Source organism: Acinetobacter sp. UBA2581 (assembly GCF_002339435.1).
GTDB lineage: Bacteria > Pseudomonadota > Gammaproteobacteria > Pseudomonadales > Moraxellaceae > Acinetobacter > Acinetobacter variabilis.
The window spans coordinates 1-43292 of record NZ_DDLD01000050.1 but is presented as its reverse complement, the minus strand read 5'-3'; the positions used below and the strand labels follow the sequence as shown (position 1 = coordinate 43292).

Sequence of the window (43292 nt, the reverse complement as noted above, 5' to 3'; positions counted from 1 at the left end):
TCCCTCAATGCGTAAGTCCTAGATGTATTTATTTTATATCTTTTAATTACACTTAAATGGATGCTGTTTAAAAAGCTAAGTCACACACCAGAGAAAAACCATCCATCTAGTCCTATTTTACTATTCAATCTCTCATAGGATTTTCAATAAGATCATTCATGTCAGGTGATTTTAGTCTCAGCTTCGCTATGAGAACCAGATTTAATCAGAGGTTCGATTTTGAGCAGCTCGACCTGACCATAATAGGTTGAAAATGCTACATCTCCGGCATCTACCCCAGTACCAATGCGAATCAGCTCGTCGACCGGGGCTAAACGGGTCGGATCAAACTGTACCCACCCTCCTTCCAGATAGGCTTCAAAAATGGCATGAAAATCGGGTAAAAATTTTTCAATTTCCACATAACCGACCACCATGCGTGCCGGAATTCCTAAAGCACGACACAGCGCAATGCCCAAATGAGCAAAGTCACGGCATACACCTGCTCGGTGGACCAGCACATCCGTTGCAGTCGTAAACTGATCAGAACAGCCAGAGACATAAAAAATATTGTTATAAATCCACTGTTCGATGGCTTTTACACGCGTATAGCCGGGTATCATCCAGCCAAATGAACGTTTCGCCATTTCTAGTAATAAATCTGAATTGCAATAGCGGCTGGCCAGCAAATAAGGTAGTACTTCATCCGGCAGGTCTGGAATTTTGACTTCACTCAAGTTTTGCCTCAGATCATTCGGAATGCTCGGCTGACGGGTAACTGTCGCGCTATAGTTCAGTTCAAATGCCTCACAGGGTTCGAGTTGCAACCGGATATGACGGTTTTGATGCCGAGCATCCTGAAATTCATGCCACTTGACCGGCATATTCATAGTGAGCTGTTCTCCGAGAATATTCTGATCGGGATGATGGGCGACCTGAACCATAAAAATAAATTCGGTAGGTTGCACAATCTTGTATTTTAAATGGCACCGAATTTGGTAAGTGGTCATGAAGTTCCTTATAATTAGGCATTATTATATTGTGTGAAGATTAAACTAATTCTAAGACCGCAATCGTATGAGATCAGTTTAACTTTATCGCGCTTCAGTGAACAGGATGCTATACATCTGATTTATTCCTGATTTTTGGATCTCATCCCATTGCTATTCCAGCATAAAATTGCAGCAAAGCCGCGCAAAATCTGGCATGAATGAAGACCATTTTAATTTTTTCCAAAATATTTTCAGCGTATTAACCCTTTGCCACTCCCCTGTAAAATCCTTATAATCAAGCACAATTTTTCTCTAATTTTAAGTGGATGACCATGAGTCGCGCCATATCGCATATTGATACCTTCCAAGGCTTAATTCTTGCCTTACAAAACTACTGGGCGGAGCAAGGCTGCGTCGTGTTACAGCCTTACGACATGGAAATGGGTGCAGGGACATTCCACACTGCAACTTTCCTTCGTGCGTTAGGTCCTGAAACCTGGAATGCTGCTTATGTTCAGCCATCACGCCGTCCGAAAGATGGTCGTTATGGTGAGAACCCGAACCGTCTGCAACATTATTACCAGTTCCAGGTTGTGCTTAAGCCAAACCCGGACAACATCCAGCAGCTTTACCTAGATTCTTTAAAGGCAATCGGTATTGATCCTTTAGTTCACGACATCCGTTTCGTGGAAGATAACTGGGAATCTCCAACACTGGGCGCATGGGGTCTAGGCTGGGAAGTTTGGCTGAACGGCATGGAAGTGACTCAGTTCACTTACTTCCAGCAAGTCGGTGGTGTTGAATGCTACCCAGTAACCGGTGAAATCACTTATGGTCTGGAACGTCTGGCGATGTATCTGCAAGGTGTAGACTCAGTTTACGATCTGGTTTGGACCAAAGGTCAGTTCGGTACTGTGACGTATGGCGATGTGTTCCATCAAAATGAAGTAGAACAATCGACTTATAACTTCGAATATGCACCAGTAGAAAAAATGTTCGAACTATTCGATTTCTACGAAGCTGAAGCGACCCGTTTAATCGAAGCTGAACTGCCATTACCTGCTTATGAACAAGTGATTAAAGCATCACATAGCTTTAACTTGTTAGATGCGCGTGGCGCGATTTCTGTGACTGAACGTCAGCGTTATATTCTGCGTGTGCGTACTTTGGCACGTTCAATTGCGACCAGTTATGTAGCAGCACGTGCGAAACTTGGTTTCCCAATGGCAGAACCTCACCTACGTGACGAAGTCCTGGCTCAGCTTAAAGCTCAAGTAGAAGCAGAAGCGGCTCAAGCAGAAAAATCAGCGGAGAACAAATAATGTCTAAACATACAGTTTTATTTGAACTTGGCTGTGAAGAACTTCCACCAAAAAGCTTGAAAAAATTACGTGATGCTTTAAAAGCTGAAACTGAAAAAGGCTTAAAAGATGCAGGTCTTGCATTCGACTCAATCGAAGCCTATGCCGCGCCACGTCGTCTGGCACTTAAAATCATCAACGTTGATGCTGCTCAGGCGGATACGCAAAAACGTTTTGACGGTCCTGCTGTTCAAGCGGCTTATGATGCTGAAGGCAAACCGACTAAAGCGCTTGAAGGCTTTATGCGCGGTCAAGGCATTACGGTTGATCAGGTATCTACTTTCCAGGCCGGTAAGGTTGAAAAAGTCTGCTACCTGAAAGACGTGAAAGGTCAAAGCCTGGACGTTTTACTGCCACAAATCCTGCAACATGCTCTGGATCAATTGCCTATCGCAAAACGCATGCGTTCTGCTGCTAGCCGTACTGAATTCGTTCGTCCGGTGAAATGGGTTGTGTTGTTAAAAGACAGCAATGTGATTGATGCAACCATTCAGGATCATAAAGCAGGCAATGTGACTTATGGTCACCGTTTCCATGCGCCTGAAGCAATTATTCTGGCCAATGCAGATGCTTATCTGGATGCTCTTCGCGCTGCGAAAGTAATTGCATCTTTTGAGGAGCGTCAGGCGATCATCGACCAGCAAGTAAAAGCACTGGCGGATGAAGTGAATGCGATTGCGATTGTTCCTGCTGATCTTCGCGACGAGGTTACTGCTCTGGTTGAATGGCCAGTTGCTCTTCGTGCCAGCTTTGAAGAACGCTTCCTTGCAGTTCCTCAAGAAGCACTGATCACCACGATGCAGGACAACCAGAAGTATTTCTGTCTGGTGAATGCTGAAAACAAATTACAGCCTTACTTCATTACCGTTTCAAATATTGAGTCTAAAGATCCGACTCAAATCATTGAAGGTAACGAAAAAGTAGTTCGTCCGCGTCTGTCAGATGCAGAATTCTTCTTCCAGCAAGATCAGAAACAACCGCTTGCGTCTCGTAAAGAGAAACTGGCAAACATGGTATTCCAGGCACAACTGGGTACTTTGTGGAACAAGTCTGAACGTATTGCCAAACTGGCTGTCGCACTTGCTCCGATTACAGGTGCAAAAGCTGAAGATGCTGAAAAAGCGGCTCTTCTCGCTAAATGTGACTTAACTTCTGAGCTAGTGGGTGAATTCCCTGAACTTCAAGGGATCGCGGGTACTTACTACGCCCGTCTTGAAGGTGAAAATGATGAAGTGGCTGAATCTTTAGGTGAGCAGTATTTACCTAAATTCGCAGGTGACGTTCTGCCTAAAACCAAAACTGGTACAACGATTGCGCTTGCGGATCGTTTAGATACCTTGACTGGTATTTTCGGTATCGGTCAGGCACCTACAGGTTCTAAAGACCCGTTTGCGCTGCGTCGTTCTGCCATTGGTATTCTGCGTCTGGTGACTGAAAATGAGCTTGATGTATCCATCGAAGACCTGATTAAGCTGGCTCTAGCTGCTTATGGTGATGTCTTGAAAGACCACGACAAGACTTTGGCAGATGCGGTTGCATTCCTGGAAGGTCGTTACCGTGCGAAATACGAAGACCAAGGCGTTGATGTTGACGTGATCCAAGCTGTTCAAGCATTGTCACCAAAATCACCGCTTGATTTTGACAAGCGTGTAAATGCCGTTAATCACTTCCGTGCATTGCCTGAAGCGGCTGCTCTTGCTGCTGCGAACAAGCGTGTTGCCAACATTCTTGCCAAAGAAGCTGCACCTGAAGGGGCTGTGGTTGAAGCAAATCTGGTGGAAGATGCTGAAAAAGCATTATTTGCTGAACTTGCGAAAATCACACCAGTGGTTGAGCCGCTATTTGCTTCTAAAGATTACACTGCTGCGTTGTCTGCATTGGCTGCCCTGCGTGCACCAGTCGATGCATTCTTTGATGGTGTAATGGTCATGGCTGATGATGCTGAACTGAAAGCAAACCGTTTACGTCTGCTTGCTCAGCTACGTGACCTGTTCACTAAAGTTGCAGATATTTCAGTGTTACAGCACTAAGCGTAAATGCTTGAAGTTTAAACTAAACCTCGCTATAAATTAGTGGGGTTTTCTTTTGAGTAATAAAAATGAAGCTAGTCAAAGTACATGTACAAAATTATCGAAGTATTTTAGATAGTGGTGAAATCGAAATTGAAAAAATCAAAACGGTATTAGTTGGAATCAATGAAGCAGGAAAAACAGCACTCTTAAAAGCTATTAATCAATTAAATCCTGCAAGTGAAATTGAAAAGGTAAGCTTATTAAGAGACTTTCCAAGATCTAAATATGCAGAACATATTAAAGGTCAAAACATCGATGAGCTTTGTAAAAGTACACCTTTAGTCAGTGGTACTTTTATACTTGAACCTAGTGATATAAAAATAATCCAATCTACTTTCAAAGAAGTCTTAGAAACTGAGATTGATTTAACCAAAATTATTTATATAAAAAATAAATTTTATCAAGGATATAACCATACTTTAAAAAATATTAATCGTTTTACATGGGGTGAAATTAAAAAAGATATTTTAAGACTCAATGAAGCATTATCTTTAGCGAATAATACTGAGGAGTTAATTACTGCAATAAACACGTTGTTACAACAAGCATCGGGAGATCATTATTATATAAACGAGTCTCACTCAGGTTCTTTAAAAACATTAATTGAAAAGTGTGAAATAAAAATTGATGAAGATAATAAAAAAGAATTAGAACGTATAAATAAAATTTTTAAGGTACTTAATACAAATATTATTTACTATAAATTAATTAAGCACTTATATGAAAAACTACCTAAATTTGTCTATTTCAATAATTACATAAAAGTAAAGCCCTTAATTCATCTTGAAAGATTAGCTAATAGGCAAGAAAACAACCAACTTGATGATAAATACTATGATTATGGAAATATTTCTTTACTCAAGTTTTTGGGATATTCTGCAAGAGAATTAGCTAACTTAGGTAAAACCAATGAAAATCAGACTGATTTAGAAGCCTACAATAATTTGCTAGATGATAGATTTTATCGTTTAAATGCTGCATCTATAAATCTATCAAAATCTATTCAAGATATTTGGAATCCTAACAATCAAAAAGATGAAGCATCCAATTTAGAAATTTCAGCAGATGGCCAATCATTAAAAGTCGTTGTAACTGATCAATTAGGAGCTAAAGTTGAACTTGATCAAAGATCTGAAGGCTTCCAATGGATGGTTTCTTTTTTCATTGTTTTTGAATCACAAGCTGATAATGACTACAAAAACTGCATTCTTTTACTTGATGAGCCTGCTACAAGCTTACATGCATTGAAGCAAAAAGAATTTATTAAAACCATTAGTAAATTAGCTGAAAAGAATCAAACAATTTATACAACTCATTCCCCATTTATGATCTCTCAAGATGAGTTAGATTTAGTCAGAATTGTAGAATTAACAAATAGATCAATTGGTACAAAAGTTAATAATAAAATTGTTTCTACTGATCCCGCTGCACTTTTTCCTCTTCAAGAGGCATTGGGTTATAACCTTGCTCAAAGTATGTTTACTGCAAAGAAAAATGTACTTTTAGAGGGGCTAACTGATCTATGGTATTTAGAAGGAATTAATTCATTACTTGATAAAAATCTTGATTCTAATATTGCACTGCTACCTGTTGGTACATCAGCAAAAATTTCATACTACGCCTCTATGCTTAGCAATAATGATTTGAAATCTGTGGCTCTTTTAGATTCAGATACAGCAGGAGAAAAAGCAGCAACTCAAGAAACTGTAATACATTCTTTAGGTGCCAAAAATATTTTAAGAACAAAAGAATTCTTAAGCAGAGAAATTAAGAATTCAGAAATCGAAGATATTATCCGTGAAACATTAGCTAAAATCTTTCAAGATGAATATGAAATAGAGCTTAATGTAGCAGATTTAGAATCGGATAAAGCTATTGTCGATATTTTTAAAATAGCAGTAAAAGATTTTTCTAAATTTAAGCTCTCAAAAGCTTTTCTTAAGTGGGCAAGAGAACATTCTCTCAGTGACCTAACTGATCAAGAAATTCAAAATTGTACAAAGCTTATTGAAACAATAAACAAAAGGCTAAAATAAAATTTTATAAGAAGTTCAATAAAATTGAGCTTCTTTTTTTGATTTTTTCAAATAATGCAAAGATATAGCCATTTAGTTATCAATTCCCTATACTCCCCTTAACAACACTCAACAAGAAAGAAGCGCATGAAATTTCAAACTCTTATGATGGCAACTCTTGCGGGTATCGCACTTACAGCATGTACATCTCAACCGACCATTCCACAGCTGGAACTGGGTGTATTACAGGAAGTACAAAATCTCGAAGTTATTCCAGAAACAACCAACAATAAGGCGAAACTGACCAAATTCCTCGACAAATGCGTGATTGAATTTACTGGCGACATTGGCAACAACCGTTCAGTTGAACAATGGTCATTTAAAGGCATGACCCTAATTGATGCCGGCTCAGCGACTTTCCAGCGTGACGGAACCAGCACAGCACAAAAATTTGACCTGCATGATGCTGCGGTACAAAAGAACTTTGTGACCCTGCGCAATCATTTTGCTAAAGATGCCCTGACACAATGTGACTAAGTAGATCGCCCTGTTTTTTTGAAAATGGGGCTATTTATTTGAATGAATAGAAATTTAATTTTTCGCCTGATTTGACCTACTTTTTCTTCCCCTTAAAAATTATAAGATCCTCGCATCAAACTACGCTGAACCTATACTCTCTTCACAGCTTATTCATTGTTTTTGGCTGATTATCCGTTACACTGAAAACCAAACTCAGACCGCTCTTTGACGAATTCGAGGTCGATCCATAATGAATATCAAAACCCCAATTATTTTAACGACAGCTTTAATGTTCTGTGCACCTGTATTTGCACAGACCGAAACCACTCAGACCAACAAACCGATTGCACCTTATGGTGAGAATCCGAACCTGCTGCATGTGTTTGCCTATAAAGCACAGGAAGGTGTTATCAATACCGCTGAAAAAGTAGGTGAAGTCACTGAAAAAGGCATTGCCAAAATTAAACCGGGTGTAGATCGTGCCTGGGGCAATACCAAGTCAGCGGCATCAGATACCATCCAGAAAGTAGATCAGGGTGCGACTCAGGCAGCACAGCAAACGGGTCAGAAAATTCAGCAAACCCGTGAAGTCTGGCGCGGTAATTCACAACAGGCACCGATCGTACAGCAGCCTTTGAGTCAGCCATCTACCGCAACTCAAAATTCATCGGTATCACAGCCCCAGTCAAGTTCCGGTACAGCGACCAGTTATGCAGTAGATGATCTTTAAATCATCGAATTGAAAAAAGCCCATTACGGGCTTTTTCTTTTAAGCATTGAAGATAGTTGAGTCTTTCTTTAGACTGAACTCAAATAAAATCATGAGAAGATAATAAAAATGAAAAAAATTCTCCTCAGCTTTATCGCCGGCATTCTGTGTGGTGTAGCCATCCTGTACATCACTTTACTGGTTTCAGGTGAAACCGTGACCTCAATTGCTGCGATTGATGACGAATTATCCTCCATCCCGAGCCTGTCTAGTGCCGCCTCTTATAACCATAAAACCGAAGGCGAAAAAATCCAGCATATAGAACACTTGGAAGAAGCTGAATTTAGGCCCGCCTCTGGCAATAATGCCGACCTGTATCGGATCAAGGATATGTGTAAATTAAGAATCGGGACTCAGGGAGATGACATTTATAGCTATCGAACTGCTTATTTTTCGCAGAATCATCTGATTTATATGTTTGAAACCCATTATCGAACATCTTATGACAAGCGTCCCGATGAACGGGTACCCGAATTTAAGCGCGTCTATCAGGAAATTATATTTAACCCCCGGTCTGCACTGGTTCAGAGTGAATTTTTAAAATTACTAGATAAATACATTACGCCAGAAAACCGAAAAAAATGCTGATCGAATTTGATCAGCATTTGGTTTTTATTTGATAATTTTTCAATTTACCTGACGGATGGGCTGGCCTTGCTTAAAGGCGTCTACATTTTCCACCATCTGATCCACAATGCGTTGACGCGCATCAACGCTGCCCCAAGCATTGTGCGGTGTAACGATCAGGTTAGGAATTGAGGCATCGAGCAATACATTTCCCTCTTTCGGAGGCTCCACGGTAAGCACATCCGTCGCAGCACCGGCAATTTTTCCTTCGCGTAAGGCCTGAGCCAAAGCCTGTTCATCGACGATTCCACCACGCGCACAGTTAATTAAAAATGCACTTGGTTTCATCGCGTCCAATTCGGCATGACTGATTAAATGACGGGTATCTTCCGTTAAAGGGCAATGCAGGCTTAAAAAATCCACTTGTGGCAATAAATCGGCAATTGGAATACGAGAGTCATCTGCCGGACGGTTGGGCAAAGCTGCAATCAGTACTTTCATGCCAAAGGCTTCTGCCAGTCTGGCAACTGCATGGCCCAGCTCACCATAACCAACAATACCTAAGGTCTTGCCTGCCAATTCTACAATTGGCGCACCCAATAGACAGAACTGGCTGGCCTTTTGCCATTCGCCCTGCTGTACTGCACGTTGATAGGTTAAAAATGAAGTGGCCAGATTGAGCATCAGCATAAGGGTATGCTGAGCGACGGCAGAGGTGCCATAAGCCTGACAGTTACACACCACAATGCCACATGCCTTGGCCGCAGCCAGATCGACATTATTGGTGCCCGTAGCAGAAATCAGGATCAGTTTCAGTTGAGGGCATTGCTGGATGGTTGCCGCGTCAATCATGACTTTGTTGGTAATGATGACATCGACATCGGCCACACGAGACTGAATCTCTGCAGCCGATGTGGCCGGGTATAAGACCAGCTGATCAAATACTGCATGTAGTGCCTGAAAGTCCAAATCCTGTTGGTCTAAAGAAGCATAATCTAAATAAGCGGCTTTCATGGCGCTACCCTCAACCTTGTTTGACAATTTATTTTGATTGCCATTTAAAACAAGTCCTGCAGGGTTTTCAAGCAACTTACTGTCAGAAGTGGTTAATCTACAGACTTATCAATATGGTTACGCAGAGAACGGCGCACCTTATAAATCACATATACACTGAGAAAGATCAGAAAAATAAGAGAAGAACTGAGCAAGATCACTGCAGGATGCACACTTTCCGCGTGTGCAAAATTAGGCAGCATCAGTCCAAGAATAAAACAAATACTTGTAACTTGTTTGGATTGCATATATTTACTCCCTTGTCATATAAACAACCGGGAGCGGTGTGACTATTTTTCATACCGCCTAAGATCATATTAGGCCTTAGCAAACATAAGTCAAGTATTTGTTTTTTAGATAAATTTTTTGGTTAGTTCATTTCACTTCGTGTCACAAACTGTGTATTTTTGTCACTTGCGTCAACGAAACCGGAAGCGCCGTATTCATCTGTATGCAAATTCAGATGTTTATAGCTGAACATATAAAAATCAGCATAGCGTTTCATGATAATCGGATGCATGCCTACATTTAATTCATCCTGCTCCTTGACCAGTTTCATAATATGCCGATCATTCATCACTACCAGATAACGTTCATCATTCAGATTGATGGTCAGCAAGCCATTACCTTTGGCATAGATTGGAATCAGGAATTTATGGTTCAGTGCAATCGCATCACCGGTATAGCTTTCGATCTTGTTGCTGATGACGTTAAAGACCAGTGCATGTCCATAGGCATCCAGCAATAACTGGCGCTTTTCCTGCGGCAGATTGACGTGAATTCCGAGCTTAAGCAGATCCTGCTGATCCACCTGTTTATTACTCAGCAATTCACGCAAAATCACCTGTTTCTGGGCTGCATCAAAAAATTGAGTATCCAGCAATAGGTCATTATTTTTCAGGATACGTCCTAAAGCAAAACGATGCCTCGGCAGGATATTCTCAATCACCTTGCGATAATAGAACTTGCTGTTTTTTTTGACCCGGCGCATTTTCTGGTAGAAATAACTTTCATCATATTCATGCAATAAAAAGTCATACAGCAGCTCGGAGCTGGCCAGAACAGCGATGGCGTCATGGCCGGTAAATGGCAGACGCAGTACATGATGCTGCGGAAGTACGGCTTCTAGTTTCAGGTAATGTACCCGGTCTTCGGTGCAATACGGGTCATATACCAGAATATATTCCCGTTCCGGACTGACATCTTCTGCCTCAATCCGCATGCCTTCATTCAGCTCGGGCTGGTAAAACATGTTGTAGCGGGCATCTTCGACATCTTCCGGATCAATCGAATATTGCGGCACCATCGCGACCACTCGCTGAACATTCAGCAGATTGGAATATTTAATCGCAGCATAGCCACCCATGGAGCCACCATAGGCAATGCGCTGCTGAAACGGTGCAATCAGCTCGGCAATGGCTTGCAACATGTTCCACATGGAACTTTTGGGAAACCAGGATTTATGTTTGGGCATGATTCCCAAAACATTAAATTCAAATTTCGCTAATGATTTTTCGGCATTGATGCTCAAGCCCTTGGCACGGGTAATCAAATCTCCAAATGAAAAAATCAATTCTGAAGATGACCCCGGCATAAAAATTGCGCGTATATGCTCATCTTCAAAAACAATCTGCTTATCCATAACTTTCCCGTGCTGGTGAATCTAACTTTTCGGCAACAATTCACTCAATGAATAGGGCCGAAAAAGTGAATATGCTATTTTATATCGATGAAAAAGATTAAAAAGCGCAAAATATGACACAATCACTGCATCCTGCAGCTCAACAAGGGTTTAGTACAGCGGCTGAGCTTTATCAGCAGGTACGCCCTGACTATCCGGCAGATCTTAGCCCATGGCTTGCCGAGACACTGTCATTGCCTGTAGATGCAGATCTTGTTGATTTGGGAACAGGAACAGGTAAATTTATTGCCTATTTGCTTCCACTCAGCAGCCACATCACCGCCATTGATCCTGTCCCTGAAATGCTGGCCCAGTTAAAACTGGCACATCCGGATATTCATACCCTTGAAGGGATGAGCCACCAGCTTCCTCTGCCCGATCATAGCGTGAATGCTGTGTTTTGTGCACAGTCATTTCACTGGTTTTCCAATCTAGAGACCTTAAAGGAGCTGGATCGGGTACTTAAACCTCAAGGCTTTCTGGTACTGGTCTGGAACCAACGAGATATTACAGTCGACTGGGTTAAAGCCCTGGCAGATTATATTGCATCACTGGAAGGCGATACACCACGTTATCATAGTGGTGCCTGGCGTAAAGTATTTGAAGAACAGAATCTCTTTCAGCCTTATGCTGAAACGCAAATGCAACAGCTACAGCATGGCCCTGTCGAGCAGGTGGTTTCCAAACGCTTATTGTCAACCAGCTTTATTGCGGCACTACCAAAAGAACAGCAACAGCAGCTCAAGCAGCAATTCGAACAAATTATCAAAAACTATACGGACAAGGGTGCAGAAGATATGATTAATTTCCCTTATGTCACCTATATTTATGTATTCAAGAAAAATAATTAGGAACAGGATTCAATCATGCACACGATTCAATTGATGTCACGAACTGCACTTTTCACTGCCGCCATGTTTTTGATGGCCTGTGACCAGAAAAGTTCACAATCTGTAGAACAGCAGGCAACGGAAGACTCTGCATCAGAGGAAATCATGCAGGAATTGAAAACTGGACCCGTGAAAAACTTCCCTAAAACGGAAGATGATCCCCATGATATTGCTGTCTTGAATGACTATGAAGAACGTTTCCAGGAAATGAGCGCGGATCTGGAAGCTGAGCTCAATGGCATGCGCAATGATGACAATCTGACTCCGGAATTTGTCCAGCAACGTCAACGCGATCATGTCCAGTCTTCGCTAAATATGCTCAAAGATCTGGAGCTTAAAACTGAACAGGGCCGTTATATTCAGGGTTTGATGTATCAATACTGGGAACATCAGGAAAAACTGGTGAATAGTCCGAAATCTCAGGCCTCTACCGTAAATGAAGCCAGTGAAAATGTAAAAGGTCTGGGCAAATATCTACATGCCCAAGAGCAACTGGAACGCTGGCGTTCGCAATATCCAGAGATGACCACCGCAAATAAAGCCCCAGCACAATAAATAATACATTTCAGGAAGCGGACGCTTCCTGAAATTTTATATGCAGTTCTAAGATTTAACTTTCACTTTCTGAAGAATGCGTATTATTGAGCTTGAACTAAATATTGCTGCACCCCTTCTGCGGCTGCTCGTCCAGTGGCAAAACAGGCTGTCAGCAAGTAACCCCCTGTAGGCGCATCCCAGTCCAGCATCTCACCACATAAGAACACATGTGGATTGGATTTAAGCTGAAGCTGCTCTGACAGAACCTCGCGTTTAACCCCACCTGCACAGCTAATCGCTTCCTGTATAGGACGGAAACCGGTTAAAGGAATTTTCAATTGCTTAATCTGCTGTGCTAATTCAGTAGCATTTTGCCAAAGTGGCTTTGGTAACAGTTCACGCACCAGAGCAGCTTTTGCACCATCCAGACCTGCTTTCCGCCAGATATTATTCAAAGACTGCTTTTTACTTGGCTGTAATTTTTTAGCTAATTGTTCTAAGGTTTGATCCGGAAAAAGATCCAGATTCAGCTGCATTGGCTGACCCTGTTTCAGCTGTTGACGCAGTCCCCGGTCCTGTTTATAGATTAGACCACTTTCCAGACCATAGTGACTGATCACGATATCTCCCATGGTCTTGTCACCGCCATCAACCCAAGCCTCGACCCGTTTTAGGGGCTGACCGAAGATTGGCTGCATAAACTTGGACCATGGATATTCCACACCCGCATTACTGGCTTGGAAAGGTTCAATCTCACTGCAATCAAGCCATGCTTGCCATTTCCCATCACTGCCGAGTTTTGACCATGACACTGCACCACAAGCCAAAACAATCGCATCAAAGTTTTCTGTGAATGCGCAATCATTTTTTAAATCATGGATCTGTAGCTGATGATTTTTCAGATCTAGAATTTGATGACGATAATGAAATTGTACCCCTTGCTCAGTTAAACGTTTTAACCAGACACGCAATAGTGGAGCGGCTTTCATTTCTGTAGGAAAAACTCGACCTGAAGAACCAATATAAGGTTCAATGCCAAGATCTTTCATCCAGTTTTGAATCCATATCGCATCCCAGCGTTTGATCCAAGGTGCTAACCAGTTCACCTGATCATAACGCTGCACAAACTGCTCGACGGGTTCGGCATGAGAAATATTTAGGCCGGTTTTCCCAGCCATCAGGAATTTACGGGCAGCCGAAGGCTTCTGTTCAAACACATGAACTTCATAATCAGACTGGCTCAGAACTTCTGCAGCCATCAAGCCTGCCGGGCCAGCACCCACAATTGCAATGCGCTTCGTCATGGCTTATTCCGCCGAACTCGCATTCTGCCCTTGTAGCGGCTGAAACTCATCAAAACGCGTTGTATAGCCTTCCGGTTTACTAATAATCAATTGCTGGCACAACTCACCACGTTCTAGATATTTAATTTCAAAATGAGTTCTTGCCGAGTCTTGGCCAATGACTTCTTTAACGAAAGGCAGTTTCCACAGATTTTGAACCTGCTGCTCTGCCTCCTCAATATATTCAGGAATATTGCTAGCTAAAGTGATCATGCCACCAGTTTTTAAACGCGATAATAAAAACTCAAAAAATGGCATATTCAGCCAGCGCTGTGCCGGGTTATGCGGCTCAGGGTTTGGATATAAAATAAAGAACTGTTCGACTTGCGCTGGATAGAGTGCATGCACAATCCACGGCAAAGCATCAGCATGAACCGTCTGTAAATTCGGCTGTCCTTCCAGCGCATGCTGTTTTTGCATGGCCAAAAATTTCTCTCGAGTCCGCTCGATCGCAATCAGCTTGCTGTTCGGATTGGTCTGGGTAAATAGCAAAGCATGTTTACCTTTGCCCGCACCGATTTCCACACAAACCGGTTCAGAACTGATACTTTGGAAATCACGGGGGGCATGCATACGCTGTGCTTGAAATTGACGAATCGACATAATCAGATCAAACTAATAAAAACTGTATAAGTCTAACAAGTGCAGTTATATTTGCCTAATCGAAGCTTTATTTTTCTAGGGAGTGCGCTGATGTTGACCACTTTAAAATGTCCACGCTGTGGCAAACTGACCACTTGGGAAAATAATGAATTTCGTCCTTTCTGCTCGGAACGCTGCAAAATGATTGATTTAGGCGCTTGGGCCAATGAAGAATACAAACTGCCAACCCAAGATGCTCCAGCGGCTGAATCTTCTGAAGAAGACTGAACCTTTTAAAATATCCTATCGCCTTAAGCATATTCTAAATAATCACATGATTTTTATAAAAAGCTTGTAGAAAACCAACACAAGTTAACAGCACATATGCCAGTTTAATACTATGTTCTTACGCAGAAATATCACATTATTTTAGAGCAAGAACATGGGCTACATTCTTCTAAAGATCATTTTAATTGGGGTAGGAATACTTGCGATATTGTCATTAGGAATAGGAATTTTCCAACAGGATGGCTTATTTATTGTCGTTGGAGTTCTGCTTGCCATTATGACCTGGCTGATCTACGCACAAACCCGCCAGTCTTTGAATAACCCTTTTAGCAAATAAAAAGACCAGCTAAGCTGATCTTTTTACCTACTTTAACCTGCTTTTCCCGCAACGAAAGGATTATGCTGTTTTTCAAAACCAATATTGCTGATCGGACCATGTCCTGAAATAAATTGGGTTTCATCCGGCAGGCTAAAACATTCGCGCTGGATTGAATCGAGTAGCTGCTGGTGATCGCCACGCGGGAAATCTGTCCGTCCAATTGAGCCTTTAAACAGTACATCCCCTGTCCATAACAAAGCATGGTTCCTGTTATAGAACATTACATGACCTGGAGTATGGCCTGGGGCAAAACGTACTTCAAACTCTTCATCACCTAGCTTGAGAACTTCTCCACCTTCCAGCCATTGCGTGACTTCTACTTTTTCCGGAATCGGAAAACCGTAACGGGCAGACACTTCCTGAATCATATCCAGCCAGAATGCATCGTCCTTATGTGGACCAATCACCGGCACATCCCAAACTTTTTTTAAAGCACCAACTGCTCCAGCATGATCGAGATGGCCATGAGTCAGCCATAAAGCCTTGACCGTTAAGCCCAGTGCTTCTACTTCCGCTTTTAATTTTTCAGGTTCGCCCCCTGCATCAATCAAAACAGCCTCTTTACTGTCGCTATCCCAAAGAATCGAGCAGTTTTGCTGAAATGCAGTCACAGGAACAATTTTGACTTGTAACATAGGATAAGAAACCTCAAAAGATTAATGGGCAAGCGTCTGATTCAATGCTTCAAGATTAGCCTGTAACAGCGTATTGAGCAATTGCACATGATCTTCACGGTTGTTCAAAGCCGGAATATAACTGTAGCTTTCCCCGCCATTGGCCTTAAAGGTCTCCCCATTTTCCATGGCCAGCTCTTCCAGTGTTTCCAAACAGTCGGCCGAGAAAGCCGGACTCATCACCTGAATTGATTTCACGCCCTGTTTGCCCCACTCTTCAATTAAGGCATCCGTATAAGGCTTAACCCACTCCTGTTTACCAAACCGGGACTGGAAACTAATTGCATATTGATCTTCAGATAGACCTAAAGCTTCTGCAACCAGTTTGCCTGTGATCCGGCAACGATCCGCATAAGGATCACCTTTATCGGCATAGGGCTGCGGGATACCATGAAATGACATCAACAGTTTTTCCGGCTGCCCATGAATCGCCTGATAATCCCGAACACTTTGTGCCAGTGACTGAATAAATAAGGGATGCTGATAATAATCGCGGATAATCGACAGACCAGGTAAATTGCGCTGTTTCAGCACCCATTTTGCGACTGCATCATACAGAGGTGCGGTAGAGGTCGCTGAATACTGGGGAAATAACGGAAACAGAATAATATGATCTTGCGGTTGAGCCGAAATCTGATCAAGGACAGCCTGAATATTGGGATTGCCATAAGTCATGGCAGGCACCACATTCAGTTCAAATTGCGGATATTGTTCAATGAGTTTGGCCTTTACTTGACTCACCTGCTGCAGCAGAATCTCACGCATCGGTGAATCCTGACCCCAGACCTGTGCATAAGCCTGGGAAACTCGCTTGGGACGGAACGGTAAAATAAATAAACGCAGGATGAGTTGCCAGATCGGCTTGGGAATTTCAATGACACGCTGATCAGATAAAAACTGCTTCAGGAAATCGCGTACTGCCGGCACAGTCGGTGCATCGGGTGTGCCTAAATTTGCCAATATAATCGTAACTTTTGGTTTAGCTGTAGAAAACATGCAGTACGCCCGTCGTGGTATCAACCCGCTTACTTTAACAGCTTTTTACTTATTCTCTATATGGATTAATACACTGACTTATATTGAAAAGTACGATCTTTATCCAGCAAGTTACTGTCCAGCAGTTTTTGTGCCTTAGGCGTAATCTGCCAAAGCAGACGCTGACGGTCATCACGGCCTGACGGTACAATCCAGTCATTCTGGCGCATTTGCAATTTCAGGCTATGCAAGGCGCGAATATTAATCTGGGCACGGGCTACAGCATGCGCGCGCGGCATTTCCGCTCGTGCATCTTCCAGACCGGTTTCATTCAAATACTCATTCATATGCTTGGAGAAAAATTCCTCCGGCGTCGGATTAATGAATGTAGAGCCGAGAATAGCCAGCAATTGTGCCCAGGTCAGTCTCTTCTGAACTTTCAGCTCTTTAAAGTTACCATCCTGATAAGCATGCATACGGTATTCGAAGGAGAAAACTTCATGCATAGATACTTTCGGCAGGCTCAGGAAAGGGTCTACTTCACGGGTACCGCCGTCTCGTTCCAGTTGGGCCACTTTAGCTTTGAGTTGGTCAATTTCGTCATGCAAGGCTTGAGTATTCTGCGGACGTACCCAGCCACTTACCGGATAGCGTTCCAGCATTTGCGGCATGTTCAAACGTACCGCCATTTCCAGATCGCGCAGGGTGCGATAGCAAAAGACCTGATCAGCTTCCTGCTGCAATAACTGACGAAATTCTTTAAATTTTTCCTGTAATTCAGGTTTGGTATCGTGCAATGAAGGATCACGTGAGGCCGGATCTTCATGCATAAACACAATAATCGGTTTCTGCTTGGTCACAGCGTAAATGTATTCCAGGTGCATATAACCCACACCGGAAACCGACTGCTCGCCATACTGGCTACCCAGCAGAATCACCACATAATCACAGTCATCAATCTGGCGACGCGCAAATGCAGTATTTAAAGGAGTACGTTGTTCCAGCCCCCAGGAAAAGAAACCCATGCCGACCAAAGTTTGTGACAAGATGATCCGCTCTGGCTGCATTTCTGCACCAGAGGTGGAGATAAACACCTGATAACGTTTATCGAGCATTGGTTATCCTCTTTTACTGCACATTGATCTGACCGGCTAGACCCTGCCCTGACACAATATGACGACCCCAGTATAAAAATATATCTTTCAAAATTATAAGATGAGTGACGGTCGCCTAGCTGACTTCTGTCTCCATATTGCTGACCTGCCATTTAATATCGACTGGGATCAGATGCCCTAAAATCGGCTGGAGCTGTTCAGCATTTTGACCACTAACCACAAGTCGGATTTTTAGACTGTCCTTGCACTCATGTTCAAATAATAACCCATTTTTAATCAAAATTCGGGCCGTTTGTCTCGCAACCGCGAATCCTGAGTCAATTAATGTCAGCTTTTGACCAAAAATATACTGAATTGACGATTTTAGGAAGGGGTAATGTGTACATCCTAGCACTAAATAATCAGCGCCCTGATCAACAACCGGTTGTAAAATCTGAGTTAATGTCGCCAGACACTCAGGACTCATCTGCTGACCGGCTTCTACAAAAGGTACCAGATCCAGACAGGTCACCGGAATCACTTTGACCTGTGCCGGCTCGGCAAAACGGGTCATGACATCCTTAATCAGCTGTCCACGAAAGGTTGCAGGTGTGGCCAGGACGGCCACCGTTTTGGATTGGGTATTGAGGACTGCAGGTTTGAGCGCTGGCACCAGTCCGATGATCGGAAAGTTTTCGCCGTAATGCTCACGTAAATAATCCAGACTAAATGCAGAAGCGGTATTACAAGCGACGACTGCAACTTTACAGCCTTCACGATACAGCCATTCAATCGCTCGCGCAGTCAGGTCACGGATTTCTTGATCTTTACGGGGCCCATAAGGTACGTAAGCCGTGTCGGCATAATAAACAAAGCGTTCATCGGGCAAATACCGGGCAATTTCCAAAGCAACCGATAGCCCTCCCACACCAGAATCAAAAATCCCGATAGGCGCATCAGCACTGGCTTTGGGCATGGGATCTACTAAGGGATAAATCGGTTGGATAGCGCTCATAACGTTGCTAGTTGCTTGTTTCAAATGACCTTGCGACAAAGCTTAAACCTCAGGTGCTTAAATGCAAGTCTAAATCACCACTTTTCAAGCTTAAAACCGTCTCTCCAGCAGCATTTTCACCAAGCTCGCCCATCTCCACCAGATGTAAAAAAGCAGCCCGCTGAAGCAGCGCATTGATTCCAAAACGGACATGCACATAAGGGCGCAATTCATCCTGATACTGACGCATAAAGATAGGATGTTCGCTATCGACAATAATGATGTCCTGAGTTGTGGTGGTTAGTTGCAGGTAAGTCTTGCCTTCAATCTCGACCTGATCCACCTGATTTACAAACAGAGGTTCATCTTCGACCTCGATTTCAATCATTTCAACCGGCGTCTTTAGATAGAATTTTCCTTCTTCTTTCCAGAGTACCGTTGAAAACAGGTCTATCATCGGCTGACGCTTGATCAATTGACCTTCGTGCCACCATTCTCCATTGGCCAAAACCTTGAGATCCATTGCCCCACAATGCTTTGGCTGCCATTGCTCCAAAGGCGGGATTGACCTTTTGTGACTGCCCTGTGCATCTTTTAAGTATTGTGCGATATCCATTAAATTTTTATCATCGCTAGAAGCTACTTTTTTCGTCGGATTTTTCTCGGGTGCTGACTTATTCATATAAAGAAGACCTTAATGACGGAAAAATAATATGTTTCAGCCAATTGGCTTAACCTGGGTTTAAAACTATACTAGCCCAGATGCTTAAAGACACTACTATTTTTGTGTCTAGGAATTCAGAACACTCATGGCAGCACCCAATCATCCGATTATGGTTGCCACCGAATAGAAATATGAGGAGTCCTACATGGAACACATCGAACGTGAATCGATGGAGTTTGACGTTGTGATCGTAGGTGCGGGTCCTGCCGGCCTGTCTGCTGCAATCAAGATCCGTCAACTTGCAATTGAAAACAATTTAAATGATCTGTCCGTTTGTGTCGTAGAAAAAGGCTCCGAAGTCGGTGCTCATATTCTTTCAGGTGCTGTGCTTGAACCACGTGCGATGAACGAACTATTCCCGAACTGGAAAGAAGAAGGTGCGCCTTTAAATGTTCCTGTGACAGAAGATAAAACTTTCTTCCTTCTTTCAGATGAAAAATCACAAGAAGCACCGCATTGGATGGTGCCTAAAACCATGCACAATGATGGCAACTATGTCATCTCACTCGGTAATGTGGTGCGCTGGTTAGGCCAGAAAGCTGAAGAACTGGAAGTATCGATCTTCCCGGGCTTTGCTGCTTCAGAAATTCTGTATCATGAAGATGGTACGGTGAAAGGTATCCAAACCGGTGATATGGGGATTGGCAAAGATGGCGAACCGACGCATAACTTTGCGCCAGGTTATGAGCTGCATGCCAAATATACGATTTTTGCTGAAGGCTGCCGTGGTCATTTAGGTAAACGCCTGATCCAGAAATTCAACCTGGATAAAGATGCTGATCCGCAGCACTACGGTATCGGGATTAAAGAACTGTGGGAAATTGATCCAGCGAAACACAAACCAGGTCTGGTAATGCACGGTGCGGGCTGGCCTTTATCTGAAACCGGTTCTTCAGGTGGCTGGTGGTTATACCATGCTGAAAACAACCAGGTGACATTAGGCATGATCGTGGATCTGTCTTATGAAAATCCACACATGTATCCATTCATGGAAATGCAGCGCTGGAAAACCCATCCACTGATCAAGCAATATCTGGAAGGCGGTAAACGTATTTCTTATGGTGCACGTGCCGTAACTAAAGGTGGTTTTAACTCTCTGCCGAAATTTACCTTCCCGGGTGGTTCTTTAATCGGTGATGATGCGGGTTTCCTGAACTTTGCCAAGATCAAAGGCTCACACACTGCAATGAAATCCGGCATGCTTTGTGGTGAAGCAGTCTTTGAAGCGATTGCTGCCGGTGTAGAAAAAGGTGGTGACCTGGCGATTGCACGTGTGACCGAAGGCGAAGACTTCTTCGTGAAAGAACTCACATCTTATACAGACAAGTTTAACAACAGCTGGCTGAAAGAAGAGCTATATAGCGCACGTAACTTTGGCCCGGCAATGCACAAGTTCGGTCAATGGATGGGTGGAGCGTTCAACTTCATCGACCAGAACGTATTTAAAGTGCCGTTCACGCTCCATGATTTAGTGCCAGACTTTAAAACTCTGAAAACGGTCGATGCAGTGAACTTCAAGCCGAACTATCCAAAACCGGATGGCAAGCTGACCTTTGACCGTCTGTCTTCTGTGTTTGTATCGAATACGGTGCATGAAGAAAACCAGCCTGCGCACCTGAAACTGACCGATGCTTCGATTCCAGTAGATGTCAACTTGCCGAAATGGGATGAGCCTGCACAGCGCTACTGCCCGGCAGGTGTTTACGAAATCATGGAAAATGATGATGGCAGCAAACGCTTCCAGATCAATGCAGCGAACTGTGTGCACTGCAAGACCTGTGACATCAAAGATCCATCTCAGAATATCACCTGGGTAACACCGGAAGGTGGCGGTGGCCCGAACTACCCGAATATGTAATGCTTAATTATCTTGCATAAGCCTCTAAAATAATTAATTATTTTAGAGGCTTTTTTATATTTATAAGATTATGAAATACGCATCATTTAATTTTTTTGTACAAGAAAAAATTAGTATTTAATAGATTTAAATATTTTATCTGCATCATGGCGCTGCCAAATATGGAATAGGCTGTTATGGGTACAATTCATAGCTTTTAATATTTCTTCTTGGGTTTGAATTGAGTTGTAACCATCTAATTTTTTATTAAGAACCTCAAAAAATAATTTATCTGTATTATTTAATTCGTTCGGTATATCAATAATGTCTTTTATTGTTTGCACAGTCCAGATTGGTTGAGGGAGTAAATCTTCCTCATAAACCATAATAGATATCCTTACTATGTCTGTATAAGGTATTTTTATTATTACATCATCTATATTTACGCTCACAATCTGATCATGCTCTAAGCTAAAATTTTTAATTTTAGTTTTATAATTACTCGTATCTAAATTTTTATTAGCTTCTTTTCTTACTAACCTTTTTAAAAACTTAAACATACAGGCTACCTACTGAAATTAAAATAAAGTCCATTCTGTAAAAGCTTCCAACTCTTCATCATAAGCTTCAACTAATTTATATGCTCCATAGCCTCCCGCTAGACCGCCAATTATTACCCCCACTGTTGAACATATGGGAGACCCGGGGCCACAAATTCCTCCTGCAATAGCACCACCCACAGCGCCAGCTGCCACTCCTGAGCCTATGGTTGCGGCTTCTTTATAAAATTCCTTTTCTTTATTCTCAGCTGAAAAAATCTCATACCAAGCATAGGAAATTGAAATAACGACAATTACTCTGCCTAGTGGTTTCATATACTTTGCTGCTTTATCAAAAGTTCCATGGGATGCCCCTGATCCTTTAACTACACTATAAAAAACTTTATTTTTATCTGCTGTTGAAAGCGCCTGAAAATATGAATTTCTTGTACCTGTTGATGCTTTTACATAATGATCTAAGGTTTGTCTTGACTGATCTTTCAGTCTTTTCCATTTATCAGGATCTTTTAATTTCAATGCATAATATTCTAAGAATTGATCTAAGCTTTTAGCCGCTATTTTTTCTTTTTGTGATACTGCTAACGCGATTGGAGAATTCTTTTTCCTGGTCTGTTCTAAGATATCATTTCTTAATGTATGAGCCTCTTTCGAAGCATCTTTTACAGTCATTCTTCCATTTTCAACATCCTTTAAGTAATCATGACTCATTTTTTTAATTGCTTTCATATAAGCAATTCTTAAGGAGCTATCATGATCTAAAAAGTTATTACTAAAGTAAAGTGCTGTACCATGTAAGGCTTCAAGTGCTATTTCTAATTCATTTTTAACTTTAACAGGTACTTTATTTGATTCTGCTTTTTTTGTTGTACCTGTAGTTGATTTTAATTTATATATCGATTTATTAAATTCGCCATTTTCTAGTGCGGGAACACGCACTCTGGCAATTTTTGAATTATTTAAAATTAACTCTACAAAGATTAAATCTAATTTATTGCAATTATAGATTTTGGTACAACCATTCGGACCAATTTTTCCTCCATAACTTTTTTGAGTTGTCGTATTTAGTAAGGTATAGCTTAATTTTGATAAAAGGTCTTTATTATCACAGGATACCTTTAAACGAGCCGTATAAGTCATTCTTCTAACTCCGATATCTCTGCATCGTATTTATGCACCATAACCGTATATTTTTCTTCTTTATTTTCTGAAGTAATTCTAATAATTCCATCTTTGGGAACCTCTCCTGTTCGTACATTCCCCTTAGAATCAATAAGACTAAAATTTGGAGAGCTTTCTAATAATTTATTGTCTATTTTATGTCGCACATCGAACTCTAAAATATAGGAACTATTATATGAGGCAGGAAGATAGGGAATATCATGTATTGTCTTTTCCCCTGATAAAAATTGATGCTGCCCTGCCTTCATCTCAAACTGACCACCCGTCATCGGCAAAATTCCGGCACTACTGATCTCAACTTGAGAACCGCCCGCAGTTAAAACAATTTCCTTCGCTGCTGTAATTTCGATCTGATCTTCAGTGGAGATAGTTTTGATACCTTTGCGTGCAATAATATCCATCCCATCATTTTGCGCCTGTAGTTCAACTTTGCCTTTTGCGGCATAAGCTCTTAAGCCTTGTTGGGCTGCAAACAAACTGACTTTAGAAGAGGCATGCCCAATAATATTTTTCTGCGAACTTAAATTAATACTGTCCGCTGACTGGTGGCTAATTTGACCCTCCGCAGACAAATGAATATCCTGCTGGGTACTCAGCGCAATGGATTTTGGTGCTGTCAGAATCATAATTGCCTGTTTAAAGGCAGCTGCCTTGTCTTGATCTTGCTGTTCAATTTTCTCAATAAAGCTTTTTAAATTTTCAAAGATTTCAAGCGGATCAGTTTGCTGGTTTTTAGCAACATCACTTAGCGCCTGGCTCATCTGCAAGCCTGATTCAAGCTGGCTTTTCGCTGGTTCAGCATCCATATGTGAACCGTCTGCGGCTTGCTGTTTATGAGCCGAAATCAATAACCCTTTACCTGCACGGACTGCACCCCATTGGTCAGTTCTAAGTTCAAAGCCTTCACCCCGTCCTTCATTTTCAGCCTGTTCTTTTGAATAACTTAAGTTACCCAGATTGAGCTGACTGGCAGCTTGACTACTATGTAACTGTATACTGATCTGGCCAGTCGTATCATCAAAACGTAACTGGTTAAAGCCTTGCCCCTGTACTTCTTGCGAGCGAATACCACTGAGTTTTTTGGTATCTGGTAGTTGTCCTTTTTGATCAAACTTCGTCGGAGAACGTTGGCCTTCATGAATCCGACCTACCACAAAAGGCCGATCAATATTGCCATCAAAAAAGTCGACGACCACAATTTCACCAATGCGTGGCAAGAAACGGACCCCATAACCTATACCTGCCCACGGGGTCAGAACATCTACCCAGGCTGAATCTGTATCACTGTCATTGCTGCCTGCGCCACCATCGTGAGCATGGTCATCCGGACGAGTGAACAGAAAACGGATTTTGATCCGCCCCCATTCATCCACATAAATTTCTTCATCTTCTGGCCCGACTACCTTGGCGCATTGCGGATAGGCCTGTGGCCGCTGCAATAAAGGTTGATACTCAGGAACCAAGTGAATATGGCGACGTTGCAAGACTAGCTGGTTGGCCTGACGCTCACCTGCGTCCTTGGATTCTGTCATCTGCCAACAGCTTTGCTGAATTAAAGCATGAACCTGCTCATTTAAGTCTTTAGGCAAATTATTTTGGTTATAAAATTTCCTAGAGATGATTAAAAATTCTTTATCTACTGCTGGATGCTGGTCAATTTCAGGATGCTGATCCAGCCGAAACCAGTAACCCACTTGGGCATCACGTACCGTGGATGTTGCTAAAAATTGTTTGGCCTGTGCATCATAGAAATACTGCAAATTTTGGTTTATTTTCTCGATTTGTGCATCCGAGGCTAGAGTTGCCTGATCTGCATGCCTGAGATCAGTGATCCATGCCGGACTGATGTTCCAGCCTTGTTCCAATGCCAGGCTGGCATTATCCTGAACCTGACTCTGCTGGTGCTTGCTTTGTACTGAACCTATGCCTTCTTCCTGATTCAAGCGACCGGCATGCCAGCGCTGGATATGTACAGCGGTCGGCTGCAACTGTCGTTCTGCAATAAAACTGGTCATGCTATCTTCTTGTTCAGTCGCACTGGAACGATGGAAACGGATCGCCCTGCGGCTTAAAGCTTGGTAGTGGCTATTGTCATCAATTAATCTAAGCTTTTGTGCTGCAATCGGTGCAGATGAATGCACAATTATAAGCTCAGACTCATCAATCAGCCAGTTAATCCCCTCACTACGCCATAAACGGGTTAAAAAGTCATAGTCGCTTTCATTCAACTGCATAGTAAAAGGACGCACATCATAAGTTTGCTGCAAACCGGATAAATCCAGCTTGAGTGCAGCCGCAAATAATGGACTCTTACCCTGCCATTCTTTGAATAAGATTTCAGTAATCTCTCGGACACTCTTGTCCATGAACACACGACTATTACGGCGTTTATGCCATAGCGACGTTGCATCTTCCAAGGTGAGTTTATAAAGCACTAATGCACCATCACTCTGTCCCTGAGTTGCTGCCGTAATAATTCCGGAACTGCGAAATAACTGTCCTTGATCTGTGACCTGATCTATCGCTACTTGAATTCCAATAAATTCTTTAAGGGGAATCAAGGTATTAGTCGACACACAAATCAGCTCAATTTTTAGTCCCTGATTCAGGACATGTTGGCCATCAATACGTTGCAGAAAAACTTCAGAATTAAGTTTTTGATGGGAAAACTGAACAAGCAAAGCACGCTTCTGTGCGCTAAGACCCAATTGCTCTAATACTTGAGCGATATGATTTTTTATCATTTTTAATTGTTATAAATATTTTTGCGGCATTATAGTGAATTATTTATATCCAGCCTAGATTCATTGGTCTGGCCATGGTTCCGATTCATCACTGTAATTCTGGAAGAGGCTTTAATATCAAATTTTTATTTTCTGAAAGTCAGGAACTTCAAGCAGATCAAGTATTCAAAAAAAATAGCTTTCTTTTCATTTTAATCTTTCAAAAATATGGGCAAATGAATCACTCATCTACCCAAAAAATCTCTTAACCGCCTTTTTTCACCAGATAATGGAACTCTTTATTGCCATTTTCATCCAGACGTTCTTCTTGAAGCAGCAGTTCATGGCCAAGGTGCATACAAAATTTTGGAATATCCCAGGAAGTTGAATTATCCGTAGCAAAAACTTCAACTACATCACCAGCTTTAGACTTACGGATGGCTTGATGCAACATCATGACTGGCTCAGGGCAGCGTAATCCACGGGTATTCAATTGCAGGCTTGGCGTAATTTCGGCTTCAGACATCGACAGACTCAGGAATTCAAGATCAGCCTTATTTTAGCATAAAGCGGCTATCGCATTGCAGCCCGCGCTTTGAACCAATTCACAAAACCATACTGACCCGCGCGATCAAGTCTGCGCAGCATAATTACAATAGACAAGCGTATTTTCTGCGGTATGATAAAATCACGTTTTTTTAGATATTAAGAGTCTTTAGGAAAGATCATGCACGAGGAATCAGGCCCGTCGTGGGGTATGCGCGGCTTACGTAAATGGCTGGGAACTGCACCCGAAACTCGCGACGAACTGCTAAAATTAGTACAAGATTCACGTCGATTTTTAGAACCCGATACTGTTGCAATGCTGGAAGGCGTATTGGATCTGCCAGCCACCAAAATTCGTGAAGTCATGACGCCAAGAACGTCCATGATTAGCTTGCAGGAAGATGACCAACTTCTGGAAATTCTGCATGTTTTAGTTGAATCTGCGCATTCGCGATTCCCTGTGTTCTCATCTGACCAACCGGATAATGTGGTTGGTATTTTGCTGGCCAAAGATCTGCTTCCTTTCCTGACCGAGCCTTCTTCCAAAGTCGATATTCGTGCCTTGATGCGTCAGCCGCTGTTTGTGCCGGAAAGTGCGCGTTCGGATCAGGTTCTACGTATGCTGAAAAATACCCAGACTCATATTGCGGTAGTGATTGATGAGTACGGTACAACTTCAGGTCTGGTGACCCTAGAAGATATTCTCGAAGAAATTGTGGGTGAAATTGAAGACGAACATGATATTGCTGATGAAGAAGCACAATATATTGTTCCAGACCAAGACCCGAAAACAGCCAATACATGGGTAGTACAAGCGCTGACACCAATCGAGCATTTTAACAATATGCTGGATGCCAATTTCTCCGATGATGAAGTTGAAACCATGGGCGGTTTGTTATTACAAGAAATTGGTTTGGTAAATGATCTGGAAGGTCAGACGATTGAACTGGAAAACTGGCAATTTACCATTCTTGAGGCAGATTCACGTTCTATTCGTTTAATTCGAGCTGTGCGCCAATGAGAGCATATTTCGATAAGCTATTAAATCCAGCCCAGCAGCAAAAGCAGTTAGCCCTGATTTATCCCGTATTGATTGCCTTATTTGCCGGCGCTATTTTTAGCCTGGCACTGGCACCTTATCATTACTGGTGGCTGGCGATTCTCTCTCCTGCCTTACTGTATGCTTGCGTCCGTGGTCGTAGTGCGAAACAGGCCTTTGGCATTGGCTGGGCTTATGGGATTGGATTATGGTTTGTGGGTGCATTCTGGCTCTATACCTCTATTCATGTATATGGCGATACCAGTGCTTTCCTGAGCGTAATCATGATCCTGATCATGGCGATCGTCATGGGACTGTTTACTGCGCTTCAGACTTTTATTTATCGTCGTTTTTTCCCGGAAACACCTCTTACCTTCGCACCACTTTGGGTGATCTTTGAATGGGCCAAAACCTGGGTATTTACCGGTTTCCCATGGTTATTTGCAGGTTATGCTTTTACTGAGCTTTATCTGGATGCCTATGCGCCTTTATTTGGTGTATTTGGGGTGTCCTTTGTAGTGATTGTTCTGGCCTGTGCACTGGTTGAAATCTTAAGTAAACGGGTCTTCTGGATCGTTCCTTCTGCACTCTTGTTATTGGGTGCTTGGGGCGCAGCACAACTGACTTTTGTGCAAGAAAAAAATGAAAAGCCGCTCACTGTTTCTCTGATCCAGGGCAATATCCCCCAGGACCTGAAATGGTTAACTGAATATCAGGTAAAAACCCTGCTGATCTATGCCAATCTGAGCAAGACCGAATGGGGACGTGACCTGATTGTCTGGCCAGAATCTTCGATTCCGATGTTCCAGACCGACATTGAGCCTTTTTTGGATGCGATGAAAGTTCAGGCAGAAAAATCTGGAACAGCTTGGGTCACAGGTATTCCGTTCTGGGATCTGGCTGAGTCACAGGAAGCAGGCACGCCAAAATATTACAATAGCATCATGGCCACTGGTGATGAGTCGAGTGGACTTTATAAGAAGCAGCGTCTGGTGCCTTTTGGAGAATACATTCCACTCTCTGGCGCACTCAGTTGGGTACTTCCAGCTCTGCAAAACGACCCTTCGGTAAGTGGTTTTTCGCGTGGTGCGGATATCCAGAAACCATTAAATGTGAAAAACCATCCTCTAGGTGCGGCAATTTGCTATGAAGTGGCTTATCCAAACCTGACTCGTCGTAATGCAAGCCAAAGCGATTTTCTGGTGACCGTATCTAATGATGCCTGGTTTACCGGCACTGCCGGTCCACAGCAACATTTACAGATGGTGCAAATGCGGGCCAAGGAAAATGGTCGCTGGTTTATTCGTGCCACCAATACCGGGGTAACCGCGTTCATCGACCACAATGGTCATATTGTGAAACGTGCACCTATGGATAAAGAAGCTATACTCCGCGGTGAGCTCCCCGCCATGCAGGGTGAAACGCTCTATATGAAACTCAGCGACTGGCCAGTGCTGATTTTCTCCGTATTGCTCTTATTGCTGGGCTGGCGCTTCCGTCCACGTAAAGTGGATATCAGCTTTAAGTCGAGAAGATAATTTCTCTCAAAAGTTTCCCCTTTGCAAAAGGTGATCCATATATGGCGCAAGAGGGAGTTAATTTTCTAAATCCTTCCCGGCCTCCCTTTTTAAAAGGGAGGAACTATAAAAAAACCGAGGTTCATGCCTCGGTTTTTTTATCTATATGTTATTAAAACTGGATCACCAGATAAGACAACATGCTCGCCAGTGACAACATTGGAATATAACGATAGATCTGAACAATACCATTTTCAAATGCAGAGGCCTGTTCCTGTTCAAACTGTACGACCGATGCTTTTAATGCTGACCAGAAGCATAGTACGAATAAGGTACTCATCATGCTAATGGCAAAGAAACCAACCATAATCTGGCTGCTGCCTTCAGTGGTCTGCCATAAATGCAAAATTCCCTGGCTGGCTGGAAGAATGCTTAAAACCAAAAGAACAGATTTCAGCATCGACCAATGAAACTGGTTTATTTCATCCGACAATATTAATGCTTTCATACCATTCTCCTTTGGCTAAAAAAGGGCCATTAAGAATATTATGAGCTATTTTTTGTAAATAGAAAGGCTATATTTATTCACATTTTACGATAATTGTAATAGATAAATATGGGAATAATTCTTATTATAACTATCAAATCATTAATATTATACTAATATTATTAAATTCAGTTACTTATATTATATTTTATGATTGAGAGTTATTATCACTTCACCTAGTATTGAAACAACCAATCAAGTGAAGTGATATATTCAATAACTCACTAATTTATAATAATTATCAATTAAGGTTGGTAATAAATATCAGCATCAGTTCCTTCGCCACCTGCCTGTCCATCGGCACCAAAAGAGTACAAATCAAAAGCACGACCATTGGTTCCTGGAATCACATATTGCAGGTCATTATCCCAGCTGTCTTTCGGATAACCCCCTTTCACATAGCCACCTGGCAGCCAGTTCTTCGCTGTTGCCGGCTGATTTACCAGTGCATCTAGACCACCTTCCTGCATGCTTGGATATTTGCCATTGTCCAGCTTATATTGATCCAGTGAACCCGCAATACTCTGCAATTTGATGACTGTGGTATCCACTTTAGCCTTTTCACCGCGTCCCATTACATTTGGAACAATTAGGGCCGCAAGCACACCGAGAATAACAATAACCACCATTACTTCAATCAGGGTAAAACCTGAGGCACGATGTGCACGTAACTGGCTCACACGTACGGTAGGTTCAACAGCTGTAGTTGAAGGGTCTATGGCTTGATTTGGATTCCTTTTCATTCAATATCTCTCATTCATCTTTAGAAAGTTCAGGCACTTTCGATTCTTCGTAGACGTTACACATGTTATTTAAATCATATTATTCATATTCACGATTGGCAGCATCACCGCGATCACAATTACTAGCACAATACTGGCCATAAGTACTAGCATCAGCGGCTCCAGAAGCGCGAGTAATGTCGAAATCAGCGTGGTCACTTCACGGTCCTGCATGGTCGATGCCCGTTCCAGCATACGATCCAGCTCCCCCGAGGCTTCGCCACTTTTGATCATTTGTACCATCATCGGGGGGAAATAACCACTACGTTCCAGCTGGGTAGCCAGGTTCCCCCCTTCAGTGACTTTTTCAGCAGCCAGATTAACCGAATCCCGGATCACCCAGTTATTACTTACCGCTGCTCCGATGCGTAAGGCATCCACCAGTGGCACACCAGACTGGGTTAGAATTGATAAGGTACTGGCAAAACGGGCAGCATTAATGCCACGTGATAATTTTCCGAATAAAGGTAGTTTCAGAGTTAGACGATCAAAAGCATAATGCCCAGCGGTCGTTCTTAAAAAACGTACCAGCAGAAAAATACTTGCCGCACTCCCTATCAACAAAAATGGCCAGGCGATCCGGATAAAATCGCTGGCTTTCATTAAAGTCACTGTAATCCACGGCAAGGCATCTTTGCTTTGATCAAAGGTCTTGACGATATCCGGTACCACATAGGTCATTAGACCCATCACAATCGCAAAAGACATCAAGAGCAAAATAATCGGATAGATCATCGCCCCTTGAATCTTTTTCTGCATGGCGAAGCGGTTTTCGGTATAGTCGGCTAACTGATCCAAAATCAAATCCAAGTGGCCAGAACGTTCACCGGCCGCAATAGTGGCAATATACAGTTCCGGAAAACGTCCAGACTGTTGCAGTGCCTGAGCCAAGCTATGCCCTTCCAGCACCTTGGAGCGTACTGACATCAGCAGATTTTGCACATGAACTTTTTCGCTCTGCTTGCCGACGGCGCGAATGGCTTCTTCTAGCGGAATTGCGGCAGCGACCAGTACCGAGAGTTGCCGGGTCATAAGGGCCAGATCATAGGCAGTGATGCTTTTTTCAAACCATTTGCGACGGTAATACTGGTCTTTTTTCTCAACCGGATCTACGGACACCGGAATCAGCGCCTGATCCCGAAGCTGTTGCCGGATTTGTCGTGCTGAATCCCCCTCAAGCACGCCTTTTTGCTGCTTCCCTGAAGCGTCAAGCGCAGTAAACTGATATGCAGGCATTGTAATGCTCTAATTTTCCAAAATTTTGCTTAACGCTGTTGCGTCAGACCATCAAAATCATTCATATTCTTCAATATAAATTATCTGCTCACTCTAACATAACTGAACTTTGAGCACGACGAAATTTCATCAGGACCCACTCTGTTACTATGCCAAATTCTGTTCCCGTTACTGCCCCTGTTTATCGTGTTCGTGTTGCAGTGCCGGTGCATCTGTTTGACTGTTTTGACTATAGCTTGAGTCAGGAACAATATCAGCAGGCAGAAGTGGGTGCCCGAGTCGCGGTTTCTTTTGGCCGGCAAAATCTGGTCGGCGTGATTACTGAAAAATTACCGCTAGATGCTCCGATTGATCCGAGCTTCAAACTGAAAGCCATCACCGAGCTCTTAGATGACCGTGCCATTATCAATTCCCAGGTTTTAAGTGTATTGACCTGGTCAGCACAGTATTACCAGTTTCCTATCGGGGAAGTGATCCAGACTGCTTTGCCGACCTTATTGCGTCAGGGCAAACCTTATAACCTGCTGGCCCGAAACTGGAAATTGCTGGATCATGAGGCTGAAGCCAAGGTTCGCCGTTCCGAGAGGCAACAGGAAGCCTATCGGATTCTAAAACTGCATCCGGTGGGAACAACTGAGAATCTCTTAAATCTGGCCGGAATAGAAACAGCGACTTTAAAAGCGCTCGAAAAAAAAGGGATTTGCGAATGTGTCCTGGAAGCACAGGATTTTAGCCCGCAACCTGTACAACTGGCCCAGATGCCATTAACGGCCAATCCGGAACAAAAACATGCGATTCAGCAAGTGCTGAAATACCGCAAGCAATATCAGGCCTTTTTACTCGATGGCCTGACTGGCAGCGGTAAAACTGAAGTCTATCTTCAGATCATGGAACAGGTACTGAAACAGGGCAAGCAGGTACTGGTACTGGTGCCTGAAATCGGACTGACGCCACAAACGATTAGCCGCTTTCAGTCCCGTTTCCATTGTCATATTGCCTTGCTTCACTCTGGCCTGAATGACAGTAAACGCTTACAAGCCTGGCAAGCCGCTGAAACCGGTAAAGCTTCCATTGTGCTTGGCACCCGTTCTGCGATTTATACACCGATGCCGAATCTGGGCCTGATCATTCTGGATGAAGAGCATGACCTGTCTTTTAAACAGCAGGAAGGCTTTCGCTATCATGCCCGTGATGTGGCATTGTACCGGGGACATTTACAGCAATGTCCAGTACTCTTGGGTTCGGCAACACCCAGCATTGACAGTTATGCACTGGTGCAGCAAGGTAAAATGCAGGTACTGGAACTGAATCAACGCGCGGGTACAGCGCTGATGCCAAAAATCCATATTCTGGATTTAAAAGTCGCGCCAAAGCAGCATGGCATCAGCCTGCATCTGATTGAAGAAATCAAAAAACGCCTGGCCAAAAAAGAACAGGTGCTCATTTTTCTGAATCGTCGTGGTTATGCACCCGTATTGATCTGTGGCAGTTGTGGTTGGCAGGCGCAGTGTCCGAACTGTGATGCCAATTTCACTGTGCATCGGCAACCTTATCAGCATCTGCATTGTCATCACTGTGGCACCATTCATCGTATGCCTGAACAATGCCCGCAATGTCAGCATCAGGAGCTGGCCACTTTAGGCATGGGCACTGGAAAAGTTGAAGAACATCTGAATGAGCTTTTTCCAGATTCTGAAGTGATCCGGGTCGATCGCGACTCGACCAGCCGGGTGGGTAGTTGGCAAAAGATCTATGACAAGATCCAGAAAAGTGAGCCTGCGATTCTGCTCGGCACGCAGATGCTGGCCAAAGGCCATCATTTTCCTTATGTCACGCTGGTTGCAATTTTGGATATCGATTCTGGTCTGCTCAGTGTCGATTTCCGGGCCACAGAACGTACAGCACAATTGATCGTACAGGTCGCAGGTCGTGCAGGACGTGGGGAACATAAAGGGGATGTATATTTACAGACCCTAAGACCTGATCATGCGCTGCTGAATACCTTAGTCACTGAAAATTACCGCGCCTTTGCCAAGCAGACTTTGACCGAACGGCAAATCGCCCAGATGCCTCCTTTTCGTTATGCCGTGCTGATTCGCTGTGAATCCAAAGATCAGGCACAAAATACCGAATTCTTACAGAAACATGCTGCCCTGCTCAGGCAATATCCCGATCTGGTGCTGGACATCTGGGGTCCCATTCCTGCCCCGATGGAACGCAAGGCCGGACGCTATCAATCTCATATGGTGCTATTGTCCGCAGACCGTGCCCGTTTGCATTATTATGTCCGTAGCTGGTGGCTAAACCTGTTACAGGATAAGCCATCCAATATGAAGCTGACACTGGATATCGATCCACAAGAACTCAGCTAAAATATTGAGACCATCTTCATTTGATAAAGGCTCAACTTTAAGACTGGATGAAAATAAAATTTAAGGCGGAAAAATGTCGATACTGTTACAAATAGCGCTGGTTCTGGCGATTGCACTGTTAATGGTGCCACTGAGCCATAAACTCAGACTGCCAACAGTGCTGGGCTATTTACTGACAGGTTTAATCATTGGGCCGAGTGCCTTAGCGCTGATCTCTGCTCCTGAGGTGATGCAGACTTTTATTCAAATCAGCCTGTTAGCCCTGATGTTCTGGATTGGTCTGCAACTCAGACCACAACGAATTCTTCAGCTTGGGCAACCCCTGTGGTTTATGGCCATTTTACAGGTACTGAGCACGGCCCTGATTTTGAGCCTGCTGGCCTGGTTCTTTCTCGATCAGCATCTGGTTTCCAGCATTGTCATCGGACTGGCCGGCAGCCTCTCTGCCATGACGTTGGTGACCCAGTTTTTAAATAATCAGCAACAACTGGCGACCAGTTATGGTCAATCCGCTTATGCCAACACCCTGATTCATGCACTGATTGCAATTCCTATCATTGCAGCGATTCCGCTTTTTGCTGGGGTCAGTTCAACAGAACATGGCATAGCTTATTTTGCTGCCATGATGGCTACCTTTACTGGCTTATTTCTATGTAACCGCTATTTCATGCAGCCGCTCTATCGCTGGATTGCCAAAAGTGGTCGTCATGAATTGCATAGCATTGTTGCCATTGTCATTTTCCTGAGCTTACTAGTCCTGATGGATACGCTGGGATTGAATCTGTACCTCGCGGCATTATTTGCTGGCATGTTACTGGCTGATTCTGATTTCCGGATTTCGGTCGAAAAGAGTCTGCAGCCTTTTAGCGGATTATTGATTGGGCTGGCTTTTATCAGCCTGGGCATGTCATTGCAGTTTGCCGATATACTGACGCAACCCGTATTGATTATTGCCGGAACACTTTCGCTGATCCTGATTAAATTTGCGATTACCTTAGGATTGGCACGTTATTATCAACATAGCTGGCGCAACAGTACGCTACTCGCCGCCAGTGTGGCACAAAGTGGTGAGTTCGCTTTTCTGGCACTCATCATTGCACTTTCGCAGCAGATCATTACTCCAACCCTGCTCTCCCCATTGATGTGGATGGCAAGTTTATCCATGCTACTCACACCGGCATTTTACTGGTTATTACATAACCAGATTCTGCCACGACTGGATCGGCAAAATCATTTGGCAGCGACCTTTGACATTGAAAGCCTTCCACCAAATACTGCACCAATTTTATTAATCGGTTTTGGCCGTTTTGGCCAGATCATTACCCGTATTTTGCTGCAACAGCAACAAAAATTCAGTGTCATGGACAGCAATATCGAAGCAACTGAATTGCTCACCTCTTACGGTATTACCTTCTATCAGGCCAATGCGACTGAGCCAGAGGCTTTAGCTCAGGCACATCTGGATACGGTTCAGCATGTGATTGTCGCCATTGATGATATTGAAGATTCACTGCTGACCGTCCGGCATCTGCGATTAAATTATCCTGATATGTCTTTATGGGTACGGGCACGTGACCGGCATCATGTCCATCTACTTCAGGAGCTGGGCGTGGAACGAATCTGGCGAGAAACCTATGCTTCTGCACGAGAACTCAGTCAGTGTCTGCTAGGTCAGCTGAGCGGACTGTCTGAAGAGCAGGCGCAACAAAAGATCCATGAGTTTCATACTCACGATGAAAACCTGCTCAATCGTCAATTTCATCTGGATACGGAGAGCCCGTTTAATTCTGCAGGCTCAAGGAATACACTGGCAGAACTGGAGTATCTTTTTGCTCAGGATCAGCTAAAAAAAATACCAGAACAGGATACGGACACGCAACAGGACAACAACGCTTCAGGAATTGATGCCATAAGAGATGATCTGGCATAACTTGTGTTTTACAATAATGCCACCATTAAAGCAGGGTTATGGAGAATTTTATGTCTGATTTACGCCAACGCTTTTTTATTGAAGATAGCCCTGTTCGTGGTGAAGTGGTGCATCTTGAAGAAGCTTTACAAACAATTTTGGCCCAGCGTGACTATGCGCCTGCAGTAAAAATCCTGTTAGGTGAAATGCTGAGCGCCACTGCACTATTGGCCAGCACCCTGAAAATTAAAGGGCGTATCAGCCTGCAAATTCAGGCTTCAGGCACATTTAAATGGGCAATGGCTGAATGTAACCATCGCGGTGAAGTACGTGCACTGGCGGATTACGAAGAAGATCCACACTTTCAGGCAGCAGAAGATAGCAGCACAGTTTTAAAATCACTGACTAATCCAGTGCTGTTTATCAATATCGAGCCTGAATTTGGTGAGCGTTATCAGGGTATTGTTCCGCTTGATCAGGAAAATCTGGCTGGCTGTCTAATGCAATATTATGACCTGTCTGCCCAGATTCCGACACGTATCGTGCTGGCCAGTGACAACAACCGTGCAGGTGGTTTGCTGATTCAATTGCTACCGCGTAACAGTGAAGAAGAACAACGCCGTGTCGATGAAGACTTATGGCCACGTCTGACCATGCTGACTGAAACATTAAAAACAGAAGAACTGGTCACTCTGGAGGCCAATGAAATTCTCTATCGTTTATATAACGAAGAAGAAGTGCGCTTACCAGAAGTAGAACATTTGCAGTTTGGCTGTACCTGTTCTAAAGAACGTTGTGCGATTGCCTTACAGCAGATTGGTGTAGAATCGGTTCGTGAAACTTTAGAATTCCAGAATCCAATTGAGATGGACTGTCAGTTCTGTAATAGCCGTTATATTTTTACGGCTGAAGAAGCTTTGAGCCTGTTTGGTGAACACCTCAGTTAATAACCTCCCCTGTTCGGCTCAAAAAAGCACTCAATATTGAGTGCTTTTTTCATTTTATATTTTCATAAAATATTGACCAAAATTTCTCATATAAAAAGACAAATGTACTTAATTTCAAGCTTGCCACATGATTAAAATTTGCACACCGATAGAATCAGAAGATCAACGGTATTTTCAAAGTAAAAAAATCAAAAAAATAAGTGGAAGATTTTAAATGAAATTTCGATATTTAATGGGTGTGATGTTATGTGCTGTGCAGAGCTTCAGCTATGCAGCCGAAATCACGGGGACATGGAAAGCCATTGATGACAAAACAGGCTATGCACGTGCTGATGTTGAAATCAGTAAACTCAATGATGGTACTTATCAGGGTAAAGTCGTTCGTATCCATGCTATTCCAAATCGTCCTGCACATACCCATTGCTCTAAATGTAAGGGGGCACTGAAAGACGTACCTATTCTGGGTCTATCTGTCTTATCAGGTCTAAAACCAAATCCAGAAAAGAAAAATGAATTCGTTAATGGTTCAATTCTCGATCCACTAACCGGCAATATCTATAAAAGTAAGGCAACGCTGAATTCCCGAGGCAATGTGCTAACGCTTCGTGGCTATGTAGGTACACCCATGCTCGGACGTACAGTGTCTTGGGTGAAAGTCGAGTAAATCTCATGTTTTTATAAATTCTCATCTGTAAGCTGTCTGACCAGATCAAAGGCTTGGACAGCTTAAAATCATTATCTTTATCTCACTCCTTATCACAAAAATATTCACCCACCCTCATCAGGATGAATGAACGTAAATTTTAACTCATATTCATTTTTCTTAATTTAATGTGATTATTGACTGGTATTTAGTGTATTTTTCACGCTATATTAATCCCATAATTTTTTTATGCCTTTAAGAAATTAAATATATTTTCAATAACATGGGGTAATGTGGCAATGAGATTCAAACTGCTTTGTTCTATCATTCTTACAGCAGCAAGCACCATCAGTCTATCTGCTTTCGCCAACAGTGACCCATTACTTGGCCACTGGAAAACCATTGATGACCGTACCGGTTATTCCCTGGCAGATGTGGTGATTAGTAAGGATGCTCAGGATCGCTATATTGCCAAAATTGTGCATGTCCGTGAGATTCCAGGGGCAGCTCGACAGCAAACTTGCACCCTATGCAAAGGTGCATTGAAAGATCAACCGCTCATCGGACTCACAATGCTTAAGGGACTGAGTAGTCATCCCGACCATAGCAATGAATTTATTAACGGCACTCTGCTCGACCCGGTTTCTGGACAGCTTTATCAGGCCCGTGCCCGCCTGAAAAATAATGGCAGGCATCTCGTCATTCATAGCCGTGCTGAAGGTGCACCGGTCGGACGCAATATGACCTGGATTAAAAACTAGTTTCGAATTCAGATTATTAAGAAAAGCTCCTTAGGAGCTTTTTTATTTTTAGGTCATGTGATAATTCACATGAATTTATTAATTTTATGCCAATCTCATCACATTTTACGCTATTGATTTTGTTACATTTTATGAATAAATTAGAGTAATAAATCTAATACGAATAATCATTGATCAACAGGCATGTTATGAAGAAAATTTTAAGTCGCTTAATGATGGGGATCACATTAGCAACAGCAGCAGGTTTAAGCCTTGCGTCTGAAGATCCACTACTGGGGAAATGGAAGACTATCGATGATCAATCCGGTTATTCTCGTGCTGATGTTGAAATCCGCAAAAAACCAGATGGTAGCTATGAGGGAATTATCGTAGAAACTCGCAGCCTGCCAGGTGCAGAAAAACTGGGAATCTGTAGCAAATGCCCAGGACAGCTTAAGAATAAACCATTTATTGGCTTGCCATTTATCTGGGATTTTAAGGCAGACCCAAAAAAACCTCGCGAATTCCATGATGGCAAGGTACTTGATCCAATCAGCGGCAAAGTTTACAAAGGTAAAGCGCGTTTAAGCGCCAATGGCAAACGTCTGACCCTGCGTGGTTATGTAGGCGTTTCGGTTATTGGACGCAGTGTGACCTGGATAAAATACTAATTTTTGTCAGTTTTCCATGCCCCTGTTTCAGGGGCTTTTTTAATGGTTATGATTTGAAACAATTAAGTACAAATAAAAACTGTTTCCCTTAGCCCAAACTCATAATAATGAATTGAAGACGGTTATTTTTTATTCACACAATGATCTATCTTCAGCTGCAATTCAATCTGCTACGGACTCTGGAACAGAGTATCTATGCAACATGTATTCCTCAATTGATAGGCATGGGTAAATGTGTGTTGCAAACAGAGGATGGTTTGCAAATGACAGATAAAACTATAAAAACAGATGCCCGCCTAGATCTTTGTTTTCCTGCTCAGACTGAGCTGTTCAGGTTCAAGCAGGATTTCCATAGGATAGGAGTTCCTCTTCTAGGCAGGATGCTGGTTCAACTAGCATCCCATACCGTTAGGGCACAGCGCAGCGGCCATAAAATATTATGGCATTCCCCTACTTCAGGACGACCTTCCTTTCTGAATGTCTCAAGCCTGGCTGTTTAAGGAGTAGAGCTATGACTACAATTCAATATAGAGAAAACTTTTCCAACGGTTATATCCCCTCTGAAATCATGGATGATCGTACCTTTGATTTGTTCCACTTTTCTGAAGCATGTGGCCAAAGTCCGGAATGGGTAATGCAACTTATTGAACATGGAATTTTGCCGAACCGTTCTAAAACGCCTCCTGGTACCTTCCTCGGGGAAGATATCACCCGTGCACAACGCGCTTACCGTTTGCAGCGTGATTTTGATGCTTCCTTTAGTGCCGTTGCCATGATGCTGGATCTGATTGATGAAGTGCAGGAATTACGTCGTGAGGTGAAACATCTGCATTTCAAGTAATGCCCTTTAATGTCCGGTCTGCATGAGTTAGATCAATGCGGACTAGGGCATATTTTGCTTTTTTCTTTTATTTTTTGAGTGATAAATATCCCTATGAAAACCAAAGACTGCAATAAAAAGATCAAATATATGTTCCCAGAATACCGTGATTTAATTGTGCAATTACGTGAGGAAAATCCTTACTTTGCCCGACTGTTTGAGGAACATAGCGAATTGGACAAACAGATTAGCCAGCTTGAACTCGATCCGGTCAATCATATCAACGATGATATTGATGCAATTAAACGCAAAAAACTGAAATTAAAAGACGAGATTTATCGCATGCTGAAAAACTCTGAAGCCGATCCGCTTACCTGAATGGGAACAAATTTCTCAACCAAGCGTATTTCCATATAAGGTTTAATCATCTATTTTTATAGAATGTGATTATTAAATGTATTTCGGTTCTTAAATAAAGAATCTGTCCAAATAAAAAAGCCCGCATGATGCGGGCTTTTTCAGACTTAAAAGTAATCGAATTATGCTTGTTCGATGTCTTTCATTGTCAATTTAATACGACCACGGTTGTCAACGTCAGCAACCTGTACTTTCACTTCCTGACCTTCTTTCAATACGTCAGCCACGTTGGCAATACGTTCGTTAGAGATTTGAGAAATGTGAAGCAGACCGTCAGTACCTGGCAGGATGTTCACGAACGCACCGAATTCAACGATACGAATCACTTTACCAGTGTAAATAGTGCCCGGCTCAACTTCAGCAGTCAGCGCCTGAATTTTTGCAATCGCAGCCTGTGCAGCAGCTTTAGTTTCACCAAATACGCGTACTGTACCGTTATCTTCGATGTCAATCGCAGCTTTAGTTTCTTCAGTGATTTGACGGATAGTCGCACCACCTTTACCAATCACGTCACGGATCTTGTCAGGGTTGATGTTGATCACTTGGAAAGTCGGCGCGTGCATAGAAATTTCTGGACGAGCACGTGAAATCACTTGATTCATCGCGTTCAGGATGTGCATACGACCTGCATAAGCCTGGTTCAATGCAACTTCCATGATCTCTTCAGTAATACCTTCGATCTTGATGTCCATTTGCAGCGCAGTAATACCGTTGGCAGAACCCGCTACTTTAAAGTCCATATCACCAAGATGGTCTTCGTCACCCAGGATGTCAGAAAGAACTGCGAAACGTTCGCCTTCTTTCACCAGACCCATTGCGATACCCGCAACTGGTGCTTTAAGTGGAACACCGGCATCCATCAATGATAGAGAAGCACCACATACAGACGCCATTGAAGATGAACCATTAGATTCAGTAATGTCAGATACGATACGGATCACGTACGGGAAGCGGTCAGCTGCTGGAAGCACAGCTTGAACACCACGACGAGCCAGACGACCATGACCGATTTCACGACGTTTAGGACCAGACTCACGACCTGTTTCACCTACAGAATATGCAGGGAAGTTGTAGTGAAGCATGAAGTTATCAGTTTTAGTACCGGCCAGGGTATCTACCATCAACGCATCACGAGTATTACCCAGAGTAGTAGTTACCAATGCCTGAGTTTCACCACGTGTGAATAATGCAGAACCGTGAGCGCGGTCTAATACGCCAACCTGTACATCAAGGGCACGAACAGTTTTAGTATCACGACCATCAATACGTGGTTTACCAGACAGGATGTTGTCACGTACGGTACGGTATTTAAGATCTTCAAATAATTCGTTTACGTCATCAGCAAGACCAGTTTCGTCGCCTTCTGGAACGAACTGAGCGAGTGCTTCTGCTTGAAGTGCATCAAGTGCTGCATAACGGTCTTGTTTCACCGCAATGGTATATGCTTCAGAGATTTTCGCTTCGAATGCTTCTTTCAGTTTTGCACGAAGGTCTTCGTTTTTCTCAGGAGCAACCCAAGTTGATTCTTTCGCACCAGCTGCAGTCGCGAATTCTTTGATTGCTTGGATCGCGATTTGCATTTCATCATGACCGAACAATACTGCACCCAGCATTTGGTCTTCTGAAAGTTCTTTCGCTTCTGATTCAACCATCAGTACTGCAGATTCCGTACCTGCAACGACAAGATCAAGATCACTTTCTTTCAATTGTTCAAAGCTTGGGTTTAGAACGTATTCACCGTTGATCAGACCCACACGTGCCGCACCGATTGGACCACGGAATGGTGTACCTGCGATCGCAAGTGCTGCAGAAGTACCCAGCATTGCTGCAATGTCAGCTTCCATAGTCTTGTCAGAAGATACAACAGTCGCAGTCACCTGGATTTCGTTATAGTAACCTTCTGGGAACAATGGACGGATTGGACGGTCGATCAGACGTGAAATCAGCGTTTCAGCTTCAGATGCACGACCTTCACGTTTACCGTAACCACCAGGAATACGACCAGCTGCGTATTGTTTTTCTTGATAGTTAACAGTCAGTGGGAAAAAGTCTTGACCTGCTTTAGCAGTTGGTTGAGCAACAACAGCAACCAATACAGTTACGCCGCCCATAGTAATCAATACAGTATTGGCTTGACGCGCAACACGACCTGTTTCTAGGACAACCTGATGTTGACCAAATTGGAATTCTTTACGAACAATATTAAACATCGACATGTTTTATTTTTTCCTGATTTTATTCTAGTGGAGACCCCTAAGGTTTGGCATTCACGTCCAAATGGACGGGTAAATGACAAAGCTTAGAAGCCGACCTCACCAGAAATAAACACTATTTTTAAACACAAAGAAGGAGCGAACATTCGCCCCTTCCCCTGATCTAGCCAAAGGCTAAACCGACTTTAGTTTTCAGCAATAAAGCACAAGGCATGCAATAAACCCGAAAATAAAGTTTAAATCGAATTAACGACGTAAACCTAAAGCACCGATCAATGCAACATAACGACCGTGGTCTTTACCATTTAGGTAGTCAAGAAGCTTACGACGTTGGTTAACCATACGGATCAGACCGCGACGGCTATGATGGTCGTGTTTGTGCTCTTTGAAGTGACCTTGTAAGTCATTGATTTGAGCAGTTAAAAGAGCTACTTGAACTTCTGGTGAACCAGTGTCGTTTTCAGCGCGAGCAAATTTAGCAATGATCTCTGCGCGATCTGCGTTTGTTAAAGCCATTCGATTTCTCCGAGATGCTTATATATCTTGATAAAAATCAAAGTAATGAGAATTCAATACATTGACTGCCGTGCATCACTACAGCAAGTTGCATATTTTAAGGGAAATTGCGTCAGATTGCAAAAATAGATCATGAATTTTGATAGTTTTAGCTGCCAGATGTCTTTGCTTATTTACTGATATGAAGAAATCCCATATGGTTCAATTTACACATAATTTCAGGAATTGGACTTGATCTGGCTTACGAATAGCTGTTTAGATAACTGCAGAAATTAACTGATCTTTTTATATTTAAAATATTTCTGGTCGCGCTTAGAAATAAATGATAAAAAAAAGCCCGAGTAAACTCGGGCTTTTTCGCGCTGTAGTTTCTTCTATTATCATTTTTTATTTATTGTTTTTTTTAGTGCGTTTTACGCTTTATTATTTTCAAATCTTCCTGACTAAAAATAACTTCCTTGTGTGGTAGATTTTGCCATATTGTCGAAATGCTCATAGAGGCATTTATCCTCACTCGCTGTAAGCCATTGCGTACAAAATTGTCATCGAAATTTGCAAAATATTACACTTATATAGGACTTACGCATTGA

At 42.9% G+C, this 43292-nt stretch carries 41 protein-coding genes; 21 read left to right on the top strand and 20 right to left on the bottom strand.

Annotation, left to right across the window (positions count from 1 at the left end):
- Positions 1-161 precede the first annotated feature (161 nt).
- Positions 162-989, bottom strand: a complete 828-nt coding sequence (locus B3Q46_RS06030; protein ID WP_034704292.1) for a transglutaminase-like domain-containing protein — start codon at positions 987-989, stop codon at positions 162-164.
- A 314-nt stretch (positions 990-1303) separates the two neighbouring features.
- Here B3Q46_RS06030 and glyQ point away from each other — a divergent pair, with 314 nt between their 5' ends.
- The 6 genes from glyQ (at position 1304) to B3Q46_RS06000 (ending at position 8295) form a co-directional block, all read left to right on the top strand.
- Complete coding sequence (glyQ, locus tag B3Q46_RS06025; RefSeq protein WP_005232423.1) at positions 1304-2293, top strand: glycine--tRNA ligase subunit alpha; 990 nt, start codon at positions 1304-1306, stop codon at positions 2291-2293.
- Entirely contained in the window at positions 2293-4362 is a 2070-nt protein-coding gene (glyS, locus tag B3Q46_RS06020) for a glycine--tRNA ligase subunit beta (protein ID WP_286713951.1), read from the top strand. Before glyQ ends, glyS begins: the two co-directional genes overlap by 1 nt.
- 68 nt (positions 4363-4430) lie before the next feature.
- The gene (locus B3Q46_RS06015; RefSeq protein WP_005232426.1) at positions 4431-6440 is read left to right on the top strand and encodes an AAA family ATPase; all 2010 of its coding nucleotides are present in this window, start codon (positions 4431-4433) and stop codon (positions 6438-6440) included.
- Between the two features lie 126 nt (positions 6441-6566).
- Positions 6567-6956: a hypothetical protein gene (locus B3Q46_RS06010; protein WP_005232428.1), complete on the top strand. Its 390-nt coding sequence runs from the start codon at positions 6567-6569 to the stop codon at positions 6954-6956.
- A 232-nt stretch (positions 6957-7188) separates the two neighbouring features.
- Positions 7189-7668, top strand: coding sequence for a hypothetical protein (locus B3Q46_RS06005; RefSeq protein WP_005232430.1), 480 nt, complete (start codon positions 7189-7191; stop codon positions 7666-7668).
- A 108-nt stretch (positions 7669-7776) separates the two neighbouring features.
- Positions 7777-8295 carry a hypothetical protein gene (locus tag B3Q46_RS06000; protein ID WP_005232432.1) on the top strand — a complete coding sequence of 173 codons (519 nt, stop codon included), beginning with the start codon at positions 7777-7779 and terminating at the stop codon, positions 8293-8295.
- A 39-nt stretch (positions 8296-8334) separates the two neighbouring features.
- Here the strand turns inward: B3Q46_RS06000 and B3Q46_RS05995 are convergent, their stop codons facing one another.
- The 3 genes from B3Q46_RS05995 to B3Q46_RS05985 form a co-directional block, all read right to left on the bottom strand.
- Positions 8335-9288 carry a 2-hydroxyacid dehydrogenase gene (locus B3Q46_RS05995; RefSeq protein ID WP_005232433.1) on the bottom strand — a complete coding sequence of 318 codons (954 nt, stop codon included), beginning with the start codon at positions 9286-9288 and terminating at the stop codon, positions 8335-8337.
- 92 nt (positions 9289-9380) lie between these two features.
- A complete protein-coding gene (locus tag B3Q46_RS05990) occupies positions 9381-9575 on the bottom strand; it encodes a hypothetical protein (RefSeq protein WP_005232434.1) in 195 nt (64 codons plus the stop codon).
- A gap of 122 nt (positions 9576-9697) precedes the next feature.
- Positions 9698-10969: a hypothetical protein gene (locus tag B3Q46_RS05985; RefSeq protein ID WP_005232435.1), complete on the bottom strand. Its 1272-nt coding sequence runs from the start codon at positions 10967-10969 to the stop codon at positions 9698-9700.
- A 113-nt stretch (positions 10970-11082) separates the two neighbouring features.
- On the opposite strand from B3Q46_RS05985, the gene B3Q46_RS05980 reads away from it, so the two are divergent.
- Both B3Q46_RS05980 and B3Q46_RS05975 read left to right on the top strand, forming a co-directional pair.
- Positions 11083-11859, top strand: a complete 777-nt coding sequence (locus B3Q46_RS05980) for a class I SAM-dependent methyltransferase (protein ID WP_005232436.1) — start codon at positions 11083-11085, stop codon at positions 11857-11859.
- 15 nt (positions 11860-11874) lie between these two features.
- Positions 11875-12453, top strand: coding sequence for a hypothetical protein (locus B3Q46_RS05975; RefSeq protein WP_005232438.1), 579 nt, complete (start codon positions 11875-11877; stop codon positions 12451-12453).
- Positions 12454-12536: 83 nt separating this feature from the next.
- Here B3Q46_RS05975 and B3Q46_RS05970 read toward each other — a convergent pair whose 3' ends face one another.
- Both B3Q46_RS05970 and B3Q46_RS05965 read right to left on the bottom strand, forming a co-directional pair.
- Complete coding sequence (locus B3Q46_RS05970) at positions 12537-13739, bottom strand: TIGR03862 family flavoprotein (RefSeq protein WP_286713950.1); 1203 nt, start codon at positions 13737-13739, stop codon at positions 12537-12539.
- A 3-nt stretch (positions 13740-13742) separates the two neighbouring features.
- On the bottom strand, positions 13743-14387 hold the full coding sequence (locus tag B3Q46_RS05965; RefSeq protein WP_171065439.1) for an SAM-dependent methyltransferase: 645 nt from the start codon (positions 14385-14387) through the stop codon (positions 13743-13745).
- Positions 14388-14471: 84 nt separating this feature from the next.
- Here B3Q46_RS05965 and B3Q46_RS05960 point away from each other — a divergent pair, with 84 nt between their 5' ends.
- Together B3Q46_RS05960 and B3Q46_RS05955 are read left to right on the top strand one after the other, a co-directional pair.
- Positions 14472-14648 carry a DNA gyrase inhibitor YacG gene (locus B3Q46_RS05960; protein ID WP_005232444.1) on the top strand — a complete coding sequence of 59 codons (177 nt, stop codon included), beginning with the start codon at positions 14472-14474 and terminating at the stop codon, positions 14646-14648.
- A gap of 154 nt (positions 14649-14802) precedes the next feature.
- Positions 14803-14985: a hypothetical protein gene (locus B3Q46_RS05955; protein ID WP_005232450.1), complete on the top strand. Its 183-nt coding sequence runs from the start codon at positions 14803-14805 to the stop codon at positions 14983-14985.
- Between the two features lie 32 nt (positions 14986-15017).
- Here B3Q46_RS05955 and B3Q46_RS05950 read toward each other — a convergent pair whose 3' ends face one another.
- The 5 genes from B3Q46_RS05950 to B3Q46_RS05930 all read right to left on the bottom strand — a co-directional run bounded on the left by B3Q46_RS05950 (position 15018) and on the right by B3Q46_RS05930 (position 19446).
- Complete coding sequence (locus B3Q46_RS05950; RefSeq protein WP_005232453.1) at positions 15018-15662, bottom strand: MBL fold metallo-hydrolase; 645 nt, start codon at positions 15660-15662, stop codon at positions 15018-15020.
- A 21-nt stretch (positions 15663-15683) separates the two neighbouring features.
- A complete protein-coding gene (gene hemH, locus B3Q46_RS05945) occupies positions 15684-16697 on the bottom strand; it encodes a ferrochelatase (RefSeq protein WP_005232454.1) in 1014 nt (337 codons plus the stop codon).
- Positions 16698-16762: 65 nt separating this feature from the next.
- On the bottom strand, positions 16763-17791 hold the full coding sequence (locus tag B3Q46_RS05940) for a DUF4062 domain-containing protein (protein ID WP_005232456.1): 1029 nt from the start codon (positions 17789-17791) through the stop codon (positions 16763-16765).
- A 115-nt stretch (positions 17792-17906) separates the two neighbouring features.
- Entirely contained in the window at positions 17907-18785 is an 879-nt protein-coding gene (gene murI, locus B3Q46_RS05935) for a glutamate racemase (protein WP_034580337.1), read from the bottom strand.
- A 49-nt stretch (positions 18786-18834) separates the two neighbouring features.
- Positions 18835-19446 (bottom strand): DUF1285 domain-containing protein, encoded by a 612-nt coding sequence (locus B3Q46_RS05930; RefSeq protein WP_005232460.1) that lies wholly within the window; start codon positions 19444-19446, stop codon positions 18835-18837.
- Between the two features lie 187 nt (positions 19447-19633).
- Here B3Q46_RS05930 and B3Q46_RS05925 point away from each other — a divergent pair, with 187 nt between their 5' ends.
- Positions 19634-21346 carry an electron transfer flavoprotein-ubiquinone oxidoreductase gene (locus B3Q46_RS05925; protein WP_005232462.1) on the top strand — a complete coding sequence of 571 codons (1713 nt, stop codon included), beginning with the start codon at positions 19634-19636 and terminating at the stop codon, positions 21344-21346.
- A gap of 110 nt (positions 21347-21456) precedes the next feature.
- On the opposite strand, the gene B3Q46_RS05920 is transcribed toward B3Q46_RS05925, so the two are convergent.
- The 4 genes from B3Q46_RS05920 to tusA form a co-directional block, all read right to left on the bottom strand.
- Positions 21457-21885 (bottom strand): hypothetical protein, encoded by a 429-nt coding sequence (locus B3Q46_RS05920; protein WP_286713949.1) that lies wholly within the window; start codon positions 21883-21885, stop codon positions 21457-21459.
- Positions 21886-21903: 18 nt separating this feature from the next.
- Complete coding sequence (locus B3Q46_RS05915) at positions 21904-23022, bottom strand: hypothetical protein (protein ID WP_005232466.1); 1119 nt, start codon at positions 23020-23022, stop codon at positions 21904-21906.
- Entirely contained in the window at positions 23019-25808 is a 2790-nt protein-coding gene (locus B3Q46_RS05910; RefSeq protein ID WP_005232468.1) for a type VI secretion system Vgr family protein, read from the bottom strand. The genes B3Q46_RS05915 and B3Q46_RS05910 overlap by 4 nt, the downstream gene beginning before the upstream one ends.
- A gap of 244 nt (positions 25809-26052) precedes the next feature.
- Positions 26053-26313 (bottom strand): sulfurtransferase TusA, encoded by a 261-nt coding sequence (gene tusA, locus B3Q46_RS05905; RefSeq protein WP_004781744.1) that lies wholly within the window; start codon positions 26311-26313, stop codon positions 26053-26055.
- A gap of 201 nt (positions 26314-26514) precedes the next feature.
- Between tusA and B3Q46_RS05900 the strand changes: the two genes are divergently transcribed.
- Together B3Q46_RS05900 and lnt are read left to right on the top strand one after the other, a co-directional pair.
- The gene (locus tag B3Q46_RS05900; protein WP_004781742.1) at positions 26515-27354 is read left to right on the top strand and encodes an HlyC/CorC family transporter; all 840 of its coding nucleotides are present in this window, start codon (positions 26515-26517) and stop codon (positions 27352-27354) included.
- Entirely contained in the window at positions 27351-28910 is a 1560-nt protein-coding gene (gene lnt / locus B3Q46_RS05895) for an apolipoprotein N-acyltransferase (protein WP_005232470.1), read from the top strand. The genes B3Q46_RS05900 and lnt overlap by 4 nt, the downstream gene beginning before the upstream one ends.
- A 151-nt stretch (positions 28911-29061) precedes the next feature.
- Here the strand turns inward: lnt and B3Q46_RS05890 are convergent, their stop codons facing one another.
- The 3 genes from B3Q46_RS05890 to gspF form a co-directional block, all read right to left on the bottom strand.
- On the bottom strand, positions 29062-29397 hold the full coding sequence (locus B3Q46_RS05890) for a hypothetical protein (protein WP_005232472.1): 336 nt from the start codon (positions 29395-29397) through the stop codon (positions 29062-29064).
- A gap of 284 nt (positions 29398-29681) precedes the next feature.
- Positions 29682-30179, bottom strand: coding sequence for a type II secretion system major pseudopilin GspG (gene gspG / locus B3Q46_RS05885; RefSeq protein ID WP_005232473.1), 498 nt, complete (start codon positions 30177-30179; stop codon positions 29682-29684).
- A 69-nt stretch (positions 30180-30248) separates the two neighbouring features.
- On the bottom strand, positions 30249-31454 hold the full coding sequence (gene gspF / locus B3Q46_RS05880) for a type II secretion system inner membrane protein GspF (protein WP_005232474.1): 1206 nt from the start codon (positions 31452-31454) through the stop codon (positions 30249-30251).
- Between the two features lie 149 nt (positions 31455-31603).
- Between gspF and B3Q46_RS05875 the strand changes: the two genes are divergently transcribed.
- From B3Q46_RS05875 to B3Q46_RS05840, 8 genes are all read left to right on the top strand, one after another.
- Positions 31604-33826, top strand: coding sequence for a primosomal protein N' (locus B3Q46_RS05875; RefSeq protein ID WP_005232475.1), 2223 nt, complete (start codon positions 31604-31606; stop codon positions 33824-33826).
- Between the two features lie 73 nt (positions 33827-33899).
- Positions 33900-35756, top strand: coding sequence for a cation:proton antiporter (locus B3Q46_RS05870; protein WP_005232476.1), 1857 nt, complete (start codon positions 33900-33902; stop codon positions 35754-35756).
- Between the two features lie 50 nt (positions 35757-35806).
- Entirely contained in the window at positions 35807-36682 is an 876-nt protein-coding gene (gene hslO / locus B3Q46_RS05865) for an Hsp33 family molecular chaperone HslO (protein WP_004781734.1), read from the top strand.
- Positions 36683-36896: 214 nt separating this feature from the next.
- Positions 36897-37346: a DUF2147 domain-containing protein gene (locus tag B3Q46_RS05860; protein WP_159123420.1), complete on the top strand. Its 450-nt coding sequence runs from the start codon at positions 36897-36899 to the stop codon at positions 37344-37346.
- A gap of 278 nt (positions 37347-37624) precedes the next feature.
- Positions 37625-38086, top strand: a complete 462-nt coding sequence (locus B3Q46_RS05855) for a DUF2147 domain-containing protein (protein WP_005232479.1) — start codon at positions 37625-37627, stop codon at positions 38084-38086.
- A 188-nt stretch (positions 38087-38274) separates the two neighbouring features.
- A complete protein-coding gene (locus B3Q46_RS05850) occupies positions 38275-38736 on the top strand; it encodes a DUF2147 domain-containing protein (RefSeq protein ID WP_286713948.1) in 462 nt (153 codons plus the stop codon).
- 511 nt (positions 38737-39247) lie between these two features.
- On the top strand, positions 39248-39577 hold the full coding sequence (locus tag B3Q46_RS05845; protein WP_286713947.1) for a chaperone modulator CbpM: 330 nt from the start codon (positions 39248-39250) through the stop codon (positions 39575-39577).
- A 93-nt stretch (positions 39578-39670) separates the two neighbouring features.
- Positions 39671-39934 (top strand): YdcH family protein, encoded by a 264-nt coding sequence (locus B3Q46_RS05840; protein WP_004781728.1) that lies wholly within the window; start codon positions 39671-39673, stop codon positions 39932-39934.
- A gap of 161 nt (positions 39935-40095) precedes the next feature.
- Here B3Q46_RS05840 and pnp read toward each other — a convergent pair whose 3' ends face one another.
- Positions 40096-42183: a polyribonucleotide nucleotidyltransferase gene (pnp, locus tag B3Q46_RS05835; RefSeq protein ID WP_171505581.1), complete on the bottom strand. Its 2088-nt coding sequence runs from the start codon at positions 42181-42183 to the stop codon at positions 40096-40098.
- Positions 42184-42432: 249 nt separating this feature from the next.
- A complete protein-coding gene (rpsO, locus tag B3Q46_RS05830) occupies positions 42433-42702 on the bottom strand; it encodes a 30S ribosomal protein S15 (protein WP_004637724.1) in 270 nt (89 codons plus the stop codon).
- Positions 42703-43292 lie beyond the last annotated feature (590 nt).

Coding starts and splice junctions, on each gene's coding strand:
- B3Q46_RS06030 (WP_034704292.1), bottom strand. CDS start 989: ATGACCACTTACCAAATTCGGTGCCATTTAAAATACAAGATTGTGCAA.
- glyQ (WP_005232423.1), top strand. CDS start 1,304: ATGAGTCGCGCCATATCGCATATTGATACCTTCCAAGGCTTAATTCTT.
- glyS (WP_286713951.1), top strand. CDS start 2,293: ATGTCTAAACATACAGTTTTATTTGAACTTGGCTGTGAAGAACTTCCA.
- B3Q46_RS06015 (WP_005232426.1), top strand. CDS start 4,431: ATGAAGCTAGTCAAAGTACATGTACAAAATTATCGAAGTATTTTAGAT.
- B3Q46_RS06010 (WP_005232428.1), top strand. CDS start 6,567: ATGAAATTTCAAACTCTTATGATGGCAACTCTTGCGGGTATCGCACTT.
- B3Q46_RS06005 (WP_005232430.1), top strand. CDS start 7,189: ATGAATATCAAAACCCCAATTATTTTAACGACAGCTTTAATGTTCTGT.
- B3Q46_RS06000 (WP_005232432.1), top strand. CDS start 7,777: ATGAAAAAAATTCTCCTCAGCTTTATCGCCGGCATTCTGTGTGGTGTA.
- B3Q46_RS05995 (WP_005232433.1), bottom strand. CDS start 9,288: ATGAAAGCCGCTTATTTAGATTATGCTTCTTTAGACCAACAGGATTTG.
- B3Q46_RS05990 (WP_005232434.1), bottom strand. CDS start 9,575: ATGCAATCCAAACAAGTTACAAGTATTTGTTTTATTCTTGGACTGATG.
- B3Q46_RS05985 (WP_005232435.1), bottom strand. CDS start 10,969: ATGGATAAGCAGATTGTTTTTGAAGATGAGCATATACGCGCAATTTTT.
- B3Q46_RS05980 (WP_005232436.1), top strand. CDS start 11,083: ATGACACAATCACTGCATCCTGCAGCTCAACAAGGGTTTAGTACAGCG.
- B3Q46_RS05975 (WP_005232438.1), top strand. CDS start 11,875: ATGCACACGATTCAATTGATGTCACGAACTGCACTTTTCACTGCCGCC.
- B3Q46_RS05970 (WP_286713950.1), bottom strand. CDS start 13,739: ATGACGAAGCGCATTGCAATTGTGGGTGCTGGCCCGGCAGGCTTGATG.
- B3Q46_RS05960 (WP_005232444.1), top strand. CDS start 14,472: ATGTTGACCACTTTAAAATGTCCACGCTGTGGCAAACTGACCACTTGG.
- B3Q46_RS05955 (WP_005232450.1), top strand. CDS start 14,803: ATGGGCTACATTCTTCTAAAGATCATTTTAATTGGGGTAGGAATACTT.
- B3Q46_RS05950 (WP_005232453.1), bottom strand. CDS start 15,662: ATGTTACAAGTCAAAATTGTTCCTGTGACTGCATTTCAGCAAAACTGC.
- hemH (WP_005232454.1), bottom strand. CDS start 16,697: ATGTTTTCTACAGCTAAACCAAAAGTTACGATTATATTGGCAAATTTA.
- B3Q46_RS05940 (WP_005232456.1), bottom strand. CDS start 17,791: ATGCTCGATAAACGTTATCAGGTGTTTATCTCCACCTCTGGTGCAGAA.
- murI (WP_034580337.1), bottom strand. CDS start 18,785: ATGAGCGCTATCCAACCGATTTATCCCTTAGTAGATCCCATGCCCAAA.
- B3Q46_RS05930 (WP_005232460.1), bottom strand. CDS start 19,446: ATGAATAAGTCAGCACCCGAGAAAAATCCGACGAAAAAAGTAGCTTCT.
- B3Q46_RS05925 (WP_005232462.1), top strand. CDS start 19,634: ATGGAACACATCGAACGTGAATCGATGGAGTTTGACGTTGTGATCGTA.
- B3Q46_RS05920 (WP_286713949.1), bottom strand. CDS start 21,885: ATGTTTAAGTTTTTAAAAAGGTTAGTAAGAAAAGAAGCTAATAAAAAT.
- B3Q46_RS05915 (WP_005232466.1), bottom strand. CDS start 23,022: ATGACTTATACGGCTCGTTTAAAGGTATCCTGTGATAATAAAGACCTT.
- B3Q46_RS05910 (WP_005232468.1), bottom strand. CDS start 25,808: ATGATAAAAAATCATATCGCTCAAGTATTAGAGCAATTGGGTCTTAGC.
- tusA (WP_004781744.1), bottom strand. CDS start 26,313: ATGTCTGAAGCCGAAATTACGCCAAGCCTGCAATTGAATACCCGTGGA.
- B3Q46_RS05900 (WP_004781742.1), top strand. CDS start 26,515: ATGCACGAGGAATCAGGCCCGTCGTGGGGTATGCGCGGCTTACGTAAA.
- lnt (WP_005232470.1), top strand. CDS start 27,351: ATGAGAGCATATTTCGATAAGCTATTAAATCCAGCCCAGCAGCAAAAG.
- B3Q46_RS05890 (WP_005232472.1), bottom strand. CDS start 29,397: ATGAAAGCATTAATATTGTCGGATGAAATAAACCAGTTTCATTGGTCG.
- gspG (WP_005232473.1), bottom strand. CDS start 30,179: ATGAAAAGGAATCCAAATCAAGCCATAGACCCTTCAACTACAGCTGTT.
- gspF (WP_005232474.1), bottom strand. CDS start 31,454: ATGCCTGCATATCAGTTTACTGCGCTTGACGCTTCAGGGAAGCAGCAA.
- B3Q46_RS05875 (WP_005232475.1), top strand. CDS start 31,604: ATGCCAAATTCTGTTCCCGTTACTGCCCCTGTTTATCGTGTTCGTGTT.
- B3Q46_RS05870 (WP_005232476.1), top strand. CDS start 33,900: ATGTCGATACTGTTACAAATAGCGCTGGTTCTGGCGATTGCACTGTTA.
- hslO (WP_004781734.1), top strand. CDS start 35,807: ATGTCTGATTTACGCCAACGCTTTTTTATTGAAGATAGCCCTGTTCGT.
- B3Q46_RS05860 (WP_159123420.1), top strand. CDS start 36,897: ATGAAATTTCGATATTTAATGGGTGTGATGTTATGTGCTGTGCAGAGC.
- B3Q46_RS05855 (WP_005232479.1), top strand. CDS start 37,625: ATGAGATTCAAACTGCTTTGTTCTATCATTCTTACAGCAGCAAGCACC.
- B3Q46_RS05850 (WP_286713948.1), top strand. CDS start 38,275: ATGAAGAAAATTTTAAGTCGCTTAATGATGGGGATCACATTAGCAACA.
- B3Q46_RS05845 (WP_286713947.1), top strand. CDS start 39,248: ATGACTACAATTCAATATAGAGAAAACTTTTCCAACGGTTATATCCCC.
- B3Q46_RS05840 (WP_004781728.1), top strand. CDS start 39,671: ATGAAAACCAAAGACTGCAATAAAAAGATCAAATATATGTTCCCAGAA.
- pnp (WP_171505581.1), bottom strand. CDS start 42,183: ATGTTTAATATTGTTCGTAAAGAATTCCAATTTGGTCAACATCAGGTT.
- rpsO (WP_004637724.1), bottom strand. CDS start 42,702: ATGGCTTTAACAAACGCAGATCGCGCAGAGATCATTGCTAAATTTGCT.